This is a genomic window from Cryobacterium sp. PH31-L1, from assembly GCF_030063145.1.
Classification (GTDB): domain Bacteria; phylum Actinomycetota; class Actinomycetes; order Actinomycetales; family Microbacteriaceae; genus Cryobacterium.
Genome location: NZ_JASISM010000001.1, coordinates 282,015 through 339,685, shown reverse-complemented (window position 1 = coordinate 339,685; position 57,671 = coordinate 282,015). Strand labels below are relative to the sequence as shown.

Below are 57,671 nucleotides of genomic sequence, written 5' to 3'. Positions count from 1 at the left end.
GTCGCCGTGAGCTTTGCTGCCGGCAGCGATGTCGGTTCGGGGATCGGCAAGCGAACCCTGGAGCGCGGAACGGCAAAGCTTTCGGGATCGGCCTGCGGAAGCTATGCGTACTCAACGGTGCTCACCATCCCCCCCGGGGTCTCCACGACAACGTTTACCGACAAGGTTTCCAGCGCTTCCTGCTACACCTACCGATTGGTGATCTTCGACACTGTCGGCAATTCGTCCACGGTGACCAATTCGAGCGTGCTGCAGGTCAAGTCGACCTACTCCGCGACCGTTCTGGCAACCAGCGGCCTGGTCAGCTATTGGCGGCTCGGCGATGCCGCATCGTCACCGACATTTGTCGACAGTCAGGCCGGTCAAACCGGAACCTTCACCGGTTCGCCTGTTCTGGGATCGGCTGGCGCTCTCGCGGGCGACCCCGACACCGCCGCGTATTTCGGCGGATCCGCGTACGGCAGGGCTCCCCATTCCTTGAACACAGATTTTTCAATCGAGCTGTGGCTGAAGTCGGTGAGCTCGAAAGGTTCGACCTGCCAGGCCTGGTCGGATGGAACGGCCATGACCTACACAACGAGCAATGGAGGCAATCTCCGCGTCGGGGTGTCGTTGTGCGCCGGGCAGATCATCGCCGGATCAAACACGAACAACTCCGCAGCCAATATCGTCTCGGCCACCGGCTACAACGACGGTGAGTGGCACCACGTTGTCTTCACTCGCGCCGGAGCGGGATCGATCGTTCTCTACGTCGATGGCGCTGCCGTAAAGACTCTGGCAGGACCGGCCGGAACACCGACGACAACAACGCTGAATTTTGCGGGATCCTCGAGTAACACTTACGTCGGCACACTCGATGAGATCGCCGTGTACAACACAGTATTGTCGGCTGACACCGTCGCGGCTCATCAGGCGGCCGGCCGTTAGCGGCTACCCAGTTGCGGCGGCAACCGCAGCTCGCGCTGCACCAGAAGTGCGAGTTCGCGCAGCAGCACTGGGTCGACCTCGGCGAGCGAACGCGGCTTCGGATCGAACACGCAGAGTGCCCCGATGCGCTCCCCCGACGGGGACTCGATGGGAAACCCGGCATAAAAGCGGATGCGCGGGTCACCGTGTACCAGCGGGTTGTCACTGAACCGGGCGTCAGTGCGCGCATCCTCGATGATGAGCGGCCCGTCCCCGTCAATGGTAATCGCGCAGAACGAGTCACTGCGCGGCATCTCGGTCACCGCGACCCCCGCCCGAGCCTTATTCCAGTGGCGATCGTGGTCAATGATGCTGATCAGCGCCGATTCCGTGTCGAACAGGCGCTGCGCGAGTACGACCAGGCGGTCGAATCGGGCCTCGGGCGCGGTATCGAGAATTCCGAGTCCGTCGACGGCCGCCTGCCGCGCAAGTTCGCGAGCGTCGGCATCCGCTAGGTAGGTCAGGCCGGGGCTGGCGATGCCGAGGCGCGCCTCGTCGAGGCTGTCGGCCATGGCGCCGGCCAGCAAAGCGGCCCAGCGACGATAGTCGGTGGAAGTGCGGTGCCGGTCTGGAGTGAGCGTCGCGGCGGGCGAGAACGGCACGAACGTGGTGCGCGGCGCGTCGGCGGCGAGCCGCTCGCTCACGGCATTGAGGTCGGTGGCTGACCAATCCGCGATGAGGACGAGCGGGCGCTTAAAGATCTCAATGCTGCGAATGGGGGGAATTCCGAGCACGAAGATGGTCGTGCTGCGTGACGTCTCACGTTCCAGCGCCGCGAGCAGGGTAGCTAAACGGTCGCGCCACTCGGTGACGCTGGTGAGATCGAGCGCTTCATTGACGCCGAGCGTGACGACGACGGCGTCAAAGCGGCCAAGCCGGGTGTCGGCGAGGGTGGTGAGCGCATTCACGGCGGTCATGGTGCGGCTGGACAGAAGGTCGATGTCAACGCCGCGACCGGTGCGGGCCGAAAGTTCGCGGGCGAGCCAGCCGGGCAGGGCGAGCTGGTGACTGAGCACGCCCCAGCCCACGGCCGGTCCGCAGCCGAGAATGAGCACCCGGTCGCTGTCGATTCCGGCGGCGTGGGCCTGCGGTGCGTCGCTCGGTCGCGGCAGGTGGCGGTCCTGGCGCTCGGCTGAGGCCGTCCACACTCGCATCAGGGGGCGGAGCGCCCACCGGGTGAGGTCGTGCATTGGAGCCTTTCGTTCTGACCAGTCTCCCCCGAATCAGGGTCAAAAGCGATTCAAAACAGCGCGGCCACCGCGTGCGCGAGGGTGAAAATGGCCAGACCAGCGAGGGCGCCGACCACGGTTCCGTTGATGCGGATGAATTGCAGGTCACGGCCCACCTGCAGTTCGATCTTCTCGGCCGTCTCCGCGGCGGGCCAGCGCTCCACGGTTTCGGTGATCACACCGGCGATCTCATGCCGATAGTTGGCGACGACGTAGCTTGCCGTGTCGGCGAGCCAGCGGTCAATGCGCGCGCCGAGGGCGGCATCCGCTGTGAGGCGGTTGCCGACATCGTGCAAGGTTGAACGGATGCCCACCCGTAGTGCGCTCGCCGCGTCGTCTAACGCGTCCGTGAGCGAGACCTTGATCGCCTCCCAGGCGTCCCCGACGAACTCGCGCAGCTTGGCATTGTCGAGAATCTCGGCCTTGAGGCTTTCGACTTTGGCGATCATGGCTGATTCGTATTGCAGGTCGCGCATGACCTCGCTGAGGTACTCGTCGATGGCCTTGCGCACCGGATGCCCGCGGTCGTTTCGCGCAGACGCGACAAACGCAAGCACCTCACGGTAGGCCTTGTCGTCGACGAGTTTGTCGACGAAGCCGGGCAGCCATGTTGGCAACCGCTGCGACACCACGCGCCCGAACGCCTCGGGATGGGCGCGCAACCAGCCGTCGGCGCGGTCGAGCAGTAGGTCGACGGCCGCGTGCTGCTGCCCACTGGTGACGAGGCGCTCCCCCACCTTTCCCAGGCTCGGACCCCACTCGGGCTTCACCAAGTGTTCGCGCGCGACGGATTCAATGAGGTTCTTGATAGCGTCGTCGCCGAGCAGGTTGAGCAGGCCCTGGCCGGCAACGGCGAGCTCGTTGGTGAGGCGTTCGGCGTTGGATGTATCGGTGAGCCAGGCGCCGAGGCGGCGGGACGGCTGCATGGATTCGAGCTTGCCGCGAATGACGGTTTCGGACAGGAAATTGGTCTCGACGAATTCGCCGAGGCTCGCACCGATCTCGTCTTTGCGGTTGGCGATGATGTTGGTGTGCGGAATTTTTAGCCCCAGCGGGTAGCGAAACAGGGCGGTCACGGCGAACCAGTCCGCGATCGCGCCGACCATGCCGCCCTCGGCTGCGGCGCGTACGTATTCGAGCCAGGGGTAGCTCTCCTCCAGGGCGAACGACACCGTGAAGATGACCGCCATAAGAGCGAGCAGCCCGGCCGCCAGACGCTTCATGCTTCTCAGGGCGGTACGGCGTGCCCGGTCATTCGGAGATTCTGCTGGGGACGCGGTTTCTATTGACGCGCCCGAGGTCGGGTCGGGGGCAACTTTCTCGTTGTCCGGGGTTCTGCTCTGCGCCATGGCTCAAGCCTGCCCGATTGCGGGGCTGCACGGGTGCACATTTGCGAGCGGGTTGCGGCATCCCGTCGCCGACCTGTGAGTTCTGCGCGCCGACCCGAGCAAACTGCACCTGCATGGACCGTCCATCTCGCCAGAGGGCAGGCGACCACGAACGATGGCGCACCGTGGGTCACCGACATATTCTTGACCACGAGGACGCCGGCTTGATGGGAATCGTCCAAGCCCGCTGTCTGAACTCGCGCGTGGGTATACCCTTAGGGGGTATCAGTTGAATTATCGAGAGAATCGGCATCGAGGAATGAAATGACGCAGCCCGATCTGAACCACGGCAGCACGGATCACGCTGATCCGGTGGACGAGGGCATGAACCACCCTGACATGCCGGACGTGACCGTGGCCCACGCCGGTATGGGCCATGGGAGCACGGACCACGGGAGCATGGACCACGGCGCCATGGACCATGCCGGCCACGGCGACCACGTGGCCCAGTTCCGTCGGCTGTTCTGGACCATGCTCGTCATCGCCGTGCCCGTGGTCGCGTTCAGCCAGATGTTTTCAATGCTGGTCGGGTACACGCTGCCCGCTGTCGTCGGCATCAACTGGATCTCCCCCGTTCTCGGCACCGTCATGTATGTCTGGGGCGGCCGCCCGTTCCTCACCGGGGCCGTGAGCGAGCTGAAATCCCGGAAGCCCGGCATGATGCTGCTGATCGCCCTGGCGATCACGGTCGCGTTCCTCGCTTCCTGGGGTGCGAGCCTCGGCGTGATCGACGTCGAGCTCGATTTCTGGTGGGAACTCGCGCTGCTGATCGTGATCATGCTGCTCGGCCACTGGATTGAAATGCGGTCGCTGGCGCAGACATCCACTGCCCTGGAATCGCTTGCCGCACTACTGCCCGATGAGGCAGAACGCCTCGACGGTGACGAGATTGTGCTGATTTCGCCGAGCGAGCTGGTGCTCGGCGACCTCGTTGTGGTGCGGCCGGGCGGGCGTGTGCCTGCCGACGGGCAGGTCACCGAGGGCACCGCCGACGTCGACGAATCGATGATCACCGGCGAATCCCGGCCGGTGCAGCGCTCGGTCGGCGATCAGGTCGTGGCCGGCACGGTGGCGACCGATTCCGCCCTGCGGGTGCGCGTCACAGCGGTCGGCGATGACACCGCTCTGGCTGGAATTCAGCGCCTCGTCACCGAAGCGCAGAGTTCCTCGTCGCGGGCGCAGCGCATCGCCGACCGCGCGGCCGGCTGGCTGTTCTGGTTCGCGCTCGGCTCCGGCGTAATCACCGCGATCGCCTGGACCCTCCTCGGCCAGCCGCAGGACGCAGTGGTGCGCACCATCACCGTGCTGGTGATCGCCTGCCCGCACGCGCTCGGGCTGGCGATTCCGCTCGTTGTGTCCATCGCCACCGAGCGCGCCGCGAAGGGCGGGGTGCTGATCAAGGATCGCCTCGCTCTCGAGAGCATGCGGCAGGTCACCTCGGTGCTGTTCGACAAAACCGGCACGCTCACCAAGGGCGAGCCGACGGTCACTCACGTTGCCGTTGCCGCCGTTGGTGTCAGCGTCAGTGAAGCGGATGCCGCGGCGAGCGCCCCTCAGGCGGGTTCGGGTTCGACGCAGTTCACCGCAGACGAGGTGCTCGCGTGGGCGGCGGCGGTAGAAGGTGACAGTGAGCATCCGCTCGCCCGTGCCATCGTTACGGCTGCACGCGGCCGCGGGCTGACCGTACCGCGCGCGACCGAGTTTCAGACCGCCGCGGCGGTTGGCGTGACCGGTCTGATCGATGGACACCACATTGGTGTCGGCGGGCCTAGCATGCTGCGCGAACAGGGGGCCCGGCCGTTGACCGAGACCGTGGCCTGGCAAAGCCAGGGCGCGATCATTCTGCACGTGCTCCGCGATGGCATCGTGATCGGCGCGATCGGCCTGGCCGATGAGATTCGCGAGGAGTCACGGCAGGCCGTTGACGCGCTGCACCGGTTGAAGATTGAGGTCGTCATGATCACCGGAGACGCCGAGGCTGTGGCCCAGTCGGTGGCCACGGAACTCGGTATCGACCGGGTGTTCGCGGGCGTGCATCCGGAGGACAAAGCGCGCAAGGTCGCCGAGCTGCAGCACGAGGGCCGCCGCGTGGCAATGGTGGGCGACGGCGTCAACGACGCTCCGGCACTCGCCCAGGCCGATGTCGGCATCGCGATCGGTGCCGGAACCGATGTGGCGATCGCGTCGGCCGGCGTCATTCTCGCGAGCGACGATCCGCGTTCGGTGCTTTCGGTGATCGAGCTGTCGCGGGCGAGCTACGGCAAGATGAAGCAGAACCTGTGGTGGGCGGCCGGGTACAACCTGCTGTCGGTTCCGCTCGCCGCCGGGGTGCTCGCGCCGATCGGATTCGTGCTGCCGATGGAGATCGGGGCGCTGCTCATGTCGGTGTCGACCGTGGTCGTTGCACTCAACGCGCAGCTGCTGCGCCGCCTCGACCTGCGGCCCGAGGCGAGCGTGCGCGCGCGGTAGCCCGCGCCGCGGCATCCGCGGGTCTGGGCCCACCTGAGCAAATCGGGCCCACGATCGATCGTGGTCCCACTTTCCCGGCCCGGGCCCGGAAAGCAAGCGCACACAATCTCTTGAGGCCTGGGCCCCGTCCGCAACACAACGTGCGCGACAGGGGTCAGTGGCAGTGACCGCCGGAGGCGGGCGGCGTGTTCGCGGGGACGTCCAAGACGGGGCTGCGGTCGAAGAAGCCGTCGGGGCGCAGCTTGAAGCCCACGGTGTCGACCGGCATGATCGGCCAGTCCTCGACCCGTGGAAAGTGGGTGAGGCCGAAGGTGTGCCAAAGCACGATGTCCTCGCCGTCGATCGACCGGTCTGCCGCAATGTACGCGGGCAGTCCGGCGCCGCCGGAATGCTGGTTCACGAAGTCGCCGGTGGGATACCGCTCATCCTCGGCGAAGCGGGTCACCCAGAGACCCTTGGTGGCGAACGCCGCACGCTGGGCGACCGACGATGACGGGTCGGCGAGCAGCATGGGCAGCCCCTGCGGGTGCAGCTTGTAGGCGACGGGTTCGCCGAGGCGGTTGAGGGAATTGGGGTTGGAGACGTGCCAGGTGCGGCCGATGGCGGCATCCGCTTGTCTGACGCCCTCGAGCTCGGTGGCGAGCAGCGTGCGCTGGCGGGTGAAGGCGTTGCCGCGTTCGTTGCCTGGACCCATCGGAACGCGCACGACGTCTTCTTCTTCGACCCGGTTGGTGTCGCCGTCGAGGGCCATGTCGAGGCGGGCGCTGAATAGGTGCTGGTGAAAGGGGGCGCCGAGTCCGGGGGCGATTTCGGAGGCGTAGCGGTAGCCCTTGCCGGCGTAGGCGCTCGTGAAGACGACTCCGGTGGCCTTGGCCTCGAATTCGATGGTGCCGTCGAGGTAGAGGTACCAGTAGAAGCCGTAGTCGTAGTTGCCAACGGTGGTGAAGAAGCTGATGACGAAGCGGCGGTTGCGGCGGGTGTACTCGATGCCGCTCCACAGGTCGCTGTGCTTGGCGAGGATGCTCCAGTCCTCCTCGTGCATGCAGATGCCGTTGCGAATCTCGCGCGGGTTGCCGAAGCCGTCGGTGATGACCGGGCTCAGGTAGGTGATCTCGCCGAGGCAGTCGCAGCCGAGTTCGAGCGAGTTGGCGTACTGGCCGACGAGGTATTCGCCGGTGTCGAAGTAGTTCTGCCAGGACCGCACGGGAGCCGGATCGCCATAGGGCACGACCATCTCCGCGATCGACGCGCGACGGATGATGGACCGCCTCCTGTCGCCTTCGCGAAAGCCGATGTTGTGCAGCACGACGCCCTCGCGCACGTCGAAGCCCACGTCGAGGCTCCATTTCTCCCACTCGATGTGGTTGCCGCCGGTGACGGTGAAGCTCACTCCCTCAGGCTGGGTGATGCTGATCGGCTTGAGCGTTTCGCGCAGGGGGCCGGTGAGGGCGGGGTCGGTGTAGTTGCCGTGTTCGGCAGGAATGGGCACGACGCCGTAGTCGAGCACCTGGTCCACGGTCTTTGCGACGATGTCGACGTAGGCGACGAGCCCGTCGATCGGGTGCGCCCAGGCACTGTCCGCCGGAAAGTTCTGCACGAAGGCGAGGCCGCGCAGAATGCGGTGGCCCTTCTCGTTCGGGTACTCGAACACGCCGGCCGAGAGGGGCGCGACGCGCACCTGGGCCACGTCGAGGCCGCGGGCTGCGAGGGCAGCGAGCCAGCGGGCATCCGTTGTGAGCAGTTCTTCGACGGCGCCGAATTCTTCTTCGAGCACGGGCAGTTCACCGGTGAGGGCGGTGTCGAGGGTGACGCGGGACTCGACGGTGCCGTTGGTCGCAGAGACGATCACGTCGGTGGGGGCCGCGCCGGACACGTCGTGCAGAAAGACGCGAAAGCGACGGTTGATTTCGGTGGCGCCCCGCGGCGGATCAAGCAGCCCGAGATAGGCGACGCGAATGCTGTCGCCGAACAGGTCGGCGTCGGCCAGGATCGTGCGCACGAGTTGCAGCTCCTGCGTGGTGGGTAGCGCGAAGTTGGTGACGATGTCGGCAGTCTCGGCGGTGAGCATTGCGTCTCATTTCCTGGATCGGCCCGGCGGTTGCGGCTCCGGGGATTTATTTCCTATGGTTGTAGAATATAAATGGTCAGCGCTGCTGCTGGCAAGCCTTTCGAGAATCTTTCTGACAAGCTGAGGCTCCCAGCTATAACCGGCACCACCAGAAGAGGGCCCATGCCGAAAGTCGTCGATCACGACCAGCGCCGCGTCGAGCTGGTCAATGCCACCTGGCGCATCATCGCCCGCCACGGCATCGAGGGTGCCACCCTGCGCGAGATCGCCACCGAGGCCGGCTTCGCCAACGGCGCGCTCAAACCCTATTTCGGCACCAAGGACGACCTTCTCACCTTCGCTTTCGGGCACGTGTTCAGCCAGACCAACCTTCGCATCGAACGCGGGGCCGGCGGCCTGACCGGGCTCGCTGCGCTGCGCGCCTTCTGCCACGAAATCCTGCCGCTCGACGAGACCCGCGTGAGCGAGGCACGCATCGTCATCCCGTTCTGGCAGAAGGCCCTCACCAATGCCGCCAAGGCGCAGCTGCACGATGAGTCGATGCTTCAGTGGCGCCTCGCGCTCCTCGGCCACCTGGCCGAGGCACGCGCGACCGGCGAGGTGGAGACCACCATTGCCGACACTGATGTTGTGGGTCACCTCATGAACGTGCTCCTCGGCGCGCAGATCACGGCGGCGCTCTCCCCCGACGCGCACGCCCCCGAGCAGCTCGTGGCCCAGCTCGACGGTTACCTGCACCTGCTGGCGACGGATCGTAGCGTCCCTCGCGACGCGGCCGGCGCTCGTGAGCGCGCCCGAAACGGGTAGCCGCTACGCCGATTACCGCAGCGGGCGGACACCCAGCTCGGACGCCGTCACGAACCAGCGGGGCGACCGAGGCTCACTCTGTCGGCGCGTCATCCTTCGACTGGGACCGTGAGACTCGCACCGGCAGCAGAGTCCACAGGAAGGCCGAACCGCAGGCGGCCGACAAGGCCAGGAGTGCGCCCTGGTCGAAGACCACGCCGAACACCGCGAACAGGGCTGCGGCGGCCAGAGATGCCCACCCGACTCGATGACGAACCAGCTGAGCTGCGGCCAGGCGCGCATCGTCATCCATTTTTTGCGCTCCACTCCCGACCGGTCATCACTCTCCGGATACTAGCCAAGTTCCGTCGATCTGCGCGCAAATCTATTTTCGCCGAGTGTCGAAAAAAGAATGACAATGGAGCCACGCAGGACTACATTGGCTGCAGACGATCATAAAAGCCCCTGAGGGCCGATCTGGTCAGGACCCGGCGAAGGAGCTGCGCGTGACGATGACAGTTGTGAACTCGGTGACGAAAGCCGCACCCCACCCGCTCAACCTAAGCGTCCCGACGCCAACGCCGGCCGAGAGCGTGCAGTGCGCCATCGCCGACTCCTTCTCCCAGTGGCGCACCCTCGTGTCCCAGTCCTTCGTTCCGCTCGAGGTGCGCAGTGCCTCCCGCAGCTTTCACGGCACCCTGCGATCGCGTGTGCTCGACGAGCTCTCCATCGTCGAGGTCACCGCCAACGGACACCAGGTGATTCGCACACCGTCGCTGATCGCGGCATCCACGCGGCAGTATTTCAAGCTGAACCTGCAATTGACCGGCACCGGTCTGCTCGTGCAGGACAACCGGGAGGCCACACTGCGCCCCGGCGACCTGGCCGTGTACGACACCAACCGGCCATACACACTCGAGTTCGAGAAGGACTTTCGCACCCTCGTGCTCATGTTTCCGCACGACGTGCTCGACCTGCCGGCTGATTCGGTGGGCCAGCTCACCGCCGTGCGGCTGCCCGGCGACGCCGGGCTCGGCCGCCTGATCAGCCCATTCATGGTGCAGCTCGCAGAAAACCTCGACGTGCTTTCCGGCGCGAGTGGGCACCGCCTCGCCTACAATGCCGTCGACCTGATCGCGACCATGTTCGAGAGCGAACTGAACCTCCGCCGCGACCCGGTAGCGGGGGCGCACGGTGATCTGCTGGGGCGCATCCGCTCCTACGTGGATGCCCACCTGGGCGACCCGGAGCTGTGCCCGGCGACCATCGCGAGCGCCCACTTCATCTCGACCCGGCACCTGCACAACGTGTTCCACGAGGCCGACAGCACCGTGGCGAGCTGGATCCGCAGCCGCCGGCTGGAACACTGCCGCCGCGACCTGCGCGATCCCATTCTGGGTGACCGCTCGGTGGGCACCATCGCCGCTCGGTGGGGCTTCGTCGACGCCGCGCATTTCAGCCGCATCTTTCGCACGGCCTTCGGCGAAACGCCGAGCACCTATCGTCGAGCCTGAGCCCGCTTTCACGGTCGCGCGGCACGCTTCGTCAGCGTGCGCCTCCACGGCAAGCAACCGTCACAGCATGCGCAATTCGACAACTGCGGTGCCGCAAATGGCAAACGGTTTGGCCCAGAGATTGCCACGCTGATAGCCACAGGTGAAGCGGATGCAGCGTGCATCCGTTTTGCGCAGCCGACCTCTTACTCAACGAGGAGTAGCCATGACCCAGACCAAACCCGACCAGTCGACAGCACCGGAAACGGCCCTGCACAAGGGCCGGCTCGGCGTTCTCGGAATCGTCTTCTTTGTGGTCGCGGCCGCTGCTCCCCTCGTGGGCATGACCGGCGCGGTGCCCGTGGCGATCGTGCTCGGCAACGGTGCGGCAGCCCCCGGCGCCTACGTTGTTGTCGGACTCACGCTGCTGGTGTTCAGCGTCGGCTACGCCGCGATGAGCCAGCGCGTCACCAACGCCGGAGCGTTCTTCGCCTACATCGGCCGGGGCCTGGGGCGCCACCTCGGCACCGCATCGGCGTTCGTGTCGATTCTCGCCTACCTCGCCGTGCAGCTGGCCATCTACGGATTCTTCGGCGCCCTCATGGCCGGCCAAGTGGGCGTGCTCCCCTGGTGGGCCTGGTCGCTCATCTCCTGGGGCATCGTGACCCTGCTTTCCTTGCTCAGCGTCGACGTGGGCGCCAAGGTGCTCGGCGTGCTCATGCTGCTTGAACTGACCGCGCTCGTGGTTACCGCTGTCGCCATTCTGATCGACGGCGGGCCGGAAGGCATCAACTTCTGGGCCTCGTTCAACCCCGCCGCCATCGTTGCCGGCGGTCTGGCCGGCTCGGCCGGAATCGCCTTCGCGTTCGCCTTCGCCTCCTTCATCGGATTCGAAGCCACGGCCATCTACGGCGAAGAATCCAAGGATCCGAAGACCGTCGTTCCCCGCGCCACCTACCTCGCCGTCGTCGTCATCACTGTTCTGTTCGGCCTGACCGCCTTCGCCATGGTGACCGGCATGGGCGCGTCGACCGTGGTCGAGAAGACCGTCGAACTCTCGACGGTGGCCGGCGTTCCCCTGGCCGACCCGGCCGCAGTCCTGTTCGCACTCGCGACCCAATACGTGGGCCCGTGGATGGCGACGCTCATGAGCATCCTGGTGCTGTCGAGCCTGTTCGCCGGACTCCTCGCCTTTCAGAACGCGGCCAGCCGCTACCTGTTCGCGCTAGGTCGCGGCGGCGCACTGCCGGGGCCGCTCAGCAAGGTCAACGGCCGCGGAGCGCCGAGCACGGCATCGTTGGTCACCTCGGTGATCACCGGCATCGTGCTCGTGGTGTTCGCGGTGTTCCAGCTCGACCCGGTGCTGAACCTGTTCTACTGGTTCAGCGGCCTCTCGGTGATCGCCATCGTGCTCATTGAGATTCTGGTGAGCATCGCGATCATCGTCTACTTCCACCGCAACAAGGGCACCGAGAACATCTTCCAGACGGTGATCGCTCCCGTGCTCGCCACGTTCGGACTGCTGCTCGGCGAGTATCTGCTGATGAGCCACTTCGGACTGCTCGCCGGCACCGTGGCCGACGGCGTAGATCCGACCACCACGTCGTGGGGCCTCAGCACCATCGGCTGGGTCCTCGTGGCCCTGCCGTTCGCGTTGCTGCTCGGCGGCTACATCTTCTCGCGGCTGGGTAACCACGAAAACGACGACCTGGTGCGGGACGTACTGTCGTAGCTGCGGCATCCTCTTGGTGAGTGCCTGCGGCCGTCGGGCCGCGGGCACTCGTTGAGGGAACGGATGTCTACCCCTGGCTCAAACGGTGGCCCGCCTCGATGCGCTGGCCCCAAAACGTACCCACGATGATGAACGCGGCGCCGGAGGCGCCGATCAGGCCGAGGGTTTCGCTGCCGAGCGACACCCCCACGAGCACCGCCCAGATCGGCTCGGTGCCCATGAGCAGGCTGGCTCGGGCCGCCGAGGTTCGGCGAATCGCCCACATCTGCGCGAGGAACGCGAACACGCTGCAGGCCAGGCCGAGGTAGAGCACGCCGATCCACGCGGCTGGGCTGAACGTCGTGACGGCCGAGACGAGGCCAGGAAAATCGAACGCGGTAAAGACCGTCGCCCCGACCAGCGCCTGCAACAGAGTCAGGGTGATGGTGCTGTCGCTGCGGCCGCGCATGAGGTGGCCCATCATGGTCACGTGCACGGAGCGCACGAGTGCTGCCGCGAGAATGAGCAGGTCGCCCACGTTCGGCTGCGCGAATCCGTTGCCGGAGACGAGCAGGGCCACCCCGACGACCGCGAGCACCGCGGCCACGAAGAACGGGCGCGGCAGCCAGCGGCGGACCGCGACCGACTCGAGCACCGGGGTCATGATGATCGTGAGGCTGATGATGAGCCCCGCATTCGTGGCGGAGGTGAACGCCACGCCCTGCGTCTCGAGCCAGAGGATGCTCGCCTGGGTGGCCCCGAGCAGCAAGCCCACCCCGAGCGCCCGCCGCGACGGAAGACCTTCGCGCCGCACGACCCAGACGATCACGAGGGCCAGCGCCGCCACCAGAAACCGCAGGGCCAGCACGGCCGAGACACTGGCCTGCTCGGTGAGCACCTTCGCGCTCAGGTAACTGCCACCCCAGACCAAGGCCACGAGCAGCAGCACGAGGTCGACGCGGTAGCGGCCGAGGGTGCGCGGCAGCACGGACCCGCGGTCAAGCGGAGAGCGCGTCGGCGTGGTCGTCATCGAGCGGCTTTCAGCTGCGACCGGGCCACGACAGCGACCAACCCGTGTTTGAAAGCGCCTGAAGTGGCGAAGAACTGGATCCGTGTGGTGGTCATGAAGTAATGGTGCGCGGCAGCATCCGTTAAGTCTAGACACCACTTTGTGAACGGATGCTTTAGCCTGAACTTATGGAATTGCGTCAGCTCGCCGTGCTGCGGGAGCTCGGCGAGCGCGGAAGCGTCGCCGCGGTGGCCCGGGCGCTGCAAGTCTCGTCGTCGGCGGTGTCCCAGCAGCTCAGTGCCCTCGAGCGCCGCGCCGGCGTCACACTCACCGAGAAACACGGGCGGGTGCTCCGGCTGACTCCGGCTGGCGTGGCCCTGGCGAGCGCCGCCGCCGACGTCTCGACCGCGATGGCCCGGGCCGACGAGGCCGTGGCCCGGTTTCAGAACGACCCCGGCCTGCCGGTGACCGTGAGCGCGTTCCACAGCGCGGGGTTGGCCTGGTTCGGACCGCTGCTGAACCGACTGCACTCGAGTGGCGGCCCGACCGTGGGCTGCGGCGACGAGGATGTACCCCGGGAACGCTTCCCAGCCCTCGTCGCCGACTATGACCTCGTGATTGCGCACCGGGTGCCGCACGATCCGGCCTGGCCGAATTCTGTTGCCGTCACACCACTGCTGTTTGAGCCACTCGATGTGGCCGTGCCGGTCGGGCATCCGCTGGCCGGGCGCGCGTCGCTGTCGGTAGACGACATTCGCGACGAGCGGTGGGTCACCGGGCACATCGGGTTTCCGCTGGCCGAGGCGGTGAACGTGGTCGCCGCGGCCGCCGGCCGGCCGCTGCGCATCGTGCACCGCATCAATGAGTTCTTCGTGGCGACGTCCGTCGTGGCAACCGGGGCGGCAATCGCGCTGCTGCCGCGGTATACGATGGCGCCGCGTCAAGGCGACGGCGTGGTGCTCGTGCCGTTTCGGGGCCTGTCGGTCGGACGGCAGATCGACGTGCTGAGCCGCCCGGAGACGCTCGCCCGGGCATCCGTTCGTCGGGTACTGGCCGAACTGGTCGTCGTGGCCGGGCAGCGTTAGGCCGACAGCTCGAAGCCGGCGTGGCGGATACCCCAGCGCACGACCCATTGCTCCCCCGGCTCCACCCAGTGCAGACCGGCCCCGGAGTTGAACGCATTGGCCGGCGCGGTCATCGGCTCGATCGCGATCGCCAAGCCGCGCACCGGCTCGCCGGCACCCTGCGTGACCGGAAAAATGCGCGGCGTGAAGACCTGCACGTAGCGCATGCTTTCATCACCCCAGAGGGTGAGGGTGCGGCCGTCCGGCGCAGTCAGGGAATGCTCGCCGGCTTCGCCGACAGAGCCAAAGCCGTCGTCGAGGTCGAGCTCGCCGACCAGGGCACCCGCGCGCAGGTCGAAGCGTGTGCCGGCAACCGGGGTTTCACCGGTGGGATTGAGTCGGTCGTCGACGTCGACGTGGGTCGTGGCATCCACGCGCACCGTGAGGTCGCGCGTCGACACATCCCCGATCTTCAGAAACGGATGCGCCCCCACGGCCACCGGCGCGGGCTCCGCTCCCACGTTTCCCACCCGGTGGGTGACCTCGAGCCCGCTGGAAGTGAGCGCGTAGGTCACCTCTGTCTCAAGGTGAAATGGGTAGCCGGACTGAGGAAAGACCGTCGCCGCCAGGGTTACCGTGTCTGTGCTGCGCCATACCTCCCGGTACGGCGCGAAACGCAGCAGCCCGTGGCTGGCGTTCTGCTTGACCGGCTCAGTGAGAGCAAGCTGGCGGGTGATTCCGTTCTGAGTCCATTTACCGTCACGAATGCGATTGGGCCAGGGCACAAGCACAATTCCGGCTGCCATCGGCGGTTGCACTGACTCGTCGAAGGTTTCCACCAGGTCTATGCCATTCACGGAATATACACGCAGCCCGGCTGCGACCTCGGTCACGACCGCGCGAGCGAGCCCGCTCGGGGTCTCGCGGGTCAATTCATACTGGATTCCGGTGGGCGCACGCATCCGTTCAGTGTATTGCGGGCGGGGCCGATCAGGCCCGACGAGATACGGCCCCGACCCGAGCCCTTGCAGGGTCGCGAGACCGAACCGAGCCGAGTGGCGCCATCCGTCGGCAGTAGGCTGACGCGTATGACTGCTGACAGCGCCGCCCGAATCATCGTCCTGCCGAACACGCCGGCTCCAAGTATCGCCGAGACCGCGTTCGTGGCTCCCGGCGCCGTGATCGTGGGCAACGTCACCCTCGCCGACCGGGCCAGCGTCTGGTACAACTCCGTTCTGCGCGCTGAACTCGAGCCGATCTCGATCGGCGCCGGCTCGAACCTGCAGGACAACGTCTCCTGCCACGTCGACACCGACTTTCCGCTCACCCTCGGCACCGGCGTCTCGGTGGGGCACGGCGCCGTGCTGCACGGCTGCACCATCGAGGACAATGTGCTCGTCGGCATGGCCGCGACCATCCTGAACGGTGCCGTCATCGGCGCCGGCTCCCTCGTGGCGGCCGGAGCCGTCGTTCTCGGCGGCACCGTCGTGCCGCCCGGCTCGCTCGTGGCCGGCGTTCCCGCCAAGGTGCGGCGCCCGCTCACCGACGAGGAGATCGACAGTATTCGCCACAACGCCGAGAACTACCTCGAGCACACCGAGCTGCACCGCGCGGCCCTGGCCCAGCAATAGCGCAAGCGCCGAGCGGATGCAGCGTAACTAATGCCGGTAAATTTGCGACACGCCGGGCAAAACCCATGGGGTGACGGCGTGTCGCGAAACTTACCGGCATAGGCTCCCGCCAAGAGGCCGGCGTCAGGCCAGCAGGGTCTGCTCGGCGGCCTTGACCACGTTCGAGAGCAGCATGGCCCGGGTCATCGGGCCGACGCCGCGCGGGTTCGGCGACAGGTGCCCGGCAACCGAGGCCACATCCGGGTGTACGTCGCCGGTCAGTCGGCCCTTGCCGGTGATCGGGTCCGTCACGCGGGTGATTCCCACGTCGAGCACGGCGGCTCCCGCCTTGATCCAGTCGGCCTGGATCAGGTGCGGTACGCCGACGGCGGCCACGACGATGTCGGCGCGGCGCACCTCGCCGGCGAGGTCGACTGTGCGCGAGTGGGTCAGCGTGACGGTCGCGTCGAGGCCCTTGCGGGTGAACAGCAGGCCGAGCGGGCGCCCGACGGTGAGGCCACGGCCGACCACGACGACCTTCTGGCCCACGATCGGCACGTCGTAGCGACGCAGCAGCTCGACGATACCGGCCGGGGTGCACGGCAGCGGTGAGCGCAGTTCGCCCTCGATACCGAGCACGAGCCGCCCGAGGTTGGTCGGGTGCAGCCCGTCGGCATCCTTCGACGGATCGATGAGTTCGAGCATCGCGTTCTCGTTGTGGCCAACCGGCAGCGGCAGCTGGATGATGTAGCCCGTGACTTCGCGGCTGTTGTTGAGGTCTTTGATGGCCGCGCGCACGTCGGCCGACGTGGCCGAGCCGGGCAGGTCGATGCGCAGCGACTCGATGCCGACCTCGGCGCAGTCGCGGTGCTTGCCCGCAACATACGTCTCGGATCCGGGATCATTGCCAACCAGCAGGGTAGCCAGGCCGGGCACGACGCCGTGAGAGCGCAGCGCCGCGATGCGGTCCCGCAACTCGGCCTTGATGTCGGAGGCGGTCTTAACCCCGTTGAGTGTGATTGCCGTCATCATGGTTCCCTACTGTTGTGGTTCTGTTCGGTGCCGTACTTCGGTTCGCTCGTACGGTTTTCTGCTTTCCGGGCCCGGGCCCGGAAAGCGGGCCCATGTTCTAACCTGGGCCCAGTTGCCGGGCCCGGGCCCGGTCAATCGTGCAGAGGGAAAAACGCGCCCCGAAACCGAAAGACAGCGGATGCCGAAGAGAGCAGCCGGCGACATCCAGCTGAGCGAGCGGATGCCGCGGGCCGCAGCCGACCAGCAGGCACCCGCTTGCGAGAGATTTACTGCTGCAGGCCGTCGTACAGCGGGAAGGCCTGCGTGAGCGCGCCGACGCGGGTGCGGAGCGCTGCGATGTCGGCGCCGGGCTTGAGGGCCTCAGCAATGACGTCGGCGACCTCGGTGAACTCGGTGTCGCCGAATCCGCGGGTAGCGAGGGCCGGCGTGCCGATGCGCAGGCCAGAGGTGACCATCGGCGGGCGCGGGTCGAACGGAACCGAGTTGCGGTTCACGGTGATGCCCACCTCGTGCAGGGCATCTTCGGCCTGCTGGCCGTTGATCTCGGAGTGACGCAGATCGGCGAGCACGAGGTGCACGTCGGTTCCGCCGGTGAGCACGTCGATGCCGTGGGCGCGCGAGTCGTCGGCGGTGAGGCGGTCGGCGAGGATACTGGCACCGCGCAGGGTGCGCTCCTGGCGTTCCTTGAACTCGGGCTCGGCGGCGAGCTTGAACGCGGTTGCCTTGGCGGCGATCACGTGCATGAGTGGTCCGCCCTGCTGGCCGGGGAACACGTTGGAGTTGAGCTTCTTGGCCAGGGCCATGTCGCGCGAGAGGATGAACCCAGAGCGCGGGCCGGCGAGGGTCTTGTGCACGGTGCTCGACACGACGTCGGCGTAGGGCACGGGCGAGGGGTGCAGGCCGGCGGCAACGAGTCCGGCGAAGTGGGCCATGTCGACCCAGAGCAGCGCGCCGACCTCGTCGGCGATGGCGCGGAAGGCCTCGAAGTCGAGGTGGCGCGGGTAGGCCGACCAGCCGGCGATGATGACCTTGGGCTTGCTCTCCAGTGCCTTGTCGCGCACGACGTTCATGTCGACGCGGAAGGTCTCCGGGTCGACACCGTAGGCGACCGGGTTGTACAGCTTGCCGGAGAAGTTGAGCTTCATGCCGTGGGTGAGGTGGCCGCCGTGGGCCAGCTCGAGGCCGAGAATCGTGTCGCCGGGGGTGGCGATGGCGGAGAGGACTGCGGCATTGGCGGTGGCACCGGAGTGCGGCTGCACGTTCGCGTAGGCGGCGCCGAACAGCGACTTGGCGCGGTCGATGGCGAGCTGTTCGGCGACGTCGACGTACTCGCAGCCGCCGTAGTAGCGGCGCCCCGGGTAGCCCTCGGCGTACTTGTTGGTGAGCACGGAGCCCTGCGACTGCAGCACGGCGCGCGGAACGAAGTTCTCGCTCGCGATCATTTCGAGGTAGTCGCGCTGGCGGCCGAGCTCTTGGTCGAGCACGGCGGCGATCTCGGGGTCAACGACCGAGAGCGGTTCGTTGAAGGTCGACTTCAAGACGGTGGCGGAATCAGGCACGGAGTTCTCCTTAATATATGGATGTTGCGGCCCAGGCGTGCGGCCACTAACCGTGTCAGTCGCTCCCCGATGGTGACCCATCTTCGTGCTACGCCAGTTGCGACCCGATCAGCATATCAGTGGATGCTCGCGCCCGCCGCCCAAACATCCGCTCGCGCCTCGTGGCACGTGCCAGGAAGCTGACACTGGTTGCAACTACCGCCAGCTTCTCGACCACGTGCCGTGAGAAGGCCGGGAATAGCCGCGCTGGTTCTGCCGTTACGATAGATATACATGCAGACGCATAGAAACTTGGAGGATGGCATGCAGTTCGGAATCTTCACGGTCGGGGACATCACCACCGACCCCACCACGGGCGACGCCCCCACCGAGAACGCCCGGATCAAGGCCATGGTAGCCATCGCGCAGAAGGTCGAGGAGGTCGGCCTCGACGTCTTCGCCACCGGCGAGCACCACAACCCGCCGTTCGTGCCGTCGTCGCCGACCACCTTGCTCGGCTACATCGCAGCCAAGACCGAACGCATCATCCTCTCCACCGCGACCACGCTGATCACGACGAGCGACCCGGTGAAGATCGCCGAGGATTTCGCGATGCTGCAGCACGTCGCCGACGGCCGGGTGGACCTGACCCTGGGCCGCGGGAATACCGGCCCGGTCTACCCGTGGTTCGGCAAGGACATCCGCGAGGGCATCCCGCTCGCGCTGGAGAACTACGCCCTGCTCCGCCGCCTCTGGCGCGAAGACTTCGTTGACTGGGAGGGCCAGTTCCGCACCCCGCTGCAGGGTTTCCAGTCCACCCCGCGTCCCCTCGACGGCGTGCCGCCGTTTGTCTGGCACGGCAGCATCCGCAGCCCCGAAATCGCCGAACAGGCCGCGTACTACGGCGACGGGTTCTTCTCCAACCACATCTTCTGGCCCGCCTCGCACACCGCGAAGATGGTGCAGTACTACCGCCAACGCTTCGAACACTACGGCCATGGCACCGCCGCACAGGCCATTGTCGGGCTCGGCGGCCAGGTGTTCATGGGCAAGAAGTCCCAGGACGCCAAGCGCCACTTCCGGCCCTACTTCGACAACGCCCCGGTCTACGGTAACGGCCCGAGCATGGAGGACTTCACCTCGCAGACGCCGCTCACCGTTGGCAGCCCCCAGGAAGTCATCGACCGCACCCTCGGCTTCAGGGACTACGTCGGCGATTACCAGCGCCAGCTCTGGCTGATGGATCACGCGGGACTGCCGTTGAAGACGGTGCTCGAGCAGCTCGACCTGCTCGGCGAAGAGGTCGTGCCCGTGCTCCGGCAGGAATTCGCCAAGAACCGACCGACCGACGTACCGGATGCCCCCACTCACGACTCCCTGCGCATCGCCGCCCACACTCCGGTTGCCGCTGCAGCAGCTGTGCGTGACGACCTTGACACTGCCGCCGCCATCGCACCGGCCAAGACCGGTGCCGCATTCGGGCTGGCTCGCGCCGGCCGGGACGGGGCCTGAGGTGACTACGCCTGAGCGAACCCTCGCGGTGGTCTCTGCGGGTCTCAGCCAGCCGTCATCCACTCGCCTTCTCGCGGACAAGCTCGCCACGGCGACCGTGGCGCGGCTTGCCGACGAGGGTGCCACGACCCGGGTGGTGACGTACGAGCTGCGCGACTACGCGCAGGATGTGATGAACAACATGCTCACCGGGTTCGCCAGCCCGCGGCTCGAGACAATGATCGAGGCCGTCACAGCGGCCGACGGACTGATCGCCGTCACGCCCATTTTCACAACGAGCTACAGCGGCCTGTTCAAGACGTTCTTCGACGTGATCGACAACCGGTCCCTCACCGACCAGCCGGTTCTGATCGGCGCGACCGCGGGAACGGCCCGGCACTCCCTGGCCCTCGACTACGCGTTGCGTCCGATGTTTACCTACCTGCACGCCGTGGTCGTGCCGACCTCGGTGTTCGCCGCGTCGGAGGACTGGGGCAGCGGCGACGGTAGAGTGGACAGCCGGCTGGCCACGCTGCCGGCCCGCATCGAGAGGGCGGCCGGCGAGCTGACGACTCTGGTAGCCGCGTCGGACCGGTCGAGCCGCGTGCCCGACCCGTTTGAACTACCGGCCGGCTTCAACCCTGCCGGTGTCAGCCCGGCCGGCGTCGGCCGGGCTCGCTAGTCGCGGCGCTGATTATAGATCGGGGCACCCCTACGTAGGCGTGCCCTGAACTTTTTCAAGTGCCGCGAGCCCGGCAACGTCTCAGCGCACGGGGTCAGCAGCCCGGTCCGTGGGGGTTGACGTTGCAGTCTTCGGCGACCAACACGGTGGATTCAGTTGCTGCGACGACGGTGAACGGTGCTGAGGGTACGCTGACGATTCCTTCGACGGGTCGCCAGCCCTGGTCGCCGAAGCTGTACTCGGCGCGGTAGTCGACGGTGAGGGTGACCGAGTAGCTGCCCCTGGCGGCGTAGTCGTGGCTGGTCGGCGTTTTCGCGAATTCGGCGAGGCCGAGAGCGGCCCAGCTGGCCCCGCCGTCAACGGATGCCGCGGTCGTCCCGTCGCCGTAGTCCCACCGGTAGCCGATCGGCGTGAACATGACCTGGGCCGGTTCGCCCAGCAGCAGTCCTTCGCCGATTTGAGCGGATGCCCCGGCCCAGAAGTTCGCGGCCAGCCCGACGATAGCCCAGCCGTTCGGTTCCATGCCGGTAGGGGCAGGGTAGGCCGGGAAATTCTGCAGGTCGGAGACCCTCACAATCGTGGCGGGAGAGCATCCGGCGCACGGGACTGCGGGCGTGTTCTGCTGCGCCAGGGGAAGGAAGGTGCCGTTGCCGCAGGGGATGGTTTCGATGCCGGGCTTCGCCGGGTCGCCGTTCGCGCAAACTCTCGGTGGCGCTGGCGTGCCCGCTGCGCTTCCAGAACCGTGATGCTTTCCAGCGGATTTTCCACCACTCCGCGCGGAGGTGTACCCGGCCACCAGATCCACTCCGTTCCCATGCGCCACACCGTCGGACTCTGGAGGTGGATCGACGGTACTTCCCAGGGGAAACGTTGGGGTCAGTTCGACTACTTCGTGAGCCATTGCTGTTGCGACGCTCACTTGGGAGAACACGGCGGCTAGCAGCGCCACAACAATTAGCAGAAATCTGACCCGGACCATACTTCCGATTTCTCGAGGAGGAGTTGAGTATTCGCGTCGTTCTGGACGAGGGCGACGACGAGTGGATACCGCAACGGTCTGTCTGGTGGTGCAACCGACAGGCCGTCGGCTCCAACGACTTCGCCCTTGGAGACGTCTAGACACATGTACAGGTTGACAGACCCCAAGTTGAGATCTGCTGACTGAACAGACATGGAGTCGAAACTGATATCGCCGACGAGGTGCACACGACGTTCTGCCAATCGATCAAAGGTCGCGATTTCGCCCGGCAGCATGGTTTCTGTAACGAAGGCCGCTATACGATGTGGATCAGCTCCGCCTTCGCGCGAGATCGTGTTGGCCATCCCCTGATACGACACATAGAAGGCGGTCGCGGCCGCCAAGGCCTCGTCGTTCGAGGCGAAGACCGGGGGCGTCGCGGTCGGTACCGTTGTTGCTCCAGCGACGGGCTCGGCCGTGCCGCTGGGCACTGGCACGGTGGCTGCCGAGCATCCGCTCAGCGTGCCGGCGGCGAGGAGTAAGACGACAGCAGTGAGGACCACGTTGTGCAGGTGATGATGACGCGACGGGTTTCGCATGGGGTCAGAGTAGACGGATTGCAACAATCCTGCCGAGACTTTCCACAGGCTGATGCCGAGGTTCCAATCAGGCTATAGGGGCAGCCGGAGTGCGATTGCAGATCTGCCGAAATAGTATTTCGACCGCTCAGGCCCCACTGAACGGGGCAATTCCGCCGTGCGGTGGGCCGCCACGGCCGTTCCCGTCAGCGCCGATTGAGGTGGGATCGCCAGCGACTCATCGGCTTGTCGAGAACATCCATTTAGGTATTCTTTGGCGATTACGCCGGTACAGTGCTTATAAGAGTGACATTTTCTCGTGTCGGTGGTCGGGTGTTGAGTTGAGTCATGAACAACTTGGCGATGGAGCTGGCCCGGGCGGCGAATGCTGTCGCTGCGCTCGGTGGGTCCAGTGCCGAGTTCGCCGGTCTGTCCGATGTGGAGGTGCTCGCTGCGCGGGTGCCGATTGCGGCGTTGTTGCGGCTGGCAAACACGGCGGCCGCGTTGCTGGCGGGCACGATCGCAGAGCGGTCCCGGCCGCATTTGGGGCAGTCCGGTCTGGCGGCTCGGCACGGGTTTGGTACTCCCGCGTTGATGGTGCAGCAGGCCACCGGCCTGAGCCGTATCGAGGCGGGCCGGCTGGTCGCCGTCGGGGTGCTCATGAGCGAAACCGAAACGGCCGAGCGACGCGCGGCCGAGGCCCGCGAGGCCGCGCGGCTCGCGCAGGCCGCCGCCGACGCCGCGGAGGCGGCCGAGGCTGAAGCTGTCCCGCCAGTAGAGCCGGCGCCGCCGGTGGTGGTGCCGTGGCAGGCGCCGATCATGCATGCCGTCGCCGACGGCACCGTCTCACCCGGTGTCGGTGACGCCCTGCTGCGCGGCCTCGGAACGTTGGATCAGGCGATCACCGCGGAGAAGCTCGCCGCCGCCCTGCGGGTGCTGCTGGTGGAGGCGCCTCGACTGAACACCGATCAGGCCTACAAACGCGCCAGGCGCCTGCGCGACGAACTCGACGCGGCGGGCATCCTGGCGCGGGAGAAGCAGGCCCGCGACGACACCATCTGGTCGGTCTGGCGGCGCGCCGATGGCATGGTGACGCTGCATGCGTTGCTGCCGCCGGAGCAGGGCGAGCTGTGGATCGCGACCTACGATGCCCTGACCAGTCCGCGGCGCGGCGGGGTGCGGTTCGTCGACCCGGAGCGGGCGGCGTGGGCGCAGAGCGTGAAAGACGATTTGCGCACCGTCGACCAGATAGCCGCCGACAGTTTCACCCAGTTGCTCAAGCTCGGCACCGACGCCGACCCCAACACCCTGTTCGGCGGACGCCGCCCCGTCGTGCAGATCATCGTCACCGAACCGAGCCGCCCCACCACCGTCCCCGCCCCGAGCACAACCGCTCCGACCGGTCCGGTCGGTACCGCGGATGCCGCGCCCACGACGCCGGCTGAGACCACAGGCGCCACGAAGGCTCCGAAGAACACGCCGGTAACGACGACCACGCAGGCTGTTCAGTCCACCCGCAGTATCGGGCCCGTCGGCTACTTCGAGGGGAACCCGGCCCCGGTCTCGCAAGAGACGATCGACCGACATCTGTGCGACACCGGCTACCTCGGCATCCTGTTCAGCCAGGACGGACAACCCCTGAATGTCGGACGCGACGAACGCCTGTTCAACCGCGACCAACGCCGAGCCCTCGCCGCCCGCGACGGCGGATGCCGCTGGTCCGACTGCGACCGACCACCGTCCTGGTCAGAAGCGCACCACATCGAAAACTGGGCTGACCTCGGACAGTCCAACATCGACCAAGCCATCCTGCTCTGCACCCACCATCACCTGCTGCTGCACAACAGGCACTGGAAGGTCCTCCTCCTGCGCGGTCTGTACTGGCTGCAACCCCCGGTCGAGATCGACCCCGAGCACACCCTCATCACCCTTCCCAGCAAGAACCCCCTCATGCAGGAGCCCCTCCTGCAGTAGGCCCTCTGCCCGGAGGCCCGGCTGCTCTAATCGCCGAAGTAGAACGTCGCCCGCCCGCCCCCGCAGGCCTGGTCGCGCTGAACGATGACGGTCCTTTTTTTGACACTCTCAGCACGGCACGCAGACAGCTGCTCGCAACACGCTCGAGATTCCGGTGCCCCGACAGACTCGCGCGGCATCGACGTGGGCCCACGTTATAGCACTGGGCCCAGTTTATAAACTGGGCATACGGACGGGGCCCGGGCCCTGTCCGCCATAGACCCCCGAAGCTCGACCCGGCGGACACACGCGCACGCGCGCCGCCCGCGCATCAGCGAGCGGCGCATCAGCGAGCGGCGCATCAGCGGTCGGCGCGACGGCCATTCAGCTCGTCGACGATGAGCAGGTCGGGCCGCAAATGCTCGGTCTCGTATGCGGCGCGGCCCACCAGGTGCGCGGCCATCGGCGCGGTCAGGGCTTGGAAGACCACGATGGCGACCACGAGCGTGACGGTACCGACCGAGAAGTTATTGATCGCGACATCCGCTGTCACCGCCATGAAACCGAAAATTTGCGGCTTGGTCGCAGCGTGCAGCCGAGACAGCACGTCGGGAAAACGGATGAGTCCGATTCCGGCGGCCAGGCACATGGTCGCGCCGGCCAGCACGAGAACGGCCGTGAGCACATCGTGCAGAATGGCGCTCATGCGCTGTCCCGACCGGGCAGAAAGCGGGCGACGCTGAGCGAACCGAGCACCGCGAACAGCGCCAGCACGAGCAGTACGGGCAGGGTGTCGGTGTGCCGGTTCAGGGCCATCTCGGTGCCGAGGGCGCAGATGATGGTCGCCACGAGCACGTCGGAGGCGATGACCCGGTCGAGCACGCTCGGTCCAATGACGATGCGGTACACCGACAGGAGCGCCCCGACCGCGAACATGACCGACGCCACCACAGCCACAATCTGCAACATCATGACAATTCCTTTCCGGATCGACGAGCACTGAGCCGGTTTGCGGGCAGTACCCCGCGCATCCGCTCGACGTCTTCGTGCGAACCGAACCCGCGCACGATGCGCCGTTCGGTGTCGAGAACGCGCCGCCGAAACTGCTCGATATCGCGGGCGCTCTGCATGTTCAGCACGTGCAGGTACAAAATAGACGATTCCCGGTCGATGTCGACCACGATCGACCCGGGCACGATCGAGGTGGCCACCGCGGTCCAGGTGAGAATCAGGTCGCTGCGCGTGCGCAGCCGTATCTCCAGGATTGCGTTAGACGTGACCAGCCGGGGCTTCACCGCGAGCCAGGACACGTCGACCGACGCCCGCACGATATCCACGATGAGCCGCACGAAGAACACCACGGTGTGCAGCGGATGCACGCGCCCGCTCAGCTGCACCGGCACCAGATAGAACGCCACGGTCACGATGATTCCCACGACGAGCCCGACCAGCAGGTTGAGCCAGGAGAATTCGCCCCAGAGCAGCATCCACAGTAGGACCAGGGCGATCAGCGGCGGAATCTGATTGCCGACGGCTTCGAGGCGTTCGCGCGGAGTGGTCACTTGGAGTCCCCCTCGAAGTTGGTGCCCACATTGCTGTCGGCGATCGAACCCGTGCCGTTCGGGAACACGGAATCGATGTAGGTCGACGGCGAGCTGATATTGGCAGCGGCCCGGGTGGCGAGGTCGAAGATCGGACCGGCGAACACCGTGAGGCCGAGGGTCAGCACGAGCATGGAGGTGGTCGTACCGACCATGAGCGGGGAGACCGTCTTCTTCAGCACGATGCCCTCGTCCTGCGGGTCTTCCACGAGCGACGCCGACATCGACGAGGTGTAGTCCTTCACCTGTTTCTTCGGCCGCCAGAACGCCATGTTCCAGGCTCGGGCCAGGGCGTAGAGGGTGAGAAGCGAGGTCAGTGCGCCCACACTGATCAGCACGTAGATGATCGGGTCGCCCACGATCGTGCCGGCCTGAAACAGGGCGATCTTGCCGAGAAAGCCGGAGAACGGCGGGATCCCGCCGAGGTTGAGCGCCCCCAGAAAGAACAGAATAGCCACGAGCGGTGATGACTTGAGCAGTCCGCCGAGCCGCGACAGCGAGGTGGTGCCGCCGACCCGGTCGATCAGGCCCGCCGCGAGAAACAGGGTGGTCTGCACCGTGATGTGGTGCACAACGTAGAAGATGGTCGCGGCAATGGCGAGTGGGGTGCCGATGGCGACGCCGAACAGCATGTAGCCGATGTGGCTGACCAGGGTGAACGAGAGCAGCCTCTTGATATCCGCCTGGGCGAGCGCGCCCAGAATGCCCACCAGCAGGGTCAGCCCTGCCACGATCATGAGCGGCATCGAGAACTGGTTGTCGGGAAAGAACAGGGTCTGGGTGCGCAGGATCGCGTAGACACCCACCTTGGTCAGCAGCCCGGCGAACACCGCGGTGACCGGCGCGGGCGCGGTCGGGTAGGAGTCCGGCAGCCAGAACGACATCGGGAACACGGCGGCTTTCACCCCAAAGGCAATCAGCAGCAGCAGTCCGAGAATCAGCTGGATGTCGGCGGGGAGGTCGGGCATCCGCTCGGCGATCAAAGCGAGCGTGACCGTGCCGGTGGCCCCGTAAATGAGGGCGATCGCGCTGAGAAACAGCAGCGACGAGACCAGGCTCACCACGATGTAGGTGATGCCCACGCGAATGCGCGCGCCCGTGCCGCCGAGGGTGAGCAGCACGTAGCTCGCCGACAGCAGCATCTCGAAGCCGACATACATGGTGAACAGGTCACCAGCGACGAAGGCGTTGAACAGCCCGGCGGCCAACACGAGATAGGTGGGGTGAAAGATCGAGACCGGAGCCTCGGTATCGCCGTCGACGATGCCCTGCCCCACCGCAAACAGCAGCACGCCGAGCAACATGAGCGCCGAAATGAGCAACATGATCGCCGAGAGTCGGTCGATGACGAGCACGATTCCCCACGGCGCTTCCCAGCCGCCGACCTGCACCACGACGGTTCCAAACCGGTCGACCAGCACGAGCAGCACGGCACTCATCACCGTGGCGGCGGCGAGGCTCAGCACGCTCACCAGAACCTGCAGGCGTCGGCGCTGGCCGAGCATCAGGGCGACGGCAGCCCCGAGCAGCGGCAGGCAGACGATGAGGGGAACGAGGGCGGTCATCGCGCGTCCCCCTGGGGCTTTTTCGACGCAGCGCGAGCGGATGCGCCGGCGCGGCCGGCCGCATCCGCTGTGCTGGAGACGGTGTCTTCATCGCTCGTGGCGCCGTCACCGCGCTCGAACTCGTCGAGGGATTCGGCGATCGCGTCGTCGTCATCCGAGGAGGAGCGGAACGCACCGTCGGCTTCGTCGGCACTCTCGGTGGCATGCTCATCGGTGAGCGTATCGCCCTCATCGCCAAGCTGGGCCAGCCACCAGGACCGGTAGATGAGCGCGAGCAGCAGCGCGGTGATGCCGAAGTTGATCACGATCGCGGTGAGCATGAGTACCTGCGGAATCGGATCGACCATGTCGGTAACGCTTGCGCCGTTGACGATCGGCGAGCTACCGGGGCGGCCACTCATAATGAAAATGAGCAGGTTGGTCGCGTTGCCGACGAGCAGAAAGCCAATCAGTACCCGGGTGAGGCTGCGTTCGAGCATCACATAGACGCCGGCCGCATACATCACGGCCATCACAATGACGAGGGTGAGGGAGGCGCTCATTGGGGTGATCCTCCGTTCGCGGGCTCGATCTCGGGGGTGATGCTCACGCTGGCTGCAGTGTCGGTGGATGGCTCGGCGTCGGTCACCGACTCCGGCCGCGGCCCGATCTCGTCATTTTCGCTCTGCCGGTCGATTTCGCTTCCGAGGCTGCGCAGAATGTCATAGGTCAGGCCGATGACAACGAGATAGACGCCGATATCGAAGATGGTCGAGGTGCCGAACGAGAGGTCACCGAGCACGGGCACGGACGCGGTGAAGTAGGCCGACTCGAGCGGGATCCCGTCGAAGAACAGAGAGACCACGGCCATGCCCACGGCGAGAATCACGCCCAGACCCAGGATTTTGCCCGGATCGATCGGGGCCGCTTCGCTGAGCTCGTAGCGTCCGCCGGCCAGATACCGGGCCACCAAGGCCAGGCCGGCCAACAGCCCGCCGGCGAACCCTCCGCCGGGCAGGTTGTGACCGGCGAACAGCAGGTAGATCGACACGATCATCGCGGGGTGGAAGAGCAACCGCACGAGCACTTCAATGAGAATCGACCGGCTGCTTGGGTCGTTCTTACGCCCGGCGAGGAGAAAAGCCTGCCGGGTGACGGCGTGGCCCTCGCTGGACAGCTCAGGGTCGGCGACGACGCGACGACGGTTCGCCACCGAGCGCAGGCTGCGGGATTCCTTCAACCTGGGCACGACCGAGTTGCGCCCCGACACGAACAGCAGGCTCGCAACGCCGGTGGCCACGACGATGAGCACCGACACCTCACCCATCGTGTCCCAGGCCCGAATGTCCACGAGCATCACGTTGACGATGTTGTCGCCGTGCCCGTCGTCGACCGACAACTGGGGCAGGGCCCCGGCGATGCTCGCGAAGTCCCGCGCACCGAGCGCGATGAAGCCGATGGTGCCCATGACCAGGCCGACCAGGCTGCCGATCAGCAGGCGACGCTTGCGGCGCACCGGCTTGTTGTGCTGGGCGATGTTCGCGGGCAGTCGGCGCAGCACGAGCACAAAGATCACCAGGGTGATCGACTCGACGAGGGCCTGGGTGAGGGCGAGATCGGGCGCTCCGTGAAAAGCGAACAGGGCGACCAGGCCGTAGCCGGTGACGCCGGCGAGGATGACCGCGGTCATCCTCTGCCCGACTTGGGCTGCCATGACGGCGCAGATTCCCATGATGAGGGCGATGAGTACCTGGCCGGGATAGTCCCAGAGCACGATTGTGTCGGGCCAGGTGCGGTTGACGAAGGCCGCAAACCCGAGGGCGAGCACGAAGACGGTCAGGATGGTGCCGAGGTACTGCGGCAGGCCGCCCCGCTGGGCGAAGTGGGTGACCCGCGCGGCGATACGGTCGACGGCGCGAATGGCCTTGCCGTAACCACGCCCGGCGTCGATGTAGTCGGGCACCTTCGACTGCAGCCGCGACACCCCGCGGCGCGCGCGGAACAGCAGCGCCCCGAGCAGTAGCACGACCACGCTCAGGAAGAGGGCAGGTTCGAGACCGTGCCATAACGCGAGGTGGTACGGCGGTTCGGTGAGGCTGCCGGCGCCCGGAACTGTGTCGGCATACGGTGCGAGCAGCGGGTCGAGCACGGAGGCGAACAGGCCGAGACCGATGGTCGCGACGGTGAGTACGCCGGGCGCGAGCAGTGTGTCCCACGGGCTCGCGTGCAGCACTGTTTTCGGCTGTTTCCTGCGCGTTCCGAACGCGCCCCAGAAGAAACGGATGCTGTACGCCACCGTCAGCACCGACCCGACGGCCGTGCCGATGAGCGCCGCGTAGCCCCAACCCGATCCGCCGACACCCGCATCCAGCAGGGAGGTGAACACGGCCTCCTTGGCGACGAAACCGAACAACGGCGGCAAACCGGCCATCGAGGCGACAGCAATGAGCGCGATGACGGCGAGGCCGGGAGCCGTGCGACCGACGCCGCTGAGCTTGCGCCAGTCGCGGGTGCCGGCCCGGTGGTCGATCACGCCGACGACGAGAAACAGCGTGGCCTTGTAGAGGGCGTGAGCGAGCAGCAGAGCGGCGCCGGCGAGCGCGGTGTCGCGAGTGTTGAACCCGATCGCGATCATCAGGAAGCCAAGCTGGCTGACCGTGCCGTAGGCGAGCAGCAGTTTAAGGTCGTACTGGCGCAGGGCACGCCAGGCACCGACGACCATGGTCCAGACGCCGAGGGTGACGAGCACCGGCAGCCAGCCGTCGCTGTCGGCGTAGCCGGGGGCGAGTCGGGCGACGATGTAAATACCGGCTTTCACCATAGCGGCGGCGTGCAGGTACGCGCTCACCGGCGTCGGAGCGGCCATCGCGGCCGGCAGCCAGAAATGGAACGGCACCAATGCGCTCTTGGAGAGCGCACCGACCAGAATGAGCAGCACGGCCCAGATACCCATGGGGCTGGTCACCGGGTTGGCCACGATGTAGGCGAGGCTCGTCGTGCCGGAGGCGACCGAGATCATCACGACGCCCACCAGCATGACCAGCCCGCCGAAGGTCGTCACGATCAGCGCCTGCAGGGCGGCGCCGCGGCTCTCGCGTTTGTGCGTGTAATGCCCGATCAGCAGATAGGAGAGCACGCTGGTGATCTCCCAGAACATGAACATGATCACCAGGTCGTCCGCGGTGACCAGACCGTACATGGTGCCGGCGAAGGCCAGGAGCAGCGCCGCGAAACGGCCGAGGCTGGGTTCGCCATCGGTGAAATACCGAGCGCAATAGATCAGAACGAGGGCGCCGATGCCCGTCACGACGAGGGCGAGCAGCCAGGCCAGCGTGTCAACTCGAAAGGAGAGGCTGATGCCAAGGTGCGGAATCCACGGGATCAACTGGGTAACGGCCCGACCGGCGGTGACCGTGGCGGTCTGGGTGAGCGTGTACGCGAAAGCCCCGACCGGCAGCAGGGCGATCAGGTAGAAGACGCGGGTACCGAGACGCCGGGTGAGCCAGGGCGTGAGCACTGAAAGAACGACAAACGCGAGGAGGAAAGGAACCATGCGGCCTCCAGGCTTGTCAGGTCGGGGTGTGAAGGTCTATTGTACCTGCCCACAGGCGGCCCCCGACGGAGGTTCGAACACCGCGGACAGCGTAGGGCGTGGGGGCCGAAGAGTAGGGTTGCGCTGTCCCCCGGACGACCCCGCACACCGCCAGAAGCGCGTGTGCGTGCAGTTTCCGGCCACTTCCCGCGCCACTCGAATCGTTTCTCACACGAAACCTTCTGCGTGACCGGCCAGCGAAATCGAGAACCGTTTTGAGCCCCACCGGCGGCAAGCAGCCCTCATCCATGCCCGCAACGGGCGATTCATCGGCGGAACCGCACGGTCACCACGACCATGCGAATCCGCCCGAAGAGACGCCGTTCGAACACATCGAAGACGCCCTGAGCGTGCACGAGGATGACGCCCTGCACAAGGGGCTCAAGTCTCGCCACGTGCAGATGATCGCGATCGGCGGCGCGATCGGCACCGGCCTGTTCCTCGGTGCCGGCGGACGCCTCGCCAGCGCCGGTCCCGCCCTCGTGTTCGTCTACGCGATCTGCGGTTTCTTCGCCTTCCTCATTCTGCGAGCGCTCGGCGAACTGGTTCTGCACCGCCCGAGCTCTGGCTCCTTCGTGTCGTATGCACGCGAATTCTTCGGAGAGAAGACGGCGTTCGTCACCGGTTGGCTGTACTGGCTCAACTGGGCCATGACGGCGATCGTGGATGTGACCGCGGTGGCCCTGTACATGAACTTCTTTGCGACCTATTGGGCGCCGTTCGGCGAGGTGCCGCAGTGGTTGTACGCCCTCGCCGCGCTCGCCTTGGTGCTCTCGCTCAACCTGCTCTCGGTCAAAGTGTTCGGTGAGATGGAATTCTGGTTCGCCCTGATCAAGGTGCTAGCCATCGTGGCATTCCTGATCGTCGGAACCTGGATGGTCATCTTCGGCACGCCTCTCGACGGGGCCACCGCCGGTTTTGCGCTGATCGGCGAAAACGGGGGCTGGCTGCCGAACGGGCTGATCGCATCCGTTCTGGTGGTGCAGGGCGTTGTGTTCGCGTATGCGTCGATCGAGCTGGTCGGAACGACGGCTGGGGAGACGAAGAACCCCGAGAAGGTCATGCCGAAGGCCATCAACACGGTAATCATTCGCATTGCGGTCTTCTACGTGGGGTCCATTCTGTTGCTCTCGCTGTTGTTGCCGTACACGGCCTATAAAGCAGGCGAAAGCCCGTTCGTCACGTTCTTCGGCACGATAGGTATCGACGGCGTTGATGTGATCATGAACCTCGTCGTGCTTACCGCGGCCCTGTCCTCGCTGAACGCCGGCCTATATTCCACCGGGCGCATACTTCGGTCGATGTCGCTGGCCGGTTCGGCGCCGCGTTTCGCGGGCAAGATCAGCCGCAACGGCGTGCCGTTCGGCGGCATCCTGCTAACCGGCGTCGTGACGCTGCTCGGGGTGGGTCTGAACGCCATCGTGCCCGATGAGGCTTTCGAAATCGTACTGAACATGGCCGCAATCGGCATCGTGAGCGCCTGGGGCATGATCGTGCTGTGCCAGCTGAGGCTGCAGGCCTGGGCCAAGCGCGGCATTCTGGTGCGCCCGGTCTTCCGCATGCCGTGGGCGCCGTACTCGGGCTATCTGACGCTCGTCTTCCTGGCCGGTGTGCTCGTACTGATGGCGTTCGACTGGCCGGTCGGCACCCTCACGATCAGCTCGCTCGTGCTCATCGTTCCGGGGCTGATGATCGGCTGGTACGCCTGCCGCGGTCGCATTCTCGAAATCGCCGCAGCCCGCGACGGCTTCACCGGCCGCGTGCCGGTCGTGGCCAACCGTCCACTCTCCGACCGTTCGCGCGATTAAGCGGATGCGGTCTGGCGCGCCTGGGCGCGCTGCGTCATGAGGTCGGTGACCACAACGAGCACGAGGGCAACGACCAGCAGCCCCACGTAGACGAGCGGCACCAGCTCGAGCCCGACGCTGTCGATCAACACGGCACCAAGCAGGGCGCCACCGCCGATGCCGGCGTTGAACGCGGTGGTGTAGAAGGCGCTTGCGGTATCGCGGATGCGCGGCGACGCGGCGTGCAGCATCCGAGTCTGCATCAGCGGGGGGAGCATGCCGAACGCCATGCCCCAGAGCACGAACGCGATGAGCGCGACGGGCAGGGTAGCCGTGAACACGGCGAGCAGGCTCACGCTGAGGGCGCTCACGGCGAGGCCGAGAACGAGGCCGAGGCTCGGGCGCGGGCCGAAGACCGTGCCGACGAGCAGCAGCCCCACCGCGCCGGCCACACCGTAGGCGAACAGCATCGGAGCCAGCAGGTCGGGGTCAATACTGAGCCCGTCGAGCAGGAACGGCGCGATGTAGGTGTAAAAGCTGTAGTGACCGATCATGGTAATGCCGGTGATGATGCAGATCAGCACCACGGCCGGTACGGTCGCGTCGTGTGGCTGACGGGTTTTCGGTGCGTGAGCGGATGCCGCGGCGCCGCTGGAATACCGCGCCACAGGTGGCAGAAACTTCCAGACCAGAACCGCGCCCACGAGCATCAGGCCGGCCAGCACGACGAAAGAGAGCCGCCAGCCGAGCAGGTGGCCACCCGCGGTGCCGAGCGGCACCCCGAACACGAAGGCGAGCGTGCCGCCGGCTACCGTGATCGAGACGGCGCGACCGATCTGCGCTTTCGGCACGAGGTGTCCGGCGTAGGCACCCACCACCGACCAGAACAGTCCGTGCGCGACGCCGCCGAGCACCCGCGCGGCGACGACGAACTCGTAGGTCGGCGCGATGGCGGTGAGAATATTGCTCACCGCGAAGACGATGAGCACGACGATGATCAGCCCGTGCCGCGGAAAGCGGCGGGTCCAGATGGCGACCGGTGCGCTCGTGAGCACCACCGTGAAAGCGAACCAGGAGACCAGCAGCCCGATCTGCGACTGCGCGACACCGAGGCTGCGACTCATCTCGGGGAGTAACCCGGTCGGCAGCATCTCACTCGTGACCGAGAGAAAGACCGCGGCGGAGAGGGTGATCAGTCCAACCCAGGGGAACGGCGGTTCGGTGGGAGCCGCCCGCGTGGTGGGAATCGACCCGGTGGGTAAGAAAATATTGGCGGTGTTGGTCATGGCTGCATTCGAACTGGGCCAGAGTAGTCGACCGGTGGGACCATTCACACCGAGATCGAAGCCACTCGACTGCGCGCCGACGTGCGCGCCCGGGGCCGACCTGCTCAGTGCGACCAAGGGGTAGTCTACCCAAAGCCGATGAGGCGGCAACTGGGCGGGCCGCGGCATCCGCTCTCACGCCGGGTATTCTGGCCCAATGACTTCTTCGACCCCGCACCACTGGGTAATCACGCTGGTCTGTGCTGACCAGCCCGGAATCGTGCACGCCGTCAGTGGCGCGATCGTGCAGGCGCAGGGCAACATCTCGGAGAGCCAGCAGTTCTCCAGCGATGACACCGGACGGTTCTTCATGCGGTTGCAGGTGCAGTCGCCAGCGACGCGGCCCGAGCTCGAGGCGGCGCTCGCGCCGGTAATCGAGCGGTATGCGATGGCATCGATCATCGACGTCGTCGGGCGTCCGCTGCGCACGCTCGTACTCGCGTCCTCGGCCGGTCACTGCGTGAACGACCTGCTGTTTCGCCAGCGTGGCGGGCAGCTGCCGGTGGAGATTCCGCTCGTGCTCAGCAATCACGGCACGCTGCGCGACCTCGTGGGGTTCTACGGGGTGCCGTTCGAGTCGCTGCCCATAACGGATGCCGCCAGCAAGGCCGACTTCGAAGCGCGCGTCATCGAGGCGGTCGACGACCTCGACATCGAACTCGTCGTACTCGCGCGGTACATGCAGATTCTGTCGCCGGAACTGTGCGCGCGGCTCAGTGGGCGGGCGATCAACATCCACCACTCATTCCTGCCGGGGTTCAAGGGGGCCAACCCCTACCGCCAGGCGCACGCGCGCGGCGTGAAACTCATTGGTGCGACCGCACACTTCGTCACCGGCAACCTCGACGAGGGTCCGATCATCGAGCAGAACGTGGTGCGGGTCGATCACTCACGCACTCCGGCGGAGCTTGTGTCGATCGGGCAGGACGAAGAGAGCCGCACGCTCACCCAGGCGGTCAAGTGGTTCGCCGAGAACCGTGTGCTGCTCGACGGTGCCCGCACGATCATCTTCAAGTAGGCGTTTTTCTTTCCGGGCCCGGGCCCGGTCGCTGGGCCCATGATCTATCCTGGGCCCGGTTTCCGGGCCCGGGCCCGGAAAGCACACACCGGGCGTATCGCTAGGATTGACGGGTGACAGATACGCGCGACCTGCCGAAAATCGGCCCCAACGACATGCTCCGGTTCGTGCTGGAACTCTTCGCCTTCATCAGCCTCGGAATCTGGGGCTTTGTCGCCTGGCCGCTCCCCTGGCCCGGCATCCTGTTCGGACTCGCCACTCCCGCGTTCGCGATTCTGGTCTGGGCGCTGTTCCGGTCGCCGCGGGCCGTGTTCAGGCTCGATCCGTTCGGCAAGGCCGTCATCGAGATCGCCATCTTCGGCTCGGCCGCGCTCGCCTGGTGGGACCTCGGCTTTCCCATCATCACCGTGATCTTCGCCGTCGTCGCCACGGCCAGCGGCGTCATCTCCGGTCGTAAAGAGCTGCGCTAAAGCTGAGCCAACCAGGCGACCGCGGCGGCGACATCCTCTTCGGCGACGCCGTGGCCGCCGGGACGCAGGGACTGCGTCACGGTCGCCCCGCGCTCCCCGAGCAACTCGACCAGCATCTGCACGCTCACCAACGGTGCCATCGGGTCACTCCGGCCATTCACCAACAGCACAGCGGATGCCGCCAGCTCGCTCGCCGCGACCCGCGCGTCGATCGCACGCTCCACCTCGCTCGCATCCGCTGACACGTCGAGCGGGTGCATCCCCGAGAACGCGACCACCCGCGCCACCACCTCGGGATGCAGCAGGGCCAGGGCGAGGGCGATGTTGGCACCGTTGGAGAACCCGACGGCAACGAGCGAACGGTCGCCCAACTCGTAGTAGTCCCGGACCCAGACCAGAAATCCGGCGAGGTCGTCGGCTCGCCGGGCGACATCTTCGGTATCGAAGACACCTTCCGACAGCCGACGGAACCAGCGGTTCATGCCGTTCTCTGCCGCGCGTCCGCGTGGGGCGAGCACGGCGGCCGTCGGGTCGAGCGCGGCGGCGAGCCCACTGATCTGCTGCTCGTCGCCGCCGGTTCCGTGCAGCATGAGCAGTACCGGAGCGTCGGGCGAACCCGCCCGAAACAGGTGCGGCCAGTCCGCTGTCACGTCACTCATTCGTGAGCCGCCGCGGCTGCCAGCGCCGCGGCCTCCGCCAGCCCCGGGTTGTTCTCGGCGGGCACCGTGACGGGCGCGACCGAATTCTCGATGGCCTCGCGACTCGGCTCGAGCCACGGCGGGAGCTTGAGCGACCGACCGAGTTCGAGCAGCGGCTCATCGATATCGAAGCCGGGGGTGTCCGTGGCAATCTCGAACAGAACGCCGCCGGGCTCGCGAAAGTAGATCGAGGTGAAGTAGTCGCGGTCGAGAATGGCGGTCACACCGTAACCGCGGTCCACGAGCAGTTCACGCCAGTCGGCCTGGGTAGCCCGGTCAGGCACCCGGAACGCCACGTGGTGCACGGTTCCGCCAGCGGTCAGGCCCGGCTCGCCGGCCGGGTCAGCGAGCACGTCGACGAGGTTGCCGGCCGCACCATCACCGGCCCCGACGCGGATGCGGCCATCCGTTTCGGAGATGACATGCATGCCGAGGTCGGCGGTGAGCACCTGCACGGTCTTCGCCGGGTCGGCCACCGTGAGCACCGAGGAGTGCTGGCCGCGCACCGCAAATTCGGCGGGAACGGATGCCGAGTCCCAGGGATTGCGCGGATCCACGGTCGACGACGCCACCAGGTCGAGCTGCAGGCCGTCGGGATCACGCAGGGAGAGGCGTTCCTCGTGCGAGGAGCGGCCCGTCACGGCAGATTCCACGCCGAGCGCGGCGAAGTGTGCTTTCCACCAGCCGAGGCTGCCGGCCGGAACCGAGAACGCGGTGGTCGTCGACTGCCCGGCACCGGTGCGGCCGCTGCGAATGCCGGCCCAGGGAAAAAAGGTGAGCAGCGATCCGGGGCGGCCGGAATCGTCGCCGTAATACAGGTGGTACGTGCCCGGATCGTCGAAGTTGACGGTTCTCTTCACGAGGCGCAGGCCGAGCCCGGTCACGTAGAAGTCAATGTTGCGCTGTGGGGCGCCCGCGATCGCGGTGACGTGGTGCAATCCACTGGTCTGGACGGTCATGGGTTGTCTCCTTGACAGATCAATCGTTCGTTGTTTATGCAAACGTATGTATCTGCTGAGGTATTCCCGCTCGTCCCATGCCCGCCGGAGTTCAGGAAATCGGTTGCGCTGGCCAGGGAACGTCTCGCACTCCTGCGGAAGCTCGGTGCGCCGCGCCGAACTTTCCTGAATCAGTCACGCGCATCCGCAGTTAGGCGACGGCGCGGCGCTCCGACGGCATCCGCAACGCGTAGGCGGCCGCGATGACCAGGAACACCCCGCCGACCGCGAATCCGGCCGAGAACGAGAAGGTGTCAACCAGCAGGCCGGCGACGAGCGGACCGACGATGGCACCGGCATCCGCACACATGGAGAAGACCGACACCGGCCGTCCCCCGCGAGCGCCGGCAGCATCGCCCACCGCTGCGGCCGGCGCGGTGCCCATGAACGCCGCGGCGACCCCGTAGACGCAGAGCAGGGCGCCGAGCACCCAGATGTTCGGCGCGAACGAGATGGCCACGATCGCCAGCCCGGCTACGGTGAATGCCCCGATGATTGCCGGTTTACGCCCGACGGTGTCGACGAACCGGGCGGCCGGCGCCAGCGCGAGTGCCTGGGCCACCGCCGCAGCCGCGAGAGCGATGCCGGTCCACGAGCTGGTCCCGCCGAGCACCACCACCACAAACAGCGGAATGAGAGTCGTTCGCACCCCGAGGGATGTCCAGCCCTGCGCGAAGTTGGCGGTGCAGGCCGCGCGAAAACGCTCGTCGCGCAGCACGGTGCGAAACGGTGTGCGCACAGCGGATGCGTCGGCCGCGGCCAGCGCGCTGCCCCGCCCTCCCGAGCGCAGCAGAAGCAGTCCGACCAGCCCGGCAACGGTGAGGGTGCCGGCGTAGAAGAAAAACGGTGCGGTCAGGGATATGGTCGCGAGCAGGCTGCCGATCGCGGGGCCGGCCATGCCGCCGATCAAGAATCCGCCCTGGTAGAACCCGATCGCGCGGGCCCGCCGGCCCGGCTCGGCCGTGCGCAGCAGCAGAGTCATGGCCGACACCGAGAACATGGCTGAGCCGATGCCGCCCGCGCCGCGCAGCAGCAACAGTTGCAGGTAGCTGTCGGCGGCTCCGACCAGTCCGCTGGAGAGCGCGACGATGCCGATGCCGACGGCGAGCACGGTGCGCTCCCCCGCCCAGTCGATCAGGCGGCCGCAGGCCGGGCTGAACACGAAACGCATCAGCGCGAAGGCGGACACGACCGCGCCGACTTCGAGGTTGCCGACCCCGAAGCTCTGCACGTAGACCGGAAGCACCGGAACGACAACGCCGAACCCGACCATCACGAAGAATGCGATGACGCCGAGCACGATCACGTCCCGGTTCAGCCGCGGCTTCGGGCTCGCGCCGGTTGCGCCCGATCCGGCGGCGCTCGACCCGGGTGCGCCGGGTCCGGCTATAGCGGATGCCCGGAGTCGCCCCCGCATCCATCCCGCCGCTCGCATCCCTACAGCTTAAGCTGCCGCGGGCCCGCCCGGGCCCACCGGAGGCAACCGGGACCGTGATCTAGCCTGGGCCAGGTGTCCGGGCCCGGGCCCGGAAAGTGCGAACAGGCACAACCCGGGACAGGCGTGAAGGCGACGGTGCCGCATCCGTCGCCCTCATCGTCGCCGGGCCCACCTTATGTCCACGGGCCCAGTTTCTAAACTGGGCCCGTGGACGGGGCCCGGGCCCCGTCTAGAAAAAGACGGGGCCCGTACAGACAGAGCGCGGAGCCGGTCGGGACGAGACAAAGCTCGGGCCCCGTGCGGAGTGCACGGGGCCCGAGTACCGCGTGCGGGGCTACCGCACGACCAGCAGGGTGCGGGCCGGGCTGTTCGCCGCGGCGACCGCGTCATTGCCGGCGTAGTGCCCGACCACCTTGTAGAGGCCGCGACCGAGTTGCGGCAGTGTGACGCTGCCGTGCCCGTTCGCATCGAGCGCCACGGTGAACCGGCGCTTGTCGACCGTCACGGTGGCGCTGTCACCGACCTCTCCCTTGCTGGTGACCGTCACGGACACGGTGACCCGGCTGGAGAAGAAGACGGCCCGGTGGTTGAGCGTCACCGCGACCGTGGCGGCATACTTCACCAGGACACCGGCCGAGGTGGCCGCTGCGCTCGGCCCGTCCGGCACCGACCCGGTCACGACCACGGTCAGCGTCGTTCCGGCGAGCTTGGCCGTCGGCGTGAAGGTTGCCGACATCGCACCCTTGATGTCGACGCCGTCACTCTGCCACTGGTAACCGAAATCGAGGCCTTCGACGTTCCACTGGCCGGGATCAGCCGTCAGGACCGAACCGATCTGCGGCCTACCGGAAATGCTCGGCGCTCCGGTATTCACCGGGGCCTGGGTGTTGTCACCCTCGCTCGCCGCGATGGCGAGAACCGTCGAGGCTGTGCTGTCCCCGTAGTCGACCACACCGAGGTACGGCGTGTTCGGCACGAGTCCGGCCCAATTGAGCGTGTACGTGATCGGCACGCCCTGCGGCCCCTGGATCGTCGCCGGCGTCGCGGCGAACCCATTTGTCGGCGCTCCGGACGCGACCGAGAAGGTGTTCACGTCGAACGCCGTCGAACCGGAGAACACGTCCACAACGACCTGATAGAAACCGGCCTCCGGGCTGGGAATGTCGACGTGCTCATCAGCGGAACCCGTTGCCGACTGCCAGCCGGCAACGGGGTTGCCCCCGGCGCCGTCGAGCAGTAGCACGAACAGGTCGAGGTCGGTCGAATCGTCGACGGCATTCAGGTCGAAGCGGGCAAGCCGGCCTGCCTGAATCTCTACCTGGTAGGTGAACTGGTCGCCGGTCACGCCCTCGCCGGTGTGCGAAGCGGACGGGTCCGTAGCGTTGTTCTGATGTACCCCGTTGGCCAGGCCGCTGAGGTTCAGCGCTACCGGCTCTGATCCGCCCGGGGCCACCGTGACATTGACCGAACCGTCGAGGCCGGTACCAGCCACCTCGGTGGGAGCGACGACGGTGACCGGACGAACGGCGATCGGGCTGTGCACCACGTCGAAGAAGTCGCCCGGGTCGCCCGAACCACCGTTTCCAAAGCCCCAGTCCAGCGAGCCGGTGGCGTATTGGTCGAGCGGAGCATCCGTTCGAGTGAAGGTCACCGTGTAGCTCTGCTTCTCACCCACGGCGCTGAAAGTCATCTCGGCCGGAGAAACCACGGCGGTGATGCCGGGAATCTCGATCGGGATGGCCGTGTAGGTGCCGACCCGTACGGCGGTCACCGTGCGGGTGATGGTTTCTGGTGCGGTCAGCGCTCCGATCTGAATCGACGGGAGGTTCAGGTTGCTGGCATCGATCGGCACCACGCCGGCGTCGAAGCCAATCCCCTGCAGGTAGGCCAGCCAGTCCGCCGGGCCGCTCTGGTAGACCAGTCCCGGAAAGTCGAACGAGGACGGATTGACCTGGCCAGCACCCTGCGCGAACGGGTCGGTCACCGGGGCACCGGTGGCATCGAACGTGTTCTTCGCGGTCGTCATCATGACGGACTTGATCTCGGCGGGGGTCGCGAGCGGGCGGAAGCCGAGGATGAGTGCGGCGAGGCCGGCGATGTGCGGGCTGGCCATCGAGGTACCCGACTCGAACTGGAAGGTCGGGTCGCCGCCCTCCGCGTTGGGTCCGTCGGCCAGAATGCTCACCCCGGGCGCAGCGATATCGGGCTTGAGCAGGTCGCCGCCGTCGGCGGTCACCGGCCCGCGGGAGGAGAATCCGGCCATCTGGGGCACCGGCGTTTGCGTGGCGGTCGTGTTATCCGTCGTGAACGTGACGGTCGCGCCATCCGTTGCGGCGTAGGCGAAGACCGGGTCGAAAGCGTCAGCGTCGAGGTGGATGGTGGGCACCGAGTGTTCGTCGGTGTCGACGTCGGCCGGTGTGCGGTTGACCAGCAGCATGCCGCTGCCGCCCGCTCGCAGTACCTCGGCCGACTTGGCCACCCGGTCGTAGACGCCGCGCTGGCAGAAGACGATCCCGCCGGCCACCTTGGCCGGGTCGAGGGAGCCCGGAGCACAGAGCAGCGCGTCGGCCGGGTCGAAGCCGTCCACCGCTACGAGGTCGGCCCGAAGCAGGTTGCCCGAGAGCGGGGTAGCCCCCGGCGTGCGGTCGACCGTGATCGAAGCACCGGCGTAGGTAGAACCATCACCGAGCGTGGCCGTGGCCTCATACGAGGGGATGGTGCTGGCGGCGACCGTGGTGATCCACGGTGACACGTTCTCTACGGTGGATGCCGTTGGACCGTCGTTACCAGCGGATGCAGCCACGAAGATGCCAGCTGCCGCCGCGCCGAGGAAGGCTTGGTCGGTTGGCGAGAACGTGGTCTGCGCGGGGCCGCCGCCGATCGAGTAGTTGATCACGTCGACGCCGTCGGAGACGGCCTGGTCGATAGCCTTCAGGATGTCGGTGTCGGTGCAACCGTCGTCGGTCGTGACCGAGTTGTCCGGGCCGGACCAGCACACCTTATATGCGGCGATCTTGGCGGCCGGGGCTACGCCCGAGATGTTACCGAAGTCGACTCCGTTGATGGTCGTCGGTATGTCGGCGTTGCCGCCGGCCGTGCTCGAGGTGTGCGAACCGTGACCGTCACCGTCGCGCGGAGAGACGTACTCGCCGGTTGACGCGTCGCCGATCTGGTCGGCGCCGAAGCCGTCGAGAAAGTAGCGCGCCCCGATCACCTTGGTACTGCAGGCACTCGCAGCGAACTGCTCGCCGGTCTGGCAGGTGCCCGTGAATGTGGTTCCGTCGGCCTTGTTCATGGTGATCGTGTCACCGTCGAGCCAGGGCTCGTCTCCGGGATTCGTCCCGAGCGGTGACCCGGCGAAGGACGGGTTCTCGGGGGCGATGCCGGTATCGAGCACACCGATCACGACGCCCTTACCGGCCTCGCTGGTTCCGCCAAGCTTGGACCACAGTCCGTTCGGTCCGCTCAACCGCAGAAAGTCGGTCGACGACTCGGCGGTCACGTGCCGGAGGGCGTCGGGTACAACCGACACCACGTTCTTCTTCACGGCCAGGGCGGCCGCTTGCTTGCCGGTGAGCTGCGCTGCGAATCCGTTGACGGCGAGCGTGTAGGAATACGCCACCTTGGCATCAACGGATGCTGCCACCTCGCTTTGGATGCGCGCCAGGTAGTCCTTATAGGTCTCGGCCGAGCGGCTTTGAGCGTTGAGTTTGGCTCCGGCGTCTGGCATGGTCGCCGAGAAACCGTCGACCCCGCCCTGGTACAGCGCAACGGCCTCGTCACTGAGGGTCACGATGTAGCGTCCGGCGGTGAAATCCATCCGCTGCCCGCCGGGAGAGGCGATGCTGCCGGAGAGGCCGGTCGCGGTCGGGGCGGCGCCGGCGGGCAGGGTGCCGCCGACGAGTACTGAAGCGCCCACCAGGGCGATGGTGACGGTGGCCGCGATTGTGGCGCGGCGGCGCGTGCGGGATGTTGACGCTGGGTTCAGCGCTGAATCCGGCGCAGACATCGTGCGCCTGAAGAAAGAACTCACGTGGGTGTCCAATCCGATAAGGGTGCGAGGTGGTCTCGTTCCACAACAGGAACGTGTCGCTGTTCCGATGCGCGGGACAGTTCGCTGGTGACCGTATCGCGCTCGGCGACCCCCGGATAGGGGCATTCCGCAGGTACCACACGCAGGGGGTGCGCAAGCGGGCGCACGCAAACGCGCGCTGCGGCATCCGCTTCAAAAAAACGGATGCCGCAGCGCGCGTTTGCGCTCGCCGACTACCGCACGGTCAGCGTGCGCGGCTTGCTGTTCGCCGCGGCGACGAGGTCGGTGCCGGCGTACTGCGCCACAACCGTGTAGCTGCCGCGGTCCAAGTCAGTCAGGGTGAGCGATCCCTTGCCCTTCGGGTCAAGCGCCACGTCGTAGCTCTGGTCGTCGACCAGCACCTGCACGGTGCCGAGGGGCGCGGAGCGCGGTGCGTCGGTCTTCAACGACACCTCGATCGTGACGCCTTTGGAGTGCGGCTTAGCCTTCGAATCGACCGTCACATCGGCCGTGGCGGCGTACTTCACGACGACCCCGGCCGAGGTGGCCGTGCCGTCCGGAATCCCGTCGGCCCGTGCGGTGACGACCACCGTGAGCGTCTCGCCGCCGAGCGACTTGGTCGGCTTGTAGTCGACCTTGGTTGCTTTCTCGATGTCGCGACCATCGGCCTGCCACTGGTAGCTGTAGTCCAGCCCGGCGACATTCCACTCCCCCGCCTGGGCAGTCAGCTTCGCGCCGACGACGGCGGTGCCCTCGATCGACGGCAACGCCGTGTTCATGGGCGCCTCCGGCTCGGGAGCTGCGCCGCTGGCGACCGAGACGACCGTTGAGACCGAGCTGTCACCGTAACCGACGAGACCGAGGTAGCCGGTCTCGGGCACGAGGCCCGCCCAGGACAGCGAGTACGTCGCCGCCACGCCCTGCTGGCCAGCAACGACCGGAGGTGCGGCCGCGAACGACCCCTCTCCGGCGCCGGCGAGCACCGAGTACGTGTTCAGGTTGAACGCGGTCGTTCCGCTGTAGACGGAGTTGATCACTTGGTAGAAACCGGCGGTCGGATTGGCCAGGTCGATGAGTTCATCGGCCGAGCCGGTCGCTGACTGCCAGCCGGCGACCGGCGAACCGCCGTCGCCGTTCAGACGGTAGACGATCAGGTCGAGGTCGGCGGTCTGGTCGACCGCGTCGAGGTCGAACCGGGCGAGCTGGGTGCCCTCCGGCACCTCCACCTGGTAGCTGTACTCGTCGCCGGCCGTGCCGGATCCGGTGTTCGGACTGGCCGGGTCGGCCGGGTCGCTCTGGTGCAGTCCGGCCGCGAGACCGGTCAAGTTCAGCGCGATATCCCCGGTAGCTCCGGGGGTGATCGACACGTCGACCGAACCGTCGACCCCGGTGCCGTTGGCGGTGGCCGGTGCCACGAGGGTCACCGGCTGGATGGCGACCGGGCTGTGCACCACGGTTCCCGAGCCGCTCACCCAGTTGAGCGAGCCGGTCGAGAACGTATCGAGCGGGGCATCCGTTCGAGTGAACGTCACCGTGTAGCTGGCGGAATCGCCGGCAGCGCCGAAGCTCAGCGTGCTGGGCGAGACGACAGCGTCGATGCCCGGTACTGTCACCGGCTGGGCCGTGAAGGTGCCGGCCTCGGTGCTCGTGACGGTGCGGGTAATGGTTTCCGGCGCGGTCAGTGACCCGATCGCGATGGAGGCCAGGTTGAGGTTGCTCGGGTCCACGGGGTCGGAGCCGACGTCATAACCGATGCCCTGAATGTACGAGTACCAGTCCTCGGTGTCGTTCAGGTAGAGCAGGCCCGGTTCGAACATTTTCGTCGGGTCGACGTGTCCGGCGCCCTGGGTGAACGGGTCGGTGACGGTGTCGCCGCCCGCATCGACGGTGTCATAGGCACTCGTCATCATGGCCGATTTGATCTCACCGGGGGTGGCGAGCGGTCGTTCACCGAGATAGAGCGCGGCGAGTCCGGCGATCTGCGGGCTCGACATCGACGTACCGGAGAGGAACTGCCAGGTCGGCTCTCCACCCTCTGCGTTCGGACCGTCGGCAAGAATGGCCACGCCGGGCGCGGTCACGTCGGGCTTCAGAATGTCGCTACCGTCGGCAAGCACCGGTCCGCGTGAGGAGAACCCGGCCACCTGCGGTGTCGGCGGCGTGTAGCTGGTCGTATTCCCGTCGGTGAATATAACGGATGCCGCGGCGCTACCCGCGTAGGCAAACGTCGCCTCCCAGTATGGCGAGTCGAGGTGAATGGTGGGCACGGTGTGCTCGTCGGTGTCGACCGAGCCGGGAACGCTGTTCACGAGCAGAGTGCCGATGCCGCCAGCCCGGAGAACCTCGGCGGACTTCGCGACGCGGTCGTAGATGCCGCGCTCACAGAGCACTATGGTTCCGGAAACGAGCGCCGGATCGAGGGAATCGGGGCCGCAGAGCAGAGCGTCGGCCGGGTCGTGGCCGGACGCCGCAACGAGGTCACCGCGCACGAGAGTGCCTGCCAGCGGGGTCGAACCCGGGGTACGGTCGACCGAGATCGAGCCGCCCGCGTAGGCGGTGCCGTCACCAAAGGTGGCGGTGGCCTCGTAGCCGGGGATAGTGCTCGCGGCGACCGTGGTGATCCACGGCGAGGCGTTGTCGAGCGTCGACGCACCGGGGCCGGAGTTGCCGGCCGAGGCGGCCACGAAGATGCCCGCTGCGGCCGCGCCGAGGAAGGCCTGGTCGGTCGGTGAGACCGTGGTGTCGGCCGCTCCCCCGCCGATCGAGTAGTTCAGAACGTCGACGTTGTCGGCGACGGCCTGGTTGATACCGGCCAGCAGGTCGGAGGTGGCGCAGCCGTCGTCTCCGCCGGGAGCAGCCGTCCAGCAAACCTTGTAGGCGGCGATCTTGGCGGCCGGGGCAACGCCCGAAATGAGGCCGTAGTCCAGGCCGCTGATCGTCGCGGTCACGTCGTGGTTGCCGCCGGCGGTGCTCGCGGTGTGCGACCCGTGGCCGTCGCCGTCGCGCGGCGACAGGTATTCGCCCTCGTCGACCCCGCCGATGCGGTCGGCGCCGTAGCCGGTCACAAAGTAGCGCGCACCGACCACCTTGGTGCTGCAGTCCGAGGCGTCGAACTGTACGCCGGTGACGCACTCGCCGGTGAAGACGGTGCCGTCGCTCTTGGTCATGGTGATTGTGTCACCGTCGAGCCAGGGCTCGTCACCGGCCGTGCTGCCGAGCGCGTCGCCGGCGAACGAGGGGTTTTCCGGTGCGAAACCGGTGTCGAGCACGCCGATGACGACGCCCTCGCCGGCGTTGTCGGCGCCGCCGGTGGACGCCCAGACGCCGTCATCGCCGGACAGTCCGAGAAACTCGGTCGACGAGGTAGCGGTCAGGTGCTTGAGCTCGTCAGGCGAGATGGCCACAACGTCTTTCTCGGCCGACAGCCTGGCAGCCTGCGCGGCGGTCAGTTCGGCGGCGAACCCGTTCAGGGCCAGGGTGTAAGAGTAGTCGATCGTGGCATCAACGGAGGCCGCCGCCTCCTTTTGCTTTCCTCCCAAGTAGTCGGAATAGCTCGCCGAGGCGCGACTGTGCGGATCGAGGCGGGCGCCGGCATCCGGTGTGGTCGGTGCAAAACCGTCGACACCGCCGGTGTAGGTGGCAACAGCGTTGTCGGCCAGGGTGACGATGTAGCGACCGTCCGTGAAGTCGGTGACCGGGCTGCCCGCGCCGATGATGCCGCCGAGGCCGGGAGCCATCGGGGCGGCCGCCGCGCCGCTCACGCCCACGAGGGCTCCGGCCGCGACCAGGGTCGTGGTCACGCAGAGTGCCATCACCCGCCGCATCTGGTGGAGAGCGAACTGCGGGCTTTCGGGCGGGAGTGTGGTTCGCCTGAACTGTGATCTCACGTGCGTGTCCAATCGGATCGGAGTGCGCTGGCCGCTCTGCCCCAGTTCGGGGCACAACGTGCTCGTGAACGTATCGCACAGGCGACACCGTCGTACAGGGTGCAGAATGCTCGGTAACACGATCGTTACCTTGACTAATGCTCAATTTAGCCCCTGAGCGGCCCCTGAATCAGACGGGTCTGTCTACTGAAGGGAGCACCGGTCTGCCTGCCCCTTCGCTGGTTTCCAGTGGGGCCGCTGCACCGCCGACGGATTCACGCGGAGCCCCCACGGCATCCTGGCGACCGCCGGTGGCGCGCAGCGCGTTCAGAATGGTGATGAGGTCGACGGCCTCCTGGCTGATCGCTCCGGCCGTCGCCGGTATGAGGCCGAACGCCGCGACCACCATGAGCGCGACGCTCAGGAAGATGCCGAGCCAGATGCTCTGCAACGCCACCCGCACCGTGTCCTGGCCGATGCGCACGGCCCGCACCGTGCGCGAGATATCGTCGAGCAGAATGACCACGTCGGCCGATTCGCTCGCCGCCGTCGCCCCCTTCGCCCCCATCGCGATGCCCACGTCGGCGACCGCGAGCACCGGGGCGTCATTGACGCCGTCGCCCACCATGATCACCGGCCGCCGGGTCAGCGCCCGCACCGCCTCGACCTTGTCACGCGGCAGGCAGTCCGCTCGCACGTGCACAATGCCGACCTGGCGAGCCACGTGCTGGGCGGTGGCTCGGCCATCTCCCGTGAGCATGAGATTCTCCCGCACGCCGAGACGGGCGAGGTCAGCGACGCTCTGGCGGGAGTTGTCGCGCACCCGGTCGCTGGCCACGATGCTGCCGGCGAACCGTCCGTCCACGGCGACGTACATGGCCAGCTCGCCGCCGGCAAGGTGCGTAGCCGTCGCATCCGCTGCCCCGTCATTGATAAACGAGAGCTTGCCGACCCGCACGGTTCCGGGCCCGAATCGGGCCTCGACGCCGAAGGTTGCGGCCTCACTCGCCGAATCCGCCGTGTGAAGCACGAGACCGCGCTCGCGCGCGGCGCCAATAACGGATGCCGCCAGCACGTGACTCGAATATTGCTCGGCCGACGCCGCGAGAGTCAGGAGCTCGTCAGCGCTGAAGCCCGCTTCGGGGCGCACCTCGCTGATCGAGGGCGTGCCGTAGGTGAGCGTTCCGGTCTTGTCGAAGACGACAGTTTTGGCACGGGAGAGGGCTTCGAGCACGCCTGCGCCCTTGACGATGATCCCGTTCCGAGCGGCTCGACTCATGCCGCCCATGAACGCGACCGGCGCGGCGAGCAACAGCGGGCACGGCGTCGCCACTACGAGTACCTCGGCGAACCGCACCGGATCGTTGGACAGCGCCCAGGCGAGACCGGCCAGGGTGAGAGCGCCCACCGTGAACGGAACGGCGTAGCGGTCGGCGAGGCGCACCACCGGGGCTTTACTGCTTGACGCTTCCTCGACCAAGGCGATGATGTGCTGGTACTGACTGTTCGCGGCGGTCGCCGTGGCCATCAAGGTGGCTGCGATTTGCCCGTTGATGGATCCGCTCAGTACCGGGTCTCCGACGCTGCGTTCAACCGGGAGGCTCTCACCGGTGAGCGAGGACTCGTCGAATGCGGCAGTGTCGCTCTGCAGTTGCCCGTCGACCGGCACGATTTCCGACGGGCGCACGAGCAGCAGGTCGCCGACGCGCACCTCGGTGGCCGGCACATCCGCAGCCTCACCCGAGTCAGGGTCGAGGCGATGAGCGATCTGAGGCGCACGTTTCAGGAGCGCGTCGAGTTCTCGCGCGGCGCGGCCAGCGGCATAATCCTCGAGGGCCGCGCCACCCGACAGCATGAGCACGATGAGCAGGGTCGCCACGTATTCGCCCACGAGGATGGTAGCGACGATCGCGATGATGGCGAGCAGGTCGACGCCGAAGCTGCCCCGGAACAGTTGGCGTACCATGCCGACGGACGAAACGAGGGCGGCCGCGATGCCGAACGCGCTGAACAACCAGCGCACGGCATCCGCGTGATCGAAGATTCCGAGCGAGAGCCCGAGCACGCCGACGAGCACTGTGGCGGCGACGAGCGGATATCGGCGCACGAGCGCGAGGAGGCGGGACATGACTGCATTCTCCCGCGTGACTGCAGCCGAGCGCCACCGAGGAATGCCTCGCCTGCAGTCACGCAGAACGCACGAAAGCCCCGACCGATGACGGTCGAGGCCTTCCGATACGCTGGTGCCGGCTACGCCAGGCGGGTCTGCAGGTTCTCGGCGAGCGAGGCGAGGAATTCCTCGGTGGTCTGGTACTTCTGCTCCGGGCCGACCAGGAGCGCGAGGTCCTTGGTCATCTTGCCGCTTTCGACGGTCTTGATGACGACGTCTTCGAGGGTCAACGCGAACTCGGCCAGAGCCTTGTTGTTGTCGAGCTTGGCGCGGTGCGACAGACCGCGGGTCCATGCGTAGATCGACGCGATCGGGTTGGTCGAGGTGGGCTTGCCGAGCTGGTGCTGACGGTAGTGACGGGTCACGGTACCGTGCGCGGCTTCAGCTTCGACGATCTTGCCGTCAGGAGTGGAGAGCACGCTGGTCATGAGGCCGAGCGATCCGAAGCCCTGCGCAACGGTGTCGGACTGAACGTCGCCGTCGTAGTTCTTGCAGGCCCAGAGGTAGCCGCCCTCCCACTTCATGGCCGAGGCGACCATGTCGTCGATGAGGCGGTGCTCGTAGGTGAGGCCGGCCGCTTCATAGCCGGCCTTGAACTCGGCGTCGAAGATGTCCTGGAAGATGTCCTTGAAGCGACCGTCGTAGGCCTTGAGGATGGTGTTCTTGGTCGAGAGAAAGACCGGCACGTTGCGCTCGAGGCCGTAAGCCAGGGTGGCGCGGGCGAAGTCGGTGATCGACGAGTCGAGGTTGTACATGCCCATGGCGACGCCGTCGCCCGGAGCCTCGAACACCTCGAAGGTGGACGGCTCACTGCCGTCCTGCGGGGTGAAGGTCATGCTGAGCGTGCCCTTGCCCTTGAACCGAAAGTTGGTGGCCTTGTACTGGTCGCCGTAGGCGTGACGGCTGATGATGATCGGCTTGTTCCAGCCCGGCACGAGGCGCGGGATGTTGGAGATGACGATCGGCTCGCGGAAGATGGTGCCGCCGAGGATGTTGCGGATGGTGCCGTTCGGCGAGAGCCACATCTTCTTGAGACCGAACTCTTCCACCCGGGCTTCGTCGGGGGTGATGGTCGCGCACTTCACGCCGACGCCGTACTTCTGAATGGCGTGGGCGGCGTCGATCGTGACCTGGTCGTTGGTTTCGTCGCGCTTCTGGATGGAGAGGTCGTAGTACTCGAGGTCGATATCGAGGTACGGGTGAATGAGCGTTTCTTTGATGGCATGCCAGATGATGCGGGTCATCTCGTCGCCATCGAGCTCGACTACTGTTCCTTCAACCTTGATCTTCGACAAAAATTTCTCCTCTTTATTCAGTGTGGCCGTCACGACCACCGTCAAGCTTACTAGAGGCCGGCAACTATCTTGACATCGAGATAAATTTGCCAGGTGAATTGCGGGGGTCAAACGCCCCCCTCGACTACCGGCTACCCCGGGCGCACGTTAGCCTGAACACATGGGTGAGCTGAAGCTGGAAGAATTATCCGCACGAAACATCGTCGCGGCCAACAACCTGAGTCTCAAGCCTGGGCAGGAACAATTCATTGCGCCGGTCTCGTATTCGGTTGCAGCCTCGGTGATCAATCCGGCCACATCGTGGCAGCGCGTGGTGCTTCTCGACGGCGTTGTCGCTGGTTTCATCCACGGGAACTTCGACCCGAATTCCGAGCACGAAGAGTTTCGCGCCTGCATCTGGCGCATCAATGTCAACGCGGAAACGCAGGGCCAGGGCGTCGGCAAGTTCGCCGCGGAGGCACTCGCCGCTGAAGCCCGCGACCGTGGCTTCGACCACGTCAACGTCATTTGGGAGCCCGGCGCCGACGGCCCGGAGGCCTTCTTCCACCGCCTGGGCTTCGTCGACGTCGGTGAGACCCAGTACGGCGAAGTCATCGGCTCGCTGAAGCTCTGAGCCGCGTCGAGCCTCAGATAAGCACGCCTGAGCCCGACGACTTCGTGTCCCGGGTGCTCGGCGTAGTCGATTCCATACCGCCTGGCCGCGTGATGACCTACGGCGGAGTGGCCGCGCAGCTCGGCTCCCGCGCGGCCCGCGCCGTCGGGCAAGTTATGGCTCGTTACGGCTCTGATGTGGCGTGGTGGCGGGTGATTCGCGCGGGCGGGCATCCGCCGATCGGGCACGAGGCCCAAGCGCTGGCGCACTACCACGCCGAGAACACGCCGCTCGTGACGACGAAAACGGATGCCGCGTATCGCGTCGACTACGCCGCCGCCCGCTGGTCACCGCCCGCGTAACCTGCTCGCGTAACCTGCTCGCGACCCGGACTACTCCGGCGGCCGCGCCGTACTGCCCCGCACCACGAGCTCGAACGGCATATTGATATTGAGACCGGTGCGCAACTCTGGGTGCGGTCGGAGTTCCTCCATGAGCACCTCAACGGCTTTCTCGCCCTGCTGCCGGGGAAACTGCGCGACCGTGCTGAGCCCGAAGAAGGCCGCCTGTTCGTGGTCGTCAACCCCGATCACCGACACGTCGCGGGGCACAACGAGTCCGAGGTCACGGGCGGCGAGCAGACTGCCGATGGCCATTTCGTCGGAGGCGGCGAAAATGGCGGTTGGGCGTTCGTGCGGCCGCCCAAGCAGTTGCTTGGCAGCCTGGTATCCGCCCGCCGTGGTGAAGTCGGCCGGGCGGTAGTCCTCCCGGCGCGCTTCGATCCCGGCCGCCGCGAGCGCCGCTTCGTAGCCGAAGCGCCGGTTTGTCGGCAGGTTGAAGTCCAGGTCGAAGGCCTTGTCCCCGCCAATATGGGCAATTCGGGTGTGGCCGAGAGCGATCAGGTGTTCCGTCGCCAGTCGTGCCACGGCGAGGTCGTCCACGGTGAGGGTTGGCACGCCAGCCAGCGGGCCGCCGACCCCCACGAGCGGTTTGTCTAGGGCGTGCAGACGGGCCACCTCGTGCTCGCTCAGTTCCAGCGACACGGCGATGACGGCATCTACTCGTTGACGCAGCAGGAAGTGTTCGAAGACGCTGCGGCGGGCCTCGAGCCCGCCCGTGAGGTTATAGAGGGTGAGGTCGTAGCCGTGGCGTTGCAGGGCTTGCTGAGCACCCTCGACGACGCTCGCGAAAAACCACCGGTTCAAAAACGGTACGACCACACCGATGTTCTTCATGCGACCGGAGGCGAGGCTCGACGCTGTCGACGATACGACGTAACCGAGCTGGGCAGCGGATGCCTCCACTCGCAGGCGAGTGACCGGCGACACGTTGCGTCCGCCGCTGAGAGCGCGTGACACCGTCGCCGTCGAGACCCCGGCGTGACGGGCGACGTCCGCGATTCCAACCATGATGCCCCTCGTCGTGCCGCCCCCGGTGGCGGCGTATTCGATATGCTACACAATTTCCGAAACCTGCAAGCGTTTGCAGGATGATCGGTACAAAATTCGCATTCTCGACAACTCGTTGCAGTTCTGTGACCCAAGGGGGGCGCATCCGGACTAACCTCGATCAAGACCTTGGCTGCAATCGCTTGCAAACCGGGTCGGAATCAGCCCGCCTGCATCGCCGCAGGCACAATCTTGCGAAAGGCTCCACACCAATGACGGTGAACACCAAGAACCTGCTCCGCCTCGGCGCCCTCCTGGGCGTTGCAACCCTCGCGCTGGCCGGATGCTCGCCCGCGTCGTCCGACGACACCACCGGCGACTCCGCTTCGGCGAGCACGCTGACGGTCTGGATCGACGCCGAACGCGTCGACGCCCTGAAACCGGCCGCGGCTGCCTACACCGAAAAGACCGGAGTCGAAGTCGACCTTGTCTCCAAAGACAACGCCACCCTCAAGGATGACTTCATCCAGCAGGTCCCCACCGGCAAGGGACCGGACATCACCATGGGCGCCCACGACTGGCTCGGCGAGCTCGTCACCAACGGTGTCATCAGCCCGATCGAACTCGGCGACAAGGCCGACGACTTTCTCGATGTCGCCATCACAGCGTCTACCTACGAGGGCCAGGTCTACGAACTGCCGTACGCCGTCGAAAACCTCGCCCTTCTGCGCAACGCCGACCTCGTTCCCGAGGCGGCTACCTCCTACGACGACATGATCGCCAAGGGCACCGCAGCCGGCGTGACCTACCCGTTCCTGGTCGAGCAGGGTGTCGACGGTAACCCGTACCACCTCTACCCCTACCAGACGTCGTTCGGTGCTCCGGTGTTCGGCACCGACGCAACCGGCGGCTATGACGCCGCCCAGCTTGAGATCGGCAATGCCGGAGGCGAAGCCTTTGCCGCCTGGCTCTCCAGCCAGGGCAAGACCGGCACCGGCATGTTCAACACCGAGATTACCGGTGACATCGCCAAGACCGCCTTCACGTCCGGCGACGCCGCCTTCTGGCTGACCGGCCCGTGGAACGTCGGCGCCGCCCTCGACGCGGGAATCAACCTCGCGGTAGACCCGATCGCCGCGCCGTCGACCGGCGCCGCAGCTCCCTTCGCCGGGGTGAAGGGCTTCTTCATCAGCGAGCAAAGCGAGAACAAGGTCGCCGCGAACGACTTCCTGGTGAACTATATGGCCACTGAAGACGTCCAGACCGCCCTGTTCGAGTCAGGCGAAGTCCTTCCGGCACTCAAGGCATCCGCTGAGGCAGCGTCGACTGATCCCCTCGTGGCCGGCTTCGCCGCGGTCGGCGCCGAGGCCGTGCCGATGCCCGCCATCCCGGCCATGGGCCAGGTCTGGCAGTTCTGGGGCATCGCGCAGGCCGCCATCATCAACGGCGAAGACCCCACTGCGACGTGGCAGAAGCTGGCCGCCGACGTGCAGGGCGCCATCGGCTGACCGGCACCGCCGCAGAACCGCTATACCGCACCGCCGCGGGGTGTGGTCGCCCGCGCGACCACACCCCGCACGAGAGTTGAACCTGACGAAAGCTGAACCATGCGCACCGATGACACCGACGTCAGCACGACCAAACCGTCGAAGCGGCAGCATCGCGCGGCCGTGGTCGCCGAGGCGGCCTCCGGCGGCCTGAAAGCCATCCTGGTCAAGATGGCGCTGCTCGGCATCGTCGACGCCGTCGCACTCTACGGACTGTTCATCCTGTTCCTGCAGCAGCAGTGGCTTATTTTCGCGCTCGTCGCCCTGGTCACCCTCGTAGTGAACTGGATCTACTTCACCCCCGGCAAGCTGCCGGCCAAATACCTCACCCCCGGCGTCATCTTCCTGGTCGTGTTCCAGATCTTCGTCGTGGGCTACACCGCCTATATCGGCTTCACCAACTACAGCACCGGTCACAACAGTGACAAGGCGCAGGCCATCTCGGCGCTCATGAGCAGCGCGCAGGAACGTGTGCCCGATTCGCCCAGCTATGCGGTCACGGTGCTCGACCAGTTCGGCACGCTGAGTTTTCTGGTGACCGACCCTAATGGGGACGTGAGCCTCGGCTCCGCCGACAGCCCGTTGGCGCCCGTGAACGATGCCACCATCACCGGTGGTGAGGCCGTGGGGCTCGACGGCTACACCACCCTCAGCTTCCAGAACATCCTGTCGCGCACGGCTGAGATCACCGCCCTCACGGTGCCGTTCTCCAACGACCCGAACGACGGCGCTCTGCGCACCAACGACGGCAGCAGTGCCTACCTTTATCTGTCCTCCCTCGTCTACGATGAGCAAGCCGACACGATGACGGATGCCCAAACCGGCACCGTCTTCTCCGACACGGGTGACGGCGCGTTCGTCTCCACCACCGGCGAAGAAATGCTGCCGGGCTGGCGCATCAACGTGGGATTCGACAACTTCGCCCGTGCGTTCACCGAGGAAGGCATCCGCACCCCGTTGATCAGCGTGACACTGTGGACCATCACGTTCGCCGCGCTGTCGGTCGCGACGACATTCTTTCTCGGGCTTTTCCTGGCGATCGTGTTCAACGACATGCGCATGAAGGGCCGCAAGTTCTACCGCGTCGCCATGATTTTGCCGTACGCCTTTCCCGCGTTCCTCTCCGCCCTGGTCTGGGCCGGCATGCTCAGCGAGAGCTTCGGCTTCGTGAACCAGGTACTCCTCGGCGGTGCGCAGATTCCCTGGCTGACCAATGAATGGCTGGCCAAGATCAGCATTCTGGTGGTGAACTTGTGGCTCGGCTTCCCGTACATGTTCCTGGTCTGCACCGGCGCGTTGCAGTCGATCCCGGCCGAGCTCGAGGAGGCTGCAACGGTCGACGGGGCCAGGCCCTGGGCGGTATTCCGACTGATCAAACTGCCGCTGCTGCTGGTGTCGGTCGCGCCGCTTTTGATCGCATCGTTTGCGTTCAATTTCAATAATTTCAATCTCATCTACATGCTCACGGGAGGCGGGCCGCGCGATGCCGCCGCCGACGTGAATGTCGGGGCAACGGACATCCTGATCTCGATGGTGTACAAGGTTGCGTTCACCGGGCAGGCCAGGGACTACGGGCTCGCGAGCGCGTTCTCCATCATCATTTTTGTTCTGGTGGCGGTCATTTCGGTGATCGCGTTCCGCAAGACCAAGGCACTCGAGGAGCTGAACCGATGACCTCCACCGACGAAACCACCAGGGTGATCCCGCTCAAGCGTCCGTTCACGTTCAAGCGCTGGTTTTCGCGCACCGGCTGGCGGCATCTGGTCGGCATCGTGATGGTCATCTTCTCGGCCTTTCCATTGCTGTACGTGTTGTCCGCCTCTCTCAATCCGCAGGGAACGCTAACCGGTTCCAATGAGTTGTTCTCGCGCGTCGGCTTTGAGGCCTACGCCCGCATTCTCAATTCGCCGGATGCGCCGTTCGCCCAGTGGTTCGGCAACACCATTTTGATCGCCGGTACCACGTCGATTCTCACAGTGTTTCTCGGTGCCCTTGCGGCATATTCCTTTTCGCGCATGCGTTTCACCGGGCGGCGAGCGGGATTGCTCACCCTGGTGCTCGTGCAGATGTTTCCGCAGTTGCTCGCCGTCGTCGCGATCTTCCTGGTGATGAGCACGATCGGTGACCTGTTCCCGGCGATCGGGCTGAACACGCAAATCGGATTGATCATGGTCTACCTGGGCGGCGCCCTGGGTGTGAACACCTATCTCATGTACGGCTTCTTCAACACGATCCCCTCGTCGATCGACGAGGCGGCGAAGATCGACGGCGCCAGCCACGCACGCATCTTCTTCACGATTATTTTGCGGCTCGTCGCACCGATTCTGGCTGTTGTCGGGCTGCTGTCTTTTATCGCGACGACCAATGATTTCGTAGTCGCCAGCGTGCTGCTGATCGACCCGGAGAAACAGACCCTCGCCGTGGGCCTGTACAAGCTCGTGTCCAACCCGAACTATGCAGACTGGAGCGCCTTCTCGGCCGGCGCTGTACTCGCCGCCCTGCCGGTGATGGCGCTGTTCCTCTACCTGCAGAAGTACATCGTGGGCGGCCTCACCGCCGGTTCGGACAAGTAGCCCGGCCCGATCGACACGAGGTCGATCAGTCGGCCGGTTTGGGGTTCCCGCCGCAGATCGTTTTAGCGGTCCACTCCAGGGGCAGGCTCCGTCGGGCCCTGGTCCAACCGGAACGGCGGGTACTCATCGCGCAGCAGGGCCGTGTAGGTGATGACCCGGAATACCCAGCGGTTGACGCCCATGATGAAATTGAACAGCGGCCGCTGGTACCGGCCGGTGAACAGCAAAATGACTCCGGCCACGACGACGAGTACGCCGAGCAGCGACACCCCGTCGGTTCCGCCAACGCCGGTTCCGCCGTCTCCGCGCCACGGGTAGGCCCAGGTTGACCTGCCTCCCACGAGCACCGTGAGAAGCACGAGGTGCGGAATGGCCAGCAGCCAGCTCTTCACCAGCACGAGGCCGCGCGAGAGGCGCTCGGGATATTCCACGTCGAAGTCGGCTGGGTAGTCGGTACGGGCGAGAGTGAACGGCGGGTACCGGTCGGTGCCGAGCGCCGAATAGGCGTAGAACGACACCCGCCAGCTCCAGCGCAGCACGCCCACGTTGAAGTGGAAGATGGAGCGCGGGTACCGGCCGGTGAACAGAATGGCGAACGCAGCCACGACCGTCGTGACCAGGAACGCGAACCACAGGCCGGCAAGCAGTACGAAGTGCGGAATGGCCAGCAGCCATTTGATCAGCCAGAGCCCGCGCGAGAGCACGGGGTCGAGGTGGCCCGTCAGCATGGTCGGATACACCGGCTTCACCGGGTCGCCGGCAATCGAAACGGATGCCGGTGGCGTGCCCAGCGGCGGGGTGATCGGGCCGGTCGCATCCACTCGACCAAAAGCGGGCGGCTGCGGCACCGTGCCCGCGCCCCCGGGCTCACGCGGCTTCGGTGTGAGCTGTCGACCGAGGCCGATGGCGCCGGCCACAACGAGGAGCACACCGATCAGAAAGAGGATGCCGCCCCCGACCAGGAGTCCCACAGCGATCGGTCCGAGCAGATCGGTGTGCACGCCAGCGGAGAGGTTGACCGCGACTTTGGGGCTGCCGTCAGCGTTCATCACGACGACGGACCAGTCGCCGGCGGCGGGCTTCCAGATGATTTCCTGGGTGCCGGCGCCAGTGGCCGATTCGGTCCAGAAGGCTTGGTCCGTGGGAGCGGCCGCCGTCTCGGTGCCGGGAACGTTCCGATAGTCGACCCGGAACGGAGACGTCCGGACCTCACGCAGCTCGCTGTGGTTCACGTCGGCGAGGTAGGTATCGACGTCGGCGCGCGGCGCGATGCCGATGAAGACGTCCTGGTCGGTCGCCACATTGCTCGCCTCAAGGCGCAGCGTGGCAATGTCGAACCCGACGCCGGTCGGTATTCCGAGGTCCTTGCCAACGTCCAGGTTCGGCGAGGTGATCGCCGAGGAATCAACAGTGAAGGTCTCGGCCTGCGTGGTGAAGTAGCCGTCATCCCCCTGCGCGGCGGTGACGACGGCGAGCGTCGTACCCCCCGAGAGCATGCCGGCGCCGACCAGACCCAGCACGGTGCCGAGAATCAGCATGATGATCGGTCCGGGCCTGGCCCCTGACCGCGCCCGCGGTGGGGAGGTCGGCGGGGTTGCCGCTGGTGGGGTCTGCGGGGAGGGCGTGAAACTGCTCATCGTCTGGCAGCCTTTCTCGTGCGGTGCATGCCGATGGACCAAAGTTGCGCTACTAGCCTCCCGCACCTCTGGCG

Annotated in this window: 44 protein-coding genes and 1 riboswitch (1 of these 45 only partly in view); of the genes, 18 read left to right on the top strand and 26 right to left on the bottom strand. The window is 66.4% G+C overall.

Annotated elements, in window-relative coordinates; translation table 11 throughout:
- On the top strand, positions 1-927 hold the end of the coding sequence (locus QMF22_RS01645; protein ID WP_283449706.1) for a LamG-like jellyroll fold domain-containing protein. Its footprint begins 3,171 nt before the window's first position; only the last 927 of its 4,098 coding nucleotides appear in the window; its start codon lies off the left edge, out of view; the stop codon is at positions 925-927.
- Here QMF22_RS01645 and QMF22_RS01640 read toward each other — a convergent pair.
- On the bottom strand, positions 924-2,156 hold the full coding sequence (locus tag QMF22_RS01640) for a GAF domain-containing protein (protein ID WP_283449704.1): 1,233 nt from the start codon (positions 2,154-2,156) through the stop codon (positions 924-926). The two genes, QMF22_RS01645 and QMF22_RS01640, sit on opposite strands and share 4 nt — an antisense overlap.
- Before the next feature lie 50 nt (positions 2,157-2,206).
- The gene (locus QMF22_RS01635; protein WP_283449702.1) at positions 2,207-3,544 is read right to left on the bottom strand and encodes a DUF445 domain-containing protein; all 1,338 of its coding nucleotides are present in this window, start codon (positions 3,542-3,544) and stop codon (positions 2,207-2,209) included.
- Positions 3,545-3,847: 303 nt separating this feature from the next.
- On the opposite strand from QMF22_RS01635, the gene QMF22_RS01630 reads away from it, so the two are divergent.
- The gene (locus QMF22_RS01630; protein ID WP_502846891.1) at positions 3,848-6,052 is read left to right on the top strand and encodes a heavy metal translocating P-type ATPase; all 2,205 of its coding nucleotides are present in this window, start codon (positions 3,848-3,850) and stop codon (positions 6,050-6,052) included.
- Positions 6,053-6,206: 154 nt separating this feature from the next.
- Here QMF22_RS01630 and QMF22_RS01625 read toward each other — a convergent pair whose 3' ends face one another.
- Complete coding sequence (locus QMF22_RS01625; protein WP_283449700.1) at positions 6,207-8,120, bottom strand: primary-amine oxidase; 1,914 nt, start codon at positions 8,118-8,120, stop codon at positions 6,207-6,209.
- A 162-nt stretch (positions 8,121-8,282) separates the two neighbouring features.
- Between QMF22_RS01625 and QMF22_RS01620 the strand changes: the two genes are divergently transcribed.
- Positions 8,283-8,927, top strand: a complete 645-nt coding sequence (locus QMF22_RS01620) for a TetR/AcrR family transcriptional regulator (protein WP_283449698.1) — start codon at positions 8,283-8,285, stop codon at positions 8,925-8,927.
- 73 nt (positions 8,928-9,000) lie between these two features.
- Here QMF22_RS01620 and QMF22_RS01615 read toward each other — a convergent pair whose 3' ends face one another.
- Positions 9,001-9,219, bottom strand: a complete 219-nt coding sequence (locus tag QMF22_RS01615) for a hypothetical protein (protein ID WP_283449696.1) — start codon at positions 9,217-9,219, stop codon at positions 9,001-9,003.
- 199 nt (positions 9,220-9,418) lie between these two features.
- Here QMF22_RS01615 and QMF22_RS01610 point away from each other — a divergent pair, with 199 nt between their 5' ends.
- A complete protein-coding gene (locus QMF22_RS01610; RefSeq protein WP_283450724.1) occupies positions 9,419-10,420 on the top strand; it encodes an AraC-like ligand-binding domain-containing protein in 1,002 nt (333 codons plus the stop codon).
- A gap of 205 nt (positions 10,421-10,625) precedes the next feature.
- Positions 10,626-12,131 carry an APC family permease gene (locus tag QMF22_RS01605; protein ID WP_283449693.1) on the top strand — a complete coding sequence of 502 codons (1,506 nt, stop codon included), beginning with the start codon at positions 10,626-10,628 and terminating at the stop codon, positions 12,129-12,131.
- A gap of 67 nt (positions 12,132-12,198) precedes the next feature.
- Here the strand turns inward: QMF22_RS01605 and QMF22_RS01600 are convergent, their stop codons facing one another.
- On the bottom strand, positions 12,199-13,140 hold the full coding sequence (locus QMF22_RS01600; RefSeq protein ID WP_283449691.1) for a DMT family transporter: 942 nt from the start codon (positions 13,138-13,140) through the stop codon (positions 12,199-12,201).
- Positions 13,141-13,307: 167 nt separating this feature from the next.
- On the opposite strand from QMF22_RS01600, the gene QMF22_RS01595 reads away from it, so the two are divergent.
- Positions 13,308-14,204 carry a LysR family transcriptional regulator gene (locus tag QMF22_RS01595; RefSeq protein WP_283449689.1) on the top strand — a complete coding sequence of 299 codons (897 nt, stop codon included), beginning with the start codon at positions 13,308-13,310 and terminating at the stop codon, positions 14,202-14,204.
- On the opposite strand, the gene QMF22_RS01590 is transcribed toward QMF22_RS01595, so the two are convergent.
- Positions 14,201-15,145 (bottom strand): aldose 1-epimerase family protein, encoded by a 945-nt coding sequence (locus tag QMF22_RS01590; protein WP_283449687.1) that lies wholly within the window; start codon positions 15,143-15,145, stop codon positions 14,201-14,203. The two genes, QMF22_RS01595 and QMF22_RS01590, sit on opposite strands and share 4 nt — an antisense overlap.
- A 126-nt stretch (positions 15,146-15,271) precedes the next feature.
- Here QMF22_RS01590 and QMF22_RS01585 point away from each other — a divergent pair, with 126 nt between their 5' ends.
- On the top strand, positions 15,272-15,814 hold the full coding sequence (locus tag QMF22_RS01585; protein WP_283449685.1) for a gamma carbonic anhydrase family protein: 543 nt from the start codon (positions 15,272-15,274) through the stop codon (positions 15,812-15,814).
- Between the two features lie 123 nt (positions 15,815-15,937).
- On the opposite strand, the gene QMF22_RS01580 is transcribed toward QMF22_RS01585, so the two are convergent.
- Positions 15,938-16,822, bottom strand: a complete 885-nt coding sequence (locus tag QMF22_RS01580) for a bifunctional methylenetetrahydrofolate dehydrogenase/methenyltetrahydrofolate cyclohydrolase (protein ID WP_283449683.1) — start codon at positions 16,820-16,822, stop codon at positions 15,938-15,940.
- 269 nt (positions 16,823-17,091) lie between these two features.
- Positions 17,092-18,384 carry a serine hydroxymethyltransferase gene (gene glyA, locus QMF22_RS01575; protein ID WP_283449681.1) on the bottom strand — a complete coding sequence of 431 codons (1,293 nt, stop codon included), beginning with the start codon at positions 18,382-18,384 and terminating at the stop codon, positions 17,092-17,094.
- A 22-nt stretch (positions 18,385-18,406) separates the two neighbouring features.
- Positions 18,407-18,495, bottom strand: a riboswitch (ZMP/ZTP riboswitch).
- 192 nt (positions 18,496-18,687) lie between these two features.
- On the opposite strand from glyA, the gene QMF22_RS01570 reads away from it, so the two are divergent.
- Both QMF22_RS01570 and QMF22_RS01565 read left to right on the top strand, forming a co-directional pair.
- Positions 18,688-19,875, top strand: coding sequence for an LLM class flavin-dependent oxidoreductase (locus tag QMF22_RS01570; RefSeq protein WP_283449679.1), 1,188 nt, complete (start codon positions 18,688-18,690; stop codon positions 19,873-19,875).
- A gap of 1 nt (position 19,876) precedes the next feature.
- On the top strand, positions 19,877-20,536 hold the full coding sequence (locus tag QMF22_RS01565) for an FMN reductase (RefSeq protein WP_283449677.1): 660 nt from the start codon (positions 19,877-19,879) through the stop codon (positions 20,534-20,536).
- 94 nt (positions 20,537-20,630) lie between these two features.
- Here QMF22_RS01565 and QMF22_RS01560 read toward each other — a convergent pair whose 3' ends face one another.
- Both QMF22_RS01560 and QMF22_RS01555 read right to left on the bottom strand, forming a co-directional pair.
- Positions 20,631-21,059: a PKD domain-containing protein gene (locus tag QMF22_RS01560; protein ID WP_283449675.1), complete on the bottom strand. Its 429-nt coding sequence runs from the start codon at positions 21,057-21,059 to the stop codon at positions 20,631-20,633.
- A 431-nt stretch (positions 21,060-21,490) separates the two neighbouring features.
- Positions 21,491-22,093, bottom strand: a complete 603-nt coding sequence (locus QMF22_RS01555) for a hypothetical protein (RefSeq protein WP_283449673.1) — start codon at positions 22,091-22,093, stop codon at positions 21,491-21,493.
- 327 nt (positions 22,094-22,420) lie between these two features.
- On the opposite strand from QMF22_RS01555, the gene QMF22_RS01550 reads away from it, so the two are divergent.
- Complete coding sequence (locus QMF22_RS01550; RefSeq protein ID WP_283449671.1) at positions 22,421-24,046, top strand: DUF222 domain-containing protein; 1,626 nt, start codon at positions 22,421-22,423, stop codon at positions 24,044-24,046.
- A gap of 340 nt (positions 24,047-24,386) precedes the next feature.
- Here QMF22_RS01550 and mnhG read toward each other — a convergent pair whose 3' ends face one another.
- The 6 genes from mnhG to QMF22_RS01520 are packed head-to-tail and all read right to left on the bottom strand — an operon-like array spanning position 24,387 to position 30,723.
- Complete coding sequence (mnhG, locus tag QMF22_RS01545) at positions 24,387-24,731, bottom strand: monovalent cation/H(+) antiporter subunit G (protein ID WP_283449669.1); 345 nt, start codon at positions 24,729-24,731, stop codon at positions 24,387-24,389.
- Positions 24,728-24,997 (bottom strand): MrpF/PhaF family protein, encoded by a 270-nt coding sequence (locus QMF22_RS01540; RefSeq protein WP_283449666.1) that lies wholly within the window; start codon positions 24,995-24,997, stop codon positions 24,728-24,730. Before QMF22_RS01540 ends, mnhG begins: the two co-directional genes overlap by 4 nt.
- Positions 24,994-25,587: a Na+/H+ antiporter subunit E gene (locus QMF22_RS01535; protein ID WP_283449664.1), complete on the bottom strand. Its 594-nt coding sequence runs from the start codon at positions 25,585-25,587 to the stop codon at positions 24,994-24,996. The genes QMF22_RS01540 and QMF22_RS01535 overlap by 4 nt, the downstream gene beginning before the upstream one ends.
- On the bottom strand, positions 25,584-27,191 hold the full coding sequence (locus QMF22_RS01530) for a Na+/H+ antiporter subunit D (protein ID WP_283449662.1): 1,608 nt from the start codon (positions 27,189-27,191) through the stop codon (positions 25,584-25,586). Before QMF22_RS01530 ends, QMF22_RS01535 begins: the two co-directional genes overlap by 4 nt.
- Positions 27,188-27,733 carry a sodium:proton antiporter gene (locus QMF22_RS01525; RefSeq protein WP_283449659.1) on the bottom strand — a complete coding sequence of 182 codons (546 nt, stop codon included), beginning with the start codon at positions 27,731-27,733 and terminating at the stop codon, positions 27,188-27,190. The genes QMF22_RS01530 and QMF22_RS01525 overlap by 4 nt, the downstream gene beginning before the upstream one ends.
- Entirely contained in the window at positions 27,730-30,723 is a 2,994-nt protein-coding gene (locus tag QMF22_RS01520; RefSeq protein WP_283449657.1) for a Na+/H+ antiporter subunit A, read from the bottom strand. Before QMF22_RS01520 ends, QMF22_RS01525 begins: the two co-directional genes overlap by 4 nt.
- A gap of 287 nt (positions 30,724-31,010) precedes the next feature.
- Here QMF22_RS01520 and QMF22_RS01515 point away from each other — a divergent pair, with 287 nt between their 5' ends.
- Positions 31,011-32,570, top strand: a complete 1,560-nt coding sequence (locus QMF22_RS01515) for an amino acid permease (protein ID WP_283449654.1) — start codon at positions 31,011-31,013, stop codon at positions 32,568-32,570.
- Here QMF22_RS01515 and QMF22_RS01510 read toward each other — a convergent pair.
- A complete protein-coding gene (locus tag QMF22_RS01510) occupies positions 32,567-33,835 on the bottom strand; it encodes an MFS transporter (protein WP_283449652.1) in 1,269 nt (422 codons plus the stop codon). The two genes, QMF22_RS01515 and QMF22_RS01510, sit on opposite strands and share 4 nt — an antisense overlap.
- A 196-nt stretch (positions 33,836-34,031) precedes the next feature.
- Between QMF22_RS01510 and purU the strand changes: the two genes are divergently transcribed.
- Positions 34,032-34,892 carry a formyltetrahydrofolate deformylase gene (gene purU, locus QMF22_RS01505; protein ID WP_283449649.1) on the top strand — a complete coding sequence of 287 codons (861 nt, stop codon included), beginning with the start codon at positions 34,032-34,034 and terminating at the stop codon, positions 34,890-34,892.
- Between the two features lie 113 nt (positions 34,893-35,005).
- Positions 35,006-35,362 (top strand): YrdB family protein, encoded by a 357-nt coding sequence (locus QMF22_RS01500; protein WP_283449647.1) that lies wholly within the window; start codon positions 35,006-35,008, stop codon positions 35,360-35,362.
- Here the strand turns inward: QMF22_RS01500 and QMF22_RS01495 are convergent.
- The 7 genes from QMF22_RS01495 to QMF22_RS01465 form a co-directional block, all read right to left on the bottom strand.
- Positions 35,359-36,021 (bottom strand): alpha/beta hydrolase, encoded by a 663-nt coding sequence (locus QMF22_RS01495; protein ID WP_283449644.1) that lies wholly within the window; start codon positions 36,019-36,021, stop codon positions 35,359-35,361. The genes QMF22_RS01500 and QMF22_RS01495 overlap by 4 nt on opposite strands.
- Positions 36,018-37,019 (bottom strand): ring-cleaving dioxygenase, encoded by a 1,002-nt coding sequence (locus tag QMF22_RS01490; protein ID WP_283449642.1) that lies wholly within the window; start codon positions 37,017-37,019, stop codon positions 36,018-36,020. The genes QMF22_RS01495 and QMF22_RS01490 overlap by 4 nt, the downstream gene beginning before the upstream one ends.
- Positions 37,020-37,209: 190 nt before the next feature.
- A complete protein-coding gene (locus QMF22_RS01485; protein ID WP_283449640.1) occupies positions 37,210-38,475 on the bottom strand; it encodes an MFS transporter in 1,266 nt (421 codons plus the stop codon).
- A gap of 355 nt (positions 38,476-38,830) precedes the next feature.
- Positions 38,831-42,505 (bottom strand): S8 family serine peptidase, encoded by a 3,675-nt coding sequence (locus QMF22_RS01480; protein WP_283449638.1) that lies wholly within the window; start codon positions 42,503-42,505, stop codon positions 38,831-38,833.
- 257 nt (positions 42,506-42,762) lie between these two features.
- Positions 42,763-46,329 (bottom strand): S8 family serine peptidase, encoded by a 3,567-nt coding sequence (locus tag QMF22_RS01475; RefSeq protein WP_283449636.1) that lies wholly within the window; start codon positions 46,327-46,329, stop codon positions 42,763-42,765.
- A 256-nt stretch (positions 46,330-46,585) separates the two neighbouring features.
- Entirely contained in the window at positions 46,586-48,523 is a 1,938-nt protein-coding gene (locus QMF22_RS01470; RefSeq protein WP_283449634.1) for a heavy metal translocating P-type ATPase, read from the bottom strand.
- A gap of 122 nt (positions 48,524-48,645) precedes the next feature.
- Complete coding sequence (locus QMF22_RS01465) at positions 48,646-49,860, bottom strand: NADP-dependent isocitrate dehydrogenase (RefSeq protein ID WP_283449631.1); 1,215 nt, start codon at positions 49,858-49,860, stop codon at positions 48,646-48,648.
- A gap of 160 nt (positions 49,861-50,020) precedes the next feature.
- Between QMF22_RS01465 and QMF22_RS01460 the strand changes: the two genes are divergently transcribed.
- The gene (locus tag QMF22_RS01460; RefSeq protein WP_092339295.1) at positions 50,021-50,473 is read left to right on the top strand and encodes a GNAT family N-acetyltransferase; all 453 of its coding nucleotides are present in this window, start codon (positions 50,021-50,023) and stop codon (positions 50,471-50,473) included.
- A gap of 44 nt (positions 50,474-50,517) precedes the next feature.
- Entirely contained in the window at positions 50,518-50,814 is a 297-nt protein-coding gene (locus QMF22_RS01455; protein ID WP_349357063.1) for an MGMT family protein, read from the top strand.
- A 30-nt stretch (positions 50,815-50,844) separates the two neighbouring features.
- On the opposite strand, the gene QMF22_RS01450 is transcribed toward QMF22_RS01455, so the two are convergent.
- Positions 50,845-51,861 (bottom strand): LacI family DNA-binding transcriptional regulator, encoded by a 1,017-nt coding sequence (locus tag QMF22_RS01450; protein ID WP_283449628.1) that lies wholly within the window; start codon positions 51,859-51,861, stop codon positions 50,845-50,847.
- Between the two features lie 251 nt (positions 51,862-52,112).
- On the opposite strand from QMF22_RS01450, the gene QMF22_RS01445 reads away from it, so the two are divergent.
- The 3 genes from QMF22_RS01445 (at position 52,113) to QMF22_RS01435 (ending at position 55,960) form a co-directional block, all read left to right on the top strand.
- Positions 52,113-53,348 (top strand): sugar ABC transporter substrate-binding protein, encoded by a 1,236-nt coding sequence (locus QMF22_RS01445; RefSeq protein ID WP_283449627.1) that lies wholly within the window; start codon positions 52,113-52,115, stop codon positions 53,346-53,348.
- 99 nt (positions 53,349-53,447) lie between these two features.
- Positions 53,448-55,061: an ABC transporter permease subunit gene (locus QMF22_RS01440; protein WP_283449625.1), complete on the top strand. Its 1,614-nt coding sequence runs from the start codon at positions 53,448-53,450 to the stop codon at positions 55,059-55,061.
- Positions 55,058-55,960 (top strand): sugar ABC transporter permease, encoded by a 903-nt coding sequence (locus tag QMF22_RS01435; RefSeq protein ID WP_283449624.1) that lies wholly within the window; start codon positions 55,058-55,060, stop codon positions 55,958-55,960. The genes QMF22_RS01440 and QMF22_RS01435 overlap by 4 nt, the downstream gene beginning before the upstream one ends.
- 62 nt (positions 55,961-56,022) lie before the next feature.
- On the opposite strand, the gene QMF22_RS01430 is transcribed toward QMF22_RS01435, so the two are convergent.
- Positions 56,023-57,597 (bottom strand): DUF4389 domain-containing protein, encoded by a 1,575-nt coding sequence (locus QMF22_RS01430; RefSeq protein ID WP_283449621.1) that lies wholly within the window; start codon positions 57,595-57,597, stop codon positions 56,023-56,025.
- Between the last annotated feature and the right edge of the window lie 74 nt (positions 57,598-57,671).

Coding starts and splice junctions, on each gene's coding strand:
- QMF22_RS01640 (WP_283449704.1), bottom strand. CDS start 2,156: ATGCACGACCTCACCCGGTGGGCGCTCCGCCCCCTGATGCGAGTGTGG.
- QMF22_RS01635 (WP_283449702.1), bottom strand. CDS start 3,544: ATGGCGCAGAGCAGAACCCCGGACAACGAGAAAGTTGCCCCCGACCCG.
- QMF22_RS01630 (WP_502846891.1), top strand. CDS start 3,848: ATGACGCAGCCCGATCTGAACCACGGCAGCACGGATCACGCTGATCCG.
- QMF22_RS01625 (WP_283449700.1), bottom strand. CDS start 8,120: ATGCTCACCGCCGAGACTGCCGACATCGTCACCAACTTCGCGCTACCC.
- QMF22_RS01620 (WP_283449698.1), top strand. CDS start 8,283: ATGCCGAAAGTCGTCGATCACGACCAGCGCCGCGTCGAGCTGGTCAAT.
- QMF22_RS01615 (WP_283449696.1), bottom strand. CDS start 9,219: ATGGATGACGATGCGCGCCTGGCCGCAGCTCAGCTGGTTCGTCATCGA.
- QMF22_RS01610 (WP_283450724.1), top strand. CDS start 9,419: ATGACAGTTGTGAACTCGGTGACGAAAGCCGCACCCCACCCGCTCAAC.
- QMF22_RS01605 (WP_283449693.1), top strand. CDS start 10,626: ATGACCCAGACCAAACCCGACCAGTCGACAGCACCGGAAACGGCCCTG.
- QMF22_RS01600 (WP_283449691.1), bottom strand. CDS start 13,140: ATGACGACCACGCCGACGCGCTCTCCGCTTGACCGCGGGTCCGTGCTG.
- QMF22_RS01595 (WP_283449689.1), top strand. CDS start 13,308: ATGGAATTGCGTCAGCTCGCCGTGCTGCGGGAGCTCGGCGAGCGCGGA.
- QMF22_RS01590 (WP_283449687.1), bottom strand. CDS start 15,145: ATGCGTGCGCCCACCGGAATCCAGTATGAATTGACCCGCGAGACCCCG.
- QMF22_RS01585 (WP_283449685.1), top strand. CDS start 15,272: ATGACTGCTGACAGCGCCGCCCGAATCATCGTCCTGCCGAACACGCCG.
- QMF22_RS01580 (WP_283449683.1), bottom strand. CDS start 16,822: ATGACGGCAATCACACTCAACGGGGTTAAGACCGCCTCCGACATCAAG.
- QMF22_RS01570 (WP_283449679.1), top strand. CDS start 18,688: ATGCAGTTCGGAATCTTCACGGTCGGGGACATCACCACCGACCCCACC.
- QMF22_RS01560 (WP_283449675.1), bottom strand. CDS start 21,059: ATGGAACCGAACGGCTGGGCTATCGTCGGGCTGGCCGCGAACTTCTGG.
- QMF22_RS01555 (WP_283449673.1), bottom strand. CDS start 22,093: ATGCGAAACCCGTCGCGTCATCATCACCTGCACAACGTGGTCCTCACT.
- QMF22_RS01550 (WP_283449671.1), top strand. CDS start 22,421: ATGAACAACTTGGCGATGGAGCTGGCCCGGGCGGCGAATGCTGTCGCT.
- mnhG (WP_283449669.1), bottom strand. CDS start 24,731: ATGAGCGCCATTCTGCACGATGTGCTCACGGCCGTTCTCGTGCTGGCC.
- QMF22_RS01540 (WP_283449666.1), bottom strand. CDS start 24,997: ATGATGTTGCAGATTGTGGCTGTGGTGGCGTCGGTCATGTTCGCGGTC.
- QMF22_RS01530 (WP_283449662.1), bottom strand. CDS start 27,191: ATGACCGCCCTCGTTCCCCTCATCGTCTGCCTGCCGCTGCTCGGGGCT.
- QMF22_RS01525 (WP_283449659.1), bottom strand. CDS start 27,733: ATGAGCGCCTCCCTCACCCTCGTCATTGTGATGGCCGTGATGTATGCG.
- QMF22_RS01520 (WP_283449657.1), bottom strand. CDS start 30,723: ATGGTTCCTTTCCTCCTCGCGTTTGTCGTTCTTTCAGTGCTCACGCCC.
- QMF22_RS01515 (WP_283449654.1), top strand. CDS start 31,011: ATGCCCGCAACGGGCGATTCATCGGCGGAACCGCACGGTCACCACGAC.
- QMF22_RS01510 (WP_283449652.1), bottom strand. CDS start 33,835: ATGACCAACACCGCCAATATTTTCTTACCCACCGGGTCGATTCCCACC.
- purU (WP_283449649.1), top strand. CDS start 34,032: ATGACTTCTTCGACCCCGCACCACTGGGTAATCACGCTGGTCTGTGCT.
- QMF22_RS01495 (WP_283449644.1), bottom strand. CDS start 36,021: ATGAGTGACGTGACAGCGGACTGGCCGCACCTGTTTCGGGCGGGTTCG.
- QMF22_RS01490 (WP_283449642.1), bottom strand. CDS start 37,019: ATGACCGTCCAGACCAGTGGATTGCACCACGTCACCGCGATCGCGGGC.
- QMF22_RS01485 (WP_283449640.1), bottom strand. CDS start 38,475: ATGCGGGGGCGACTCCGGGCATCCGCTATAGCCGGACCCGGCGCACCC.
- QMF22_RS01480 (WP_283449638.1), bottom strand. CDS start 42,505: ATGTCTGCGCCGGATTCAGCGCTGAACCCAGCGTCAACATCCCGCACG.
- QMF22_RS01470 (WP_283449634.1), bottom strand. CDS start 48,523: ATGTCCCGCCTCCTCGCGCTCGTGCGCCGATATCCGCTCGTCGCCGCC.
- QMF22_RS01460 (WP_092339295.1), top strand. CDS start 50,021: ATGGGTGAGCTGAAGCTGGAAGAATTATCCGCACGAAACATCGTCGCG.
- QMF22_RS01450 (WP_283449628.1), bottom strand. CDS start 51,861: ATGGTTGGAATCGCGGACGTCGCCCGTCACGCCGGGGTCTCGACGGCG.
- QMF22_RS01445 (WP_283449627.1), top strand. CDS start 52,113: ATGACGGTGAACACCAAGAACCTGCTCCGCCTCGGCGCCCTCCTGGGC.
- QMF22_RS01440 (WP_283449625.1), top strand. CDS start 53,448: ATGCGCACCGATGACACCGACGTCAGCACGACCAAACCGTCGAAGCGG.
- QMF22_RS01435 (WP_283449624.1), top strand. CDS start 55,058: ATGACCTCCACCGACGAAACCACCAGGGTGATCCCGCTCAAGCGTCCG.
- QMF22_RS01430 (WP_283449621.1), bottom strand. CDS start 57,597: ATGAGCAGTTTCACGCCCTCCCCGCAGACCCCACCAGCGGCAACCCCG.